The 57,421-nt window shown below is 34.8% G+C and carries 65 protein-coding genes and 3 pseudogenes (1 of these 68 running past the window's edge); 23 read left to right on the top strand and 45 right to left on the bottom strand.

Annotated features, from left to right (window positions below; translation table 11 throughout):
- Positions 1–447: 447 nt before the first annotated feature.
- Positions 448–1,113, bottom strand: a complete 666-nt coding sequence (locus VF726_RS05070; protein WP_440166345.1) for a 3-hydroxyisobutyrate dehydrogenase — start codon at positions 1,111–1,113, stop codon at positions 448–450.
- 543 nt (positions 1,114–1,656) lie between these two features.
- On the bottom strand, positions 1,657–1,932 hold the full coding sequence (gene spoVS, locus VF726_RS05065) for a stage V sporulation protein SpoVS (RefSeq protein ID WP_440166343.1): 276 nt from the start codon (positions 1,930–1,932) through the stop codon (positions 1,657–1,659).
- A 460-nt stretch (positions 1,933–2,392) separates the two neighbouring features.
- Between spoVS and VF726_RS05060 the strand changes: the two genes are divergently transcribed.
- Positions 2,393–2,977, top strand: a complete 585-nt coding sequence (locus VF726_RS05060; protein ID WP_440166341.1) for a preprotein translocase — start codon at positions 2,393–2,395, stop codon at positions 2,975–2,977.
- 182 nt (positions 2,978–3,159) lie between these two features.
- On the opposite strand, the gene VF726_RS05055 is transcribed toward VF726_RS05060, so the two are convergent.
- The 3 genes from VF726_RS05055 to exsG all read right to left on the bottom strand — a co-directional run bounded on the left by VF726_RS05055 (position 3,160) and on the right by exsG (position 5,515).
- Positions 3,160–4,743 carry an esterase/lipase family protein gene (locus VF726_RS05055; protein ID WP_440166716.1) on the bottom strand — a complete coding sequence of 528 codons (1,584 nt, stop codon included), beginning with the start codon at positions 4,741–4,743 and terminating at the stop codon, positions 3,160–3,162.
- A 247-nt stretch (positions 4,744–4,990) separates the two neighbouring features.
- A complete protein-coding gene (locus VF726_RS05050) occupies positions 4,991–5,200 on the bottom strand; it encodes a hypothetical protein (protein ID WP_000830252.1) in 210 nt (69 codons plus the stop codon).
- A 162-nt stretch (positions 5,201–5,362) separates the two neighbouring features.
- Positions 5,363–5,515, bottom strand: a complete 153-nt coding sequence (gene exsG, locus VF726_RS05045; protein WP_000395673.1) for an exosporium protein ExsG — start codon at positions 5,513–5,515, stop codon at positions 5,363–5,365.
- A 208-nt stretch (positions 5,516–5,723) separates the two neighbouring features.
- Between exsG and VF726_RS05040 the strand changes: the two genes are divergently transcribed.
- A complete protein-coding gene (locus tag VF726_RS05040; protein ID WP_440166338.1) occupies positions 5,724–6,635 on the top strand; it encodes an excalibur calcium-binding domain-containing protein in 912 nt (303 codons plus the stop codon).
- Positions 6,636–6,761: 126 nt separating this feature from the next.
- Here VF726_RS05040 and VF726_RS05035 read toward each other — a convergent pair whose 3' ends face one another.
- The gene (locus VF726_RS05035) at positions 6,762–7,331 is read right to left on the bottom strand and encodes a group-specific protein (protein WP_440166336.1); all 570 of its coding nucleotides are present in this window, start codon (positions 7,329–7,331) and stop codon (positions 6,762–6,764) included.
- A 274-nt stretch (positions 7,332–7,605) separates the two neighbouring features.
- Here VF726_RS05035 and ric point away from each other — a divergent pair, with 274 nt between their 5' ends.
- The 6 genes from ric (at position 7,606) to VF726_RS05005 (ending at position 13,916) form a co-directional block, all read left to right on the top strand.
- A complete protein-coding gene (gene ric / locus VF726_RS05030; protein ID WP_440166334.1) occupies positions 7,606–8,313 on the top strand; it encodes an iron-sulfur cluster repair di-iron protein in 708 nt (235 codons plus the stop codon).
- A 208-nt stretch (positions 8,314–8,521) separates the two neighbouring features.
- Complete coding sequence (gene nirB / locus VF726_RS05025) at positions 8,522–10,927, top strand: NADPH-nitrite reductase large subunit (RefSeq protein WP_440166332.1); 2,406 nt, start codon at positions 8,522–8,524, stop codon at positions 10,925–10,927.
- A 15-nt stretch (positions 10,928–10,942) separates the two neighbouring features.
- Entirely contained in the window at positions 10,943–11,260 is a 318-nt protein-coding gene (gene nirD / locus VF726_RS05020) for a nitrite reductase small subunit NirD (RefSeq protein ID WP_000616683.1), read from the top strand.
- A 58-nt stretch (positions 11,261–11,318) separates the two neighbouring features.
- Complete coding sequence (locus tag VF726_RS05015; RefSeq protein ID WP_440166330.1) at positions 11,319–12,743, top strand: uroporphyrin-III C-methyltransferase; 1,425 nt, start codon at positions 11,319–11,321, stop codon at positions 12,741–12,743.
- Positions 12,740–13,450: a sirohydrochlorin chelatase gene (locus tag VF726_RS05010; protein WP_440166328.1), complete on the top strand. Its 711-nt coding sequence runs from the start codon at positions 12,740–12,742 to the stop codon at positions 13,448–13,450. The genes VF726_RS05015 and VF726_RS05010 overlap by 4 nt, the downstream gene beginning before the upstream one ends.
- On the top strand, positions 13,443–13,916 hold the full coding sequence (locus VF726_RS05005; protein WP_000282601.1) for a precorrin-2 dehydrogenase: 474 nt from the start codon (positions 13,443–13,445) through the stop codon (positions 13,914–13,916). Before VF726_RS05010 ends, VF726_RS05005 begins: the two co-directional genes overlap by 8 nt.
- A 186-nt stretch (positions 13,917–14,102) precedes the next feature.
- On the opposite strand, the gene VF726_RS05000 is transcribed toward VF726_RS05005, so the two are convergent.
- The 8 genes from VF726_RS05000 to moaA all read right to left on the bottom strand — a co-directional run bounded on the left by VF726_RS05000 (position 14,103) and on the right by moaA (position 21,533).
- Positions 14,103–14,510: an STAS/SEC14 domain-containing protein gene (locus tag VF726_RS05000; RefSeq protein ID WP_225988557.1), complete on the bottom strand. Its 408-nt coding sequence runs from the start codon at positions 14,508–14,510 to the stop codon at positions 14,103–14,105.
- Between the two features lie 316 nt (positions 14,511–14,826).
- A complete protein-coding gene (locus tag VF726_RS04995) occupies positions 14,827–15,744 on the bottom strand; it encodes an AEC family transporter (RefSeq protein ID WP_440166714.1) in 918 nt (305 codons plus the stop codon).
- A 416-nt stretch (positions 15,745–16,160) separates the two neighbouring features.
- Complete coding sequence (gene narK, locus VF726_RS04990; protein WP_000841867.1) at positions 16,161–17,330, bottom strand: nitrate transporter NarK; 1,170 nt, start codon at positions 17,328–17,330, stop codon at positions 16,161–16,163.
- 80 nt (positions 17,331–17,410) lie between these two features.
- Positions 17,411–17,644: a molybdopterin converting factor subunit 1 gene (gene moaD / locus VF726_RS04985; protein WP_440166325.1), complete on the bottom strand. Its 234-nt coding sequence runs from the start codon at positions 17,642–17,644 to the stop codon at positions 17,411–17,413.
- On the bottom strand, positions 17,641–18,111 hold the full coding sequence (locus VF726_RS04980; RefSeq protein WP_440166324.1) for a molybdenum cofactor biosynthesis protein MoaE: 471 nt from the start codon (positions 18,109–18,111) through the stop codon (positions 17,641–17,643). The genes moaD and VF726_RS04980 overlap by 4 nt, the downstream gene beginning before the upstream one ends.
- Before the next feature lie 44 nt (positions 18,112–18,155).
- Entirely contained in the window at positions 18,156–19,445 is a 1,290-nt protein-coding gene (locus VF726_RS04975; RefSeq protein WP_440166322.1) for a molybdopterin molybdotransferase MoeA, read from the bottom strand.
- 43 nt (positions 19,446–19,488) lie between these two features.
- The gene (locus tag VF726_RS04970; RefSeq protein WP_440166320.1) at positions 19,489–20,502 is read right to left on the bottom strand and encodes a molybdopterin-synthase adenylyltransferase MoeB; all 1,014 of its coding nucleotides are present in this window, start codon (positions 20,500–20,502) and stop codon (positions 19,489–19,491) included.
- Between the two features lie 17 nt (positions 20,503–20,519).
- Positions 20,520–21,533: a GTP 3',8-cyclase MoaA gene (gene moaA, locus VF726_RS04965; protein ID WP_440166318.1), complete on the bottom strand. Its 1,014-nt coding sequence runs from the start codon at positions 21,531–21,533 to the stop codon at positions 20,520–20,522.
- Between the two features lie 278 nt (positions 21,534–21,811).
- Between moaA and VF726_RS04960 the strand changes: the two genes are divergently transcribed.
- The gene (locus VF726_RS04960) at positions 21,812–22,504 is read left to right on the top strand and encodes a Crp/Fnr family transcriptional regulator (RefSeq protein WP_046197562.1); all 693 of its coding nucleotides are present in this window, start codon (positions 21,812–21,814) and stop codon (positions 22,502–22,504) included.
- Between the two features lie 93 nt (positions 22,505–22,597).
- Here the strand turns inward: VF726_RS04960 and narI are convergent, their stop codons facing one another.
- From narI to VF726_RS04940, 4 genes are read right to left on the bottom strand one after another with little or no spacing between them, the layout of a single operon-like run.
- Complete coding sequence (narI, locus tag VF726_RS04955) at positions 22,598–23,287, bottom strand: respiratory nitrate reductase subunit gamma (protein WP_440166317.1); 690 nt, start codon at positions 23,285–23,287, stop codon at positions 22,598–22,600.
- A 17-nt stretch (positions 23,288–23,304) separates the two neighbouring features.
- Complete coding sequence (gene narJ, locus VF726_RS04950) at positions 23,305–23,835, bottom strand: nitrate reductase molybdenum cofactor assembly chaperone (RefSeq protein ID WP_440166315.1); 531 nt, start codon at positions 23,833–23,835, stop codon at positions 23,305–23,307.
- Between the two features lie 19 nt (positions 23,836–23,854).
- Complete coding sequence (gene narH, locus VF726_RS04945; RefSeq protein ID WP_440166313.1) at positions 23,855–25,330, bottom strand: nitrate reductase subunit beta; 1,476 nt, start codon at positions 25,328–25,330, stop codon at positions 23,855–23,857.
- On the bottom strand, positions 25,320–29,003 hold the full coding sequence (locus tag VF726_RS04940; RefSeq protein WP_440166311.1) for a nitrate reductase subunit alpha: 3,684 nt from the start codon (positions 29,001–29,003) through the stop codon (positions 25,320–25,322). Before VF726_RS04940 ends, narH begins: the two co-directional genes overlap by 11 nt.
- 469 nt (positions 29,004–29,472) lie before the next feature.
- On the opposite strand from VF726_RS04940, the gene VF726_RS04935 reads away from it, so the two are divergent.
- The 3 genes from VF726_RS04935 to VF726_RS04925 are packed head-to-tail and all read left to right on the top strand — an operon-like array spanning position 29,473 to position 33,874.
- Entirely contained in the window at positions 29,473–30,435 is a 963-nt protein-coding gene (locus VF726_RS04935) for an AAA family ATPase (protein WP_440166309.1), read from the top strand.
- Positions 30,435–31,649, top strand: coding sequence for a DUF58 domain-containing protein (locus VF726_RS04930; protein WP_440166307.1), 1,215 nt, complete (start codon positions 30,435–30,437; stop codon positions 31,647–31,649). Before VF726_RS04935 ends, VF726_RS04930 begins: the two co-directional genes overlap by 1 nt.
- A complete protein-coding gene (locus tag VF726_RS04925; protein WP_440166305.1) occupies positions 31,646–33,874 on the top strand; it encodes a transglutaminase TgpA family protein in 2,229 nt (742 codons plus the stop codon). Before VF726_RS04930 ends, VF726_RS04925 begins: the two co-directional genes overlap by 4 nt.
- 83 nt (positions 33,875–33,957) lie before the next feature.
- Here VF726_RS04925 and bsaA read toward each other — a convergent pair whose 3' ends face one another.
- Positions 33,958–34,440, bottom strand: coding sequence for a glutathione peroxidase (bsaA, locus tag VF726_RS04920; protein WP_440166303.1), 483 nt, complete (start codon positions 34,438–34,440; stop codon positions 33,958–33,960).
- A 224-nt stretch (positions 34,441–34,664) separates the two neighbouring features.
- On the opposite strand from bsaA, the gene VF726_RS04915 reads away from it, so the two are divergent.
- From VF726_RS04915 to VF726_RS04900, 4 genes are all read left to right on the top strand, one after another.
- Positions 34,665–34,874: a DUF3925 family protein gene (locus tag VF726_RS04915; protein ID WP_368906024.1), complete on the top strand. Its 210-nt coding sequence runs from the start codon at positions 34,665–34,667 to the stop codon at positions 34,872–34,874.
- A gap of 97 nt (positions 34,875–34,971) precedes the next feature.
- The gene (locus VF726_RS04910; RefSeq protein ID WP_440166301.1) at positions 34,972–35,943 is read left to right on the top strand and encodes an MBL fold metallo-hydrolase; all 972 of its coding nucleotides are present in this window, start codon (positions 34,972–34,974) and stop codon (positions 35,941–35,943) included.
- Positions 35,944–36,028: 85 nt separating this feature from the next.
- Positions 36,029–36,463 (top strand): hypothetical protein, encoded by a 435-nt coding sequence (locus tag VF726_RS04905; protein ID WP_440166299.1) that lies wholly within the window; start codon positions 36,029–36,031, stop codon positions 36,461–36,463.
- A gap of 149 nt (positions 36,464–36,612) precedes the next feature.
- The gene (locus tag VF726_RS04900; protein ID WP_440166297.1) at positions 36,613–36,858 is read left to right on the top strand and encodes a hypothetical protein; all 246 of its coding nucleotides are present in this window, start codon (positions 36,613–36,615) and stop codon (positions 36,856–36,858) included.
- A 54-nt stretch (positions 36,859–36,912) separates the two neighbouring features.
- Here the strand turns inward: VF726_RS04900 and VF726_RS04895 are convergent, their stop codons facing one another.
- Together VF726_RS04895 and VF726_RS04890 are read right to left on the bottom strand one after the other, a co-directional pair.
- Positions 36,913–37,593, bottom strand: a complete 681-nt coding sequence (locus tag VF726_RS04895; RefSeq protein ID WP_440166295.1) for a DUF3600 domain-containing protein — start codon at positions 37,591–37,593, stop codon at positions 36,913–36,915.
- On the bottom strand, positions 37,590–38,168 hold the full coding sequence (locus VF726_RS04890; RefSeq protein WP_440166292.1) for a sigma-70 family RNA polymerase sigma factor: 579 nt from the start codon (positions 38,166–38,168) through the stop codon (positions 37,590–37,592). Before VF726_RS04890 ends, VF726_RS04895 begins: the two co-directional genes overlap by 4 nt.
- 208 nt (positions 38,169–38,376) lie before the next feature.
- Between VF726_RS04890 and VF726_RS04885 the strand changes: the two genes are divergently transcribed.
- Both VF726_RS04885 and VF726_RS04880 read left to right on the top strand, forming a co-directional pair.
- On the top strand, positions 38,377–39,363 hold the full coding sequence (locus VF726_RS04885; RefSeq protein ID WP_440166289.1) for a quinone oxidoreductase family protein: 987 nt from the start codon (positions 38,377–38,379) through the stop codon (positions 39,361–39,363).
- A gap of 29 nt (positions 39,364–39,392) precedes the next feature.
- A complete protein-coding gene (locus VF726_RS04880; protein ID WP_440166286.1) occupies positions 39,393–40,031 on the top strand; it encodes a zinc dependent phospholipase C family protein in 639 nt (212 codons plus the stop codon).
- A 44-nt stretch (positions 40,032–40,075) separates the two neighbouring features.
- On the opposite strand, the gene VF726_RS04875 is transcribed toward VF726_RS04880, so the two are convergent.
- The 5 genes from VF726_RS04875 to VF726_RS04855 form a co-directional block, all read right to left on the bottom strand.
- On the bottom strand, positions 40,076–40,459 hold the full coding sequence (locus VF726_RS04875; RefSeq protein WP_440166285.1) for a VOC family protein: 384 nt from the start codon (positions 40,457–40,459) through the stop codon (positions 40,076–40,078).
- A 125-nt stretch (positions 40,460–40,584) separates the two neighbouring features.
- A complete protein-coding gene (locus VF726_RS04870; RefSeq protein WP_440166283.1) occupies positions 40,585–41,754 on the bottom strand; it encodes a DEAD/DEAH box helicase in 1,170 nt (389 codons plus the stop codon).
- Between the two features lie 19 nt (positions 41,755–41,773).
- Complete coding sequence (locus VF726_RS04865) at positions 41,774–42,301, bottom strand: hypothetical protein (RefSeq protein WP_141434954.1); 528 nt, start codon at positions 42,299–42,301, stop codon at positions 41,774–41,776.
- 90 nt (positions 42,302–42,391) lie between these two features.
- Entirely contained in the window at positions 42,392–44,080 is a 1,689-nt protein-coding gene (locus VF726_RS04860) for a formate--tetrahydrofolate ligase (RefSeq protein WP_044792612.1), read from the bottom strand.
- A gap of 94 nt (positions 44,081–44,174) precedes the next feature.
- Positions 44,175–44,855 carry a class I SAM-dependent methyltransferase gene (locus tag VF726_RS04855; protein WP_440166280.1) on the bottom strand — a complete coding sequence of 227 codons (681 nt, stop codon included), beginning with the start codon at positions 44,853–44,855 and terminating at the stop codon, positions 44,175–44,177.
- A gap of 204 nt (positions 44,856–45,059) precedes the next feature.
- On the opposite strand from VF726_RS04855, the gene VF726_RS04850 reads away from it, so the two are divergent.
- On the top strand, positions 45,060–45,398 hold the full coding sequence (locus VF726_RS04850) for a hypothetical protein (protein ID WP_001253201.1): 339 nt from the start codon (positions 45,060–45,062) through the stop codon (positions 45,396–45,398).
- A gap of 29 nt (positions 45,399–45,427) precedes the next feature.
- On the opposite strand, the gene VF726_RS04845 is transcribed toward VF726_RS04850, so the two are convergent.
- The 4 genes from VF726_RS04845 to ytfJ all read right to left on the bottom strand — a co-directional run bounded on the left by VF726_RS04845 (position 45,428) and on the right by ytfJ (position 47,444).
- The gene (locus VF726_RS04845) at positions 45,428–45,640 is read right to left on the bottom strand and encodes a hypothetical protein (RefSeq protein WP_000711202.1); all 213 of its coding nucleotides are present in this window, start codon (positions 45,638–45,640) and stop codon (positions 45,428–45,430) included.
- 69 nt (positions 45,641–45,709) lie between these two features.
- Positions 45,710–46,030, bottom strand: coding sequence for a hypothetical protein (locus VF726_RS04840; protein ID WP_029439466.1), 321 nt, complete (start codon positions 46,028–46,030; stop codon positions 45,710–45,712).
- A 51-nt stretch (positions 46,031–46,081) separates the two neighbouring features.
- Positions 46,082–46,858 (bottom strand): oxalate:formate antiporter, encoded by a 777-nt coding sequence (locus tag VF726_RS04835; RefSeq protein WP_000014090.1) that lies wholly within the window; start codon positions 46,856–46,858, stop codon positions 46,082–46,084.
- Positions 46,859–47,018: 160 nt separating this feature from the next.
- Positions 47,019–47,444 carry a GerW family sporulation protein gene (ytfJ, locus tag VF726_RS04830; protein ID WP_000349987.1) on the bottom strand — a complete coding sequence of 142 codons (426 nt, stop codon included), beginning with the start codon at positions 47,442–47,444 and terminating at the stop codon, positions 47,019–47,021.
- Positions 47,445–47,585: 141 nt separating this feature from the next.
- Between ytfJ and VF726_RS04825 the strand changes: the two are divergent.
- Positions 47,586–48,008: pseudogene (locus tag VF726_RS04825) on the top strand (GNAT family N-acetyltransferase); the annotation flags it as partial.
- Positions 48,009–48,129: 121 nt separating this feature from the next.
- Here VF726_RS04825 and VF726_RS04820 read toward each other — a convergent pair.
- From VF726_RS04820 to VF726_RS04790, 7 genes are all read right to left on the bottom strand, one after another.
- Positions 48,130–48,345, bottom strand: a complete 216-nt coding sequence (locus VF726_RS04820; protein ID WP_440166712.1) for a hypothetical protein — start codon at positions 48,343–48,345, stop codon at positions 48,130–48,132.
- Between the two features lie 131 nt (positions 48,346–48,476).
- On the bottom strand, positions 48,477–48,647 hold the full coding sequence (locus tag VF726_RS04815; protein ID WP_418656653.1) for a hypothetical protein: 171 nt from the start codon (positions 48,645–48,647) through the stop codon (positions 48,477–48,479).
- A 148-nt stretch (positions 48,648–48,795) separates the two neighbouring features.
- Positions 48,796–48,984, bottom strand: a complete 189-nt coding sequence (locus VF726_RS04810; RefSeq protein WP_440166275.1) for a hypothetical protein — start codon at positions 48,982–48,984, stop codon at positions 48,796–48,798.
- A 32-nt stretch (positions 48,985–49,016) separates the two neighbouring features.
- Positions 49,017–49,265: a DUF4176 domain-containing protein gene (locus tag VF726_RS04805; RefSeq protein ID WP_000771614.1), complete on the bottom strand. Its 249-nt coding sequence runs from the start codon at positions 49,263–49,265 to the stop codon at positions 49,017–49,019.
- A 194-nt stretch (positions 49,266–49,459) separates the two neighbouring features.
- The gene (locus VF726_RS04800) at positions 49,460–49,651 is read right to left on the bottom strand and encodes a hypothetical protein (RefSeq protein WP_016512960.1); all 192 of its coding nucleotides are present in this window, start codon (positions 49,649–49,651) and stop codon (positions 49,460–49,462) included.
- Position 49,652: 1 nt separating this feature from the next.
- Positions 49,653–50,549, bottom strand: coding sequence for a WXG100 family type VII secretion target (locus VF726_RS04795; RefSeq protein ID WP_098258622.1), 897 nt, complete (start codon positions 50,547–50,549; stop codon positions 49,653–49,655).
- A gap of 286 nt (positions 50,550–50,835) precedes the next feature.
- Entirely contained in the window at positions 50,836–51,027 is a 192-nt protein-coding gene (locus tag VF726_RS04790) for a hypothetical protein (RefSeq protein ID WP_098258621.1), read from the bottom strand.
- 278 nt (positions 51,028–51,305) lie between these two features.
- Here VF726_RS04790 and VF726_RS04785 point away from each other — a divergent pair.
- A pseudogene (locus VF726_RS04785) lies at positions 51,306–51,496 on the top strand (GNAT family N-acetyltransferase); the annotation flags it as partial.
- A 25-nt stretch (positions 51,497–51,521) separates the two neighbouring features.
- Here VF726_RS04785 and VF726_RS04780 read toward each other — a convergent pair.
- The 6 genes and pseudogenes from VF726_RS04780 to VF726_RS04755 form a co-directional block, all read right to left on the bottom strand.
- Positions 51,522–52,403 carry a phosphotransferase family protein gene (locus tag VF726_RS04780; protein WP_440166272.1) on the bottom strand — a complete coding sequence of 294 codons (882 nt, stop codon included), beginning with the start codon at positions 52,401–52,403 and terminating at the stop codon, positions 51,522–51,524.
- A gap of 31 nt (positions 52,404–52,434) precedes the next feature.
- Complete coding sequence (locus VF726_RS04775; protein ID WP_000570288.1) at positions 52,435–52,863, bottom strand: GNAT family N-acetyltransferase; 429 nt, start codon at positions 52,861–52,863, stop codon at positions 52,435–52,437.
- Positions 52,860–53,231, bottom strand: a complete 372-nt coding sequence (locus VF726_RS04770) for a cupin (RefSeq protein WP_440166270.1) — start codon at positions 53,229–53,231, stop codon at positions 52,860–52,862. The genes VF726_RS04775 and VF726_RS04770 overlap by 4 nt, the downstream gene beginning before the upstream one ends.
- 12 nt (positions 53,232–53,243) lie before the next feature.
- Complete coding sequence (locus VF726_RS04765) at positions 53,244–53,729, bottom strand: GNAT family N-acetyltransferase (RefSeq protein ID WP_000222822.1); 486 nt, start codon at positions 53,727–53,729, stop codon at positions 53,244–53,246.
- Positions 53,726–53,839, bottom strand: a pseudogene (locus VF726_RS04760) (2'-5' RNA ligase family protein); the annotation flags it as partial. The pseudogene VF726_RS04760 and the gene VF726_RS04765, both read right to left, overlap by 4 nt.
- A complete protein-coding gene (locus tag VF726_RS04755; RefSeq protein ID WP_440166267.1) occupies positions 53,818–54,375 on the bottom strand; it encodes a GNAT family N-acetyltransferase in 558 nt (185 codons plus the stop codon). The gene VF726_RS04755 and the pseudogene VF726_RS04760, both read right to left, overlap by 22 nt.
- A 136-nt stretch (positions 54,376–54,511) precedes the next feature.
- On the opposite strand from VF726_RS04755, the gene VF726_RS04750 reads away from it, so the two are divergent.
- Positions 54,512–55,138, top strand: coding sequence for a DUF1648 domain-containing protein (locus tag VF726_RS04750; RefSeq protein ID WP_440166265.1), 627 nt, complete (start codon positions 54,512–54,514; stop codon positions 55,136–55,138).
- Positions 55,139–55,168: 30 nt separating this feature from the next.
- Here VF726_RS04750 and VF726_RS04745 read toward each other — a convergent pair whose 3' ends face one another.
- Complete coding sequence (locus tag VF726_RS04745) at positions 55,169–56,296, bottom strand: metallophosphoesterase (RefSeq protein ID WP_440166263.1); 1,128 nt, start codon at positions 56,294–56,296, stop codon at positions 55,169–55,171.
- A gap of 147 nt (positions 56,297–56,443) precedes the next feature.
- A complete protein-coding gene (locus VF726_RS04740) occupies positions 56,444–56,866 on the bottom strand; it encodes a GNAT family N-acetyltransferase (RefSeq protein WP_440166261.1) in 423 nt (140 codons plus the stop codon).
- A gap of 130 nt (positions 56,867–56,996) precedes the next feature.
- On the opposite strand from VF726_RS04740, the gene pdxR reads away from it, so the two are divergent.
- Positions 56,997–57,421 carry the start of a MocR-like pyridoxine biosynthesis transcription factor PdxR gene (pdxR, locus tag VF726_RS04735; RefSeq protein WP_440166259.1) on the top strand. 976 nt of this gene lie beyond the right edge of the window, so only the first 425 of its 1,401 coding nucleotides appear in the window; the start codon lies at positions 56,997–56,999; its stop codon lies beyond the right edge, outside the window.

Genomic DNA, 57,421 nt, shown 5'->3' with positions numbered 1-57,421 from the left:
TTGTATTTCCTTATAAATTTATGTTTAAATATGTACAATAGCGTTCTTGCTACTTAAATTTTTTTAATTACTGAGATCTGCCTATTCTCTAAATCAGTTATTATAGACAGGCACAAATGATTTTAACTACTCTACAAAAGAGGTTTAATAATAATTAGTCCCAACTACCCTTCACAACGGTCTAGTAATTTAATTGGAAAACTTCAAGTAATAGAGATATAAAAAGATGAATTCTAAAATGGTTCTTGAAGTAATTGGAGAATTTATATAAAGAGAAATAATTATAATTCTTTATATAAATTCTAGTACAGCATATTTTCAATAACTCACAAAGATTTAAAATCATATATACTAACAAAACCTAGATTTTTATAAAATTATATAAATTCAATCTCGGTACATACTTTTCTGTAAACATAATATTTTCCAAATATTATTAACTCTTGACTATTTCACTTTATTAGGTTGAGGGTAATCTTCGTCTTCAATTGTATCAATTAATTCTAAAATTATTCGTATTTTATATGATGTTCGAAGGTTATTATTTATTATCGAAAAGATTGATATTATGAAATAGAAAACCCAAGTACCTGTATTAATTATGTAATCAAATTCCTTAGATACATGCACATTCACTATCGCATTTTGTTCTTTTATATACCAAAGTAATACACCCGTTCCAAGCGTAATAAGGGTTTTTACTATCAAATCATAACTTTCTAGATTTTTTTCAATTACCTTTAAATGTGCTGATAATAATTTCACTTTCAATTTTCCTAATTTCACTAATTCTTCTCTAATTAGTTCTAAATTGTTTAAAAAATTATACTTTGGTTTTTTCTTTAATAATCTTTTTTCAAAAGTTCCATACCCTTTAAAATCTGCCTCTGTCCATTCATATAAACTATTATATTTCTTATTTGCCTTTCTAATAATTCTCTTCCTTAAAATAGAACTATTTAAAAAATCATATAAGATTTTTAATATAAATACGCTACTAAGTATTGAAAATAGTGCTTTTCCCAATATAGGATTAATTGTTAATCCTACGATTATCGCTATAATCCCCCCCATTATTCCAGTGCATATATAAATCATAATTCTCTTAAACACTTCTAAGCGACCTCCTTTGTCCATTTATACATCTCGGAAAACTTTTTTATTAATAAAAATAGTTTACACAAAACTCATTATCTTTATATTTTTATATAAGCAAAACTTATTATATAGATTTATTTTATATAATTCAATTATTTATTTTTACCTACTAAAAGGGCTCAATATTTTACATAAATTTATCAAAAATGCGGTAAAATTATAGATTCTCGGAAGGGGGAAAATATTCATATTGAAGAAAATAATTCCTAAAACCCTTAATGTATCAGTATTAATATGAATACATCGCGTAATCTTATAATAAGAATGGAAAGCTTTAGAATTGTTTATAAAAAAACATCAAAAATACCAAATCCCTTATATCACAAAAGATTTGGTATTTTTAAACATCTAGAATTCAACTCTAAATTTAGGAAGAAATTAACGGATACTCATCTGGTACAATAACGTGTCCAGAACCAAAGAGCTGCAACATGAAATAACGTATCTAACCTAACAAGACTATCAACTTTTCCAAATTCCTTTTGTTAACACTCTTCTTTAAGATCTTTTCCTTCTAGGACCTATAATTAATTTAATCGCTGTTCTTTCTTGATCATTAATAGTAACCTCTTGAAATGCTGGAACAAAAGCTAAGTCAATACCACTTGGAGCAACAAATCCTCTTGCGATCGCAATTGCTTTTATTGCTTGATTTAAAGAACCCGCCCCAATCGCTTGAATTTCTACATTTCCACTTGTTCTTAGTACACCTGCAATTGCACCTGCCACTGAATTTGGTTTTGATTTTGAAGATACCTTTAATATATTTTCCATGTAAGTTGCTCCCTCTATTATTTAATCGCCCTTTTGTTACCGTTTAAAATATTTCAACGTATCTTTTACTACTATTCACACCAAAAGCAAACAATGCTACATATGTACATTCATTCGATACTTTTCGTCTTCTTCCTGCCCCACTACGTAAATAAAGGACAACAACCATAAACTCTAATATACAAACGTTTTAAAAGACAGACATTCACTTAATCGATCACATCATTACAACTGAGGATAATGGTTTTATTTTTACATGTGAAAGTAAAATATGCGTTCCCGCTCCACTTCAATACCCCAATATATTCCACTTATATTTTCACCAAATCATTAACCTTTTTTTCTTCAAAAATTGTTATAGCTACTATTAGCACTTTATACTCCAAATCTATCACCTTTTATATAAGACAAGCATAAAATACTATGAGTATACACTTCATTCATAATAGGGGGTAATATATTGGGTTCATACTATCATTCTTCAAACTCCAATAAAAAATGTTCATGCAACTCTTCTTCCAGCTCATATAAAAAATGCTCGTGCAACTCCTCTTCTAGTTCATATAAAAAATGTTCATGCGACCATTCACATAAAAAAAGCTGTCCGGCATACGGTACTTTTTGGCAAACTGAGTTTATAACTGTTCCGTTCGGAGATCCTTTTCCATTTAATCACGTTGGCCCTATAGCAGGAGGAGTTTCCTTACTAAATCCTACTACTATACAATTTAGTCAAGCGGGGGATTATAGAGTTTCTTTTATTTCTACTATAAACACTACTTTAAATCCTGTATTTCCACATATCCCAGTTATGACTATATTTTTAAATAATAATCCACTTGCTAATAATCAAGGTGACTTTGCTTTTCAAATGAATACTTCATCAAATAACGAATGCCTTCAACTTGTAGGCGAAACGATTGTTACAGTTCCAGCTAATGCAACTCTTCAATTAAAAAATAATAGTGGTTTTAATCATCAAAGTATTGTAACTTGTGATAATGGTATCAATGCAGTTGAATTAACAGTTATAAAAATAAGTTAATAATCTTCTTCACATTTAGATGCTTTTTCATCATCTTTTTTTATTGAAAAATGTTCTTTTAATTCCCATCATCGAACATAAATTTCATTGTATCTTTCAGTTAATCTAATAGACATGAAAAAAGTACCGAACTCTTCTACAAAAGTTCGGTACTTTTTATATTAAAAACTTCTCATTCTTTCTTACTTCTCTACATAAACCGACTTAACAATTGTACGATTATACGGTTGTCCTTCTTTATTCATCCCTTTTATATCCATCGTAACGTTATATACTCCTGGTTGCTTTATATCCTTCAAAGCACCAGTAAACGTATTGTTATTAACATTTTGTAATTCATTATATTCAGAGACTAGTTTCCCTTCTTTATTCACGACTCTTACTGTTATGGAAAGATCCCCCTTCATTTCAGGTGCTACAGGTGATTTTTTCAGTTTATACTCAGATTTATTCACTTTAACTTTTGTAGGCATTTGGAGAACAAATGGTGCGCCACTCTTGTAATCGCTTACAAATAAATATGCATCTTTCGATTGCTTCGCTATCATTTTAACTTTCCATTCTCCTACATCCATTTTATCAAATTTAAATGTTTTAATTGTCGCACCACCAAAGAAAGATTCACCTTCACCAGTAGTTATAACGCTATCTTTATTTGTATACATTTTTCCTTTTGGAGATATCATTTGTACTTCTACATCAGAAGAAGCAGTTAATATAGAAACGATTCCTTCAGCTTTTTTATCAACTGTAACGTTTTGCTCTATCCACTGATTTTGTGGCAATTCTCCTCCTAAAATGGTTTGATTTGAGGTTGTATTTAATTGTTCTATATTTTCATTTGAACTAGTGCTGGATGCTACTAAAGCTGGTACGGCTACATTTGATGTACGTAAATATGGTTCAATTCGAGAGAAAACAGCAGATCCTTTTCGTATATTATCATGATCAAATTTGGAATCTGTAAATAAATGCGTTCCATACGGTAACTTAGCACTCCACTCATTTACTAATCCATCATTTGAACCGTATGATGACAAATATAACCCGCCCATAGATAAAGCAGAAAATACTGGTCCCCAGCTAGTCCCAGTAGCCGTATAGTAACGGTTTAATTTAGCTGCTGGATTATTATCAATCGTTGAACGAAATTTTGCCATTTCACCCATTTGTAATGAGTACGTACCATCATCTTTTTGACCTAATATAGAAGCAAGCCATCCTGCCCACCAACTATATGATAAATCCGCTAAGTTTGATCCATGATGTGGCGTCGCAAGCGTTATAACATTTCCGACAAATCGATTTGCACCATATCCTACTAATGCAGCCTGTGTATCAATACCGCCTTTACTATGTGCTACAATATTAACTTTTTTACCGAAATGATTATATATTTCTTCTAATTTTTGTGCTAACAATTTTCCGTTGTCCCATTGACTAGCTGACCCTTTTCCAGCAGCATCATATAATTGTATAAAAACTGTTTGATAGCCTGCTTTCAAAGCATAGTCATACATATCATTTATATCGTGATACACTGTCTTACCATACCAACTATCAGCATTCCCATTCCTTCCTTGTACAAAAAGAATTGGAGGTTTATTTTCATCATAATTTGCAGGTTTTTCACCTAAAAACCATTCTCCAGGTGTAAATACTTCTGTATCAGGAAACCCCGTTTTAATTTCTTTTACTTCCTCCGCTTCTACCTTCGTATTAACAGCCATCGGAGTCATAATAAAACATGCGAGAAGTAATAACATACACCTTTTCAAAATCCTCATTAACATTCCCCCTTTTTTAAAAGGAAGCACTATTTTTACTCTAGTTTTTTCTTACTTATTTTATAGGTGAAAAATAGTAACCGTCCTTTCTTATGAAACGTTATTCTCTCAACATGTATCCATTCCTTTTCCTATTAGACTCATTAAAAATTTCTCAACATATTTCTAGCTAAAAAAGCTGCGTATAAAAGGTTTATACAATAACCTTTTATACGCAGCTTCTTTCTTATAAATCAATGATATACTCATCATCATATTTATCGAATTGGAGCCCTGACCCTATTTTTGATTCCGTAACTTGATCTCTTAAAAACGGTGCAGCTTCCATTTTGCTAGTTGCAATTTCAATTCCATATTTTTTCGTTAAATGGGCTAATTCTATTAAAAACCACTCTCTTCGCAATGTAACTGGAATATCAAATGTTCTTCTTTTCATATATAATAGCACCTCTTTAATTTTCATAACTTAAAAAACATTATAGTATATGCATGTCCATTTTAAATGTGCTATTAATAAAATATTATTTTAGTTTACATAAAATAATTATGTACTAGTAGAAAGAGGCTTGTCCGCCTCTTTCTACTGTAGAGATTTAAATTAAGAACATCTTGGTACACCAAAAGCTAAAAATAATGCTGCTACTCCTGCTGTAATCGGTACTTTCAACGTAATTACATCGTCTACCTTCGTAACTAAAAAGTAAGCATTACCTTCTTGTAATATACAATTCACTAACAATTGAAATTCCATTCAAATCTCCTCCTTTCAATCGATATATTATACTTTATGAATTCTATTTGAAAACGTAATAGGAAATATATCTATTTTTCCTTATATATAAAATAAATATTTGTTTATCTATTAAAAATATCAATTTTCTAAATTTATATAAAGCGTGTAATATCCAATAACTTCCTATATAATCAATAGTGAAAATCTTACAAATGGAGGTATAAAAATGGCAATTTTGAGTAATATTGGTGCAGCTTTATTTTTTATTGCTTTTATTCTTTTAATACTATGTATCATTTCATTCTTTAAGAAAAATGGAAAAGCAAAACAATATGGTCGTCCTGCCGTTATTCTTTTTATGATTTCGATTGTATTAATAATAACTAGTGCTGAAACTTCTAATAATCCAATTGTTGAATTCTTTTCTATTTTAAGTTTTGTTTTATTTATTTTTTTCCTTGTACTAGCAATCTTATCTGTAATTAAAAAGACAGGTGTAGCAAAAAAACAATTTATAATCACTGCTATTTTATTTGTCATTTTTGTTGCATTATTAAGTATTTCAACTCCTTCTTCTGAAAAGACGGCAGCCACTAGTAAAAAAGTTGCATCTAACAATGCAGAACAAAAAGATAACGAGAAGAAAAAAGAGCTAGAAAAGAAAGAGGCGGACGAAAAAGCTCAAAAGCAAGAAGATGAGAAGCGTCAAGCCGAGGAAGAAGCTCGTAAGCAAGAGGATGAAAAACGCCAGGCTGATGAACAGGCTCGTAAACAACAAGAGGAACAAAAACGTCTAGCTGATGAACAAGCTCGTAAACAACAAGAGGAGCAAAAACGTCTAGCTGATGAACAAGCTCGTAAACAACAAGAGGAACAAAAGCGTCTAGCTGATGAACAAGCTCGCAAACAACAAGAAGAGCAAAAACGCCAGGCTGATGAACAAGCTCGTAAACAACAAGAGGAACAGAAAAAAGCACAGCAAGCTCAAACACAGCCAGCTGCAGGAAATACTAGTAATGCATATTACAAAAATTGTGCTGCAGTTAGAGCTGCTGGAAAAGCTCCATTATATAGAGATCAACCAGGCTATAGCTCTCACCTTGATCGTGATGGCGATGGAGTCGCATGTGAAAAATAATAATAAAAAAGAAGCTTCTAGTAAGCTTCTTTTTTACTGTTACGTATAGAATCTTATTACTCTTCCATTCTTGTAAGCCATATATCAATTCAAATTAGCATCTTATTTTTTTAAATGCTTGTAATATTAATCATTTACAGGATAAATACTCCAATTAATGATTTCAATATTTTTCACCTCCACTTTTCCTTTGACAAGAACATGTGGAATTAGGTGAAACATCCCGAATCTTCTACCCTTTTCATATTCCTCTCTGTAATATTCTTTCGTGCAGATATTTAATTGCTTTAATTCTCTATATTCATTAAAGTTGATGAGTTCTATTTCACATTCTTTTAATTCGCTATTTGGTCCACCCCAATTATGCTTTGAGTACTTGTATATTGCCATACACTGACCATTCAGTGCGCTAATAGGAATTTTATAAAATAGTTTATTTGTATGAATGTTTACTCCTATTTCTAACAATACTTTATAAATCTCATAAGGGTGCAGTGGTAAAAAATGCACGACATCATTCCATAAACAATCTAATTTTGGTATTTTACGTGTTAATAAGTGTTCCCTTTGAGTATGATCTTTATATTTTTGTATATACTCACCGTATAAATTTGGATATACCCTTTTCAATTCATTTAATGGGATTAAATATTCTCCTTTTAGTTCTTCTGGTACCATATGATAAACATATTCCATAAAAACCTCCTATAAAATATATAATTCCTATCTAAAAATGAACTTAGATTTATAAAATATTAATTTGTAAACCATCTATATCATAATAATGTCCTTTCAATAATTTCCTAACTCAAAAATTCTTCGCTATCGGTTCTATAATGTCCTCCGGTAAATGTCACTCCTATTATCCTTAAAAATGACACATAAAAAGTGATTTCAATCACCACATTGTTTTTCATTTATCGCTATTCTTAATTTAGATATTACATTTAAACTTTATGGAGGCATTCATATGGAACATACATTTACTGAAACTTCAATTGTTGGTGAGATTGTTACACAATTTCCGAAAGCTAGTGATCTCTTTAAATCATATAGAATAGATTTTTGTTGTGGTGGTAATAAGCCACTTATTGATGCAATTCATGAAAGAAATTTATCGGCGGATGAAGTAATTACAGAGTTAAATACGCTTTATCATAATACGAAACAATTAAATGAATCTGAAATTGATTGGAAAAGTGCTTCTTATCGCGAATTGATTGATTATGTTATAAATAAGCATCATCGTTATTTAAATGAAGAGTTGCCACAATTAAGTCCTTATGTGACGAAAGTGTTACGTGTTCATGGAGCAAGTCAGCCTCATTTAGCTCAAATTCATAAGCTATTTCATGAACTTAAAATGGAATTAGAACAGCATTTAATTAAAGAAGAAACAGAAGATTTCCCATTAATTTTAGAATTTGAACAAAATCCAACCGATGAAAACTATGCAAAGTTACGTAATGTAGTAAATGAACTAGAAAATGAGCACAATCATGCCGGAAATATTATAAAAGAACTTCGTAAAGTGACAAATGACTTTACTCCTCCAGAAGGCGCTTGCGGCACTTATCGACTTGTCTACCAACGTCTTGAAGCGCTAGAGTCTGATTTATTTGAGCACATTCATTTAGAAAATAATATTTTATTTCCACGTGCAATTACAAAAGCATAGATCAATTGCAGGACATGAGTGTAAATACTTATGTCCTGCTTTTTCATTTTGCGAAAAATATCCACATCCCCTTCACATAAAACCGAATTTTAACAATTTGTGAATCATTATAAAAATGTGATAAATATCACATCTCCCCCTTATTTGATTTTCTATAATAAAAATATAATCCTTTGTTCAATATTTCACAAAAAAAGGGGAAACGAAAATGAAAAAACGTTTAGTTATGATCGGAAATGGTATGGCTGGCATACGTTGTATAGAAGAAATATTAAAACATGATAGTGATTTATATGAGATTACTATTTTTGGAGATGAACCGCATCCAAACTACAATCGCATTATGCTCTCTCATGTTTTACAAGGCAAAACAAATATGCAAGATATCATTATGAATGAATACAGTTGGTATGAGGAAAACGAAATAACCTTGTATACAGATGAAAGAGTTCAGAGTATTAACCGTGAAGAAAAAATCATTATCACAGAAAAGAATCGTACTGTTACATATGACAAACTCATTGTCGCAACAGGTTCTAGCGCTTTTATTTTACCTGTTGAAGGTTCCACTCTTTCTGGTGTAACAGGATTTCGAACTATTGAAGATACACAGTTTATGATTGATACCGCTAAGGAAAAGAAAAAGGCCGTTGTCATTGGTGGTGGGTTACTTGGTTTAGAAGCCGCAAGAGGTCTTATTGACTTAGGAATGGACGTACACGTTGTTCATTTAATGACTAGCTTAATGGAGCAACAACTAGATACGAAAGCAGCTTCTCTTCTGCGTGAGGATTTAGAAGCACAAGGCATGAAGTTTCTAATGGAAAAGAAAACTGTAAAAATTCTTGGTACAGAACATGTTGAGGGCATTCAATTTGAAGATGGTGAAGTTGTAGATTGTGATTTAATCGTAATGGCTGTCGGAATACGCCCAAATACTCAAATAGCAAGAGATACTGGTTTACTTGTCAATCGCGGCATTGTAGTCAATGACTATATGCTAACAAATGATGAATCCATTTATGCAGTTGGTGAATGTGCAGAACATGATGGTATTGCATATGGACTTGTTGCCCCTCTCTATGAACAAGGCACAATATTAGCGAAACATATAACGAATTTACAAACGAATGGATACACGGGCAGTATCGTTGGTACGCAATTAAAAGTTGCTGGTTGTGATTTATTCTCTGCTGGCCAAATTTATGAAGATGATCAAACGAAAGCAATATCAATCTTTGATGAATGTAAACGTTCCTATAAAAAAGTATTAATTCGTGACAATAAAGTCGTTGGTATCGTTTTATACGGGGATACTGCTGATGGTACACGTCTCTTTAGCATGTTGAAGAAAGAAGAAGATATACAAGAATATACAGCCGCTTCCCTTCTTCACAAAGCTGGTGAAGAAAGTGAACTTGACGTTGCTACAATGAGTGCGGATGACACGATTTGTGGATGTAATGGTGTTACGAAAGGTACAATCGTTCACGCTATTTTAGAGCAGGATTTAACTACTTTTGAAGAGGTAAAAGGATGCACGAAAGCCGCTGGTTCTTGTGGTAAATGTCGTCCGCTTGTGGAACAAGTTTTATCTCATACACTCGGAGATGCTTTTGATGCTTCTATGCAGTCTACTGGTATGTGCGGATGTACAACTTTATCACGTGATGAAGTCGTAGCGGCCATTCACGAGAAAGGTTTAAAATCTCCAAAAGAAGTACGAAATGTTCTTGGTTTTGTACAGGAAGACGGCTGTTCGAAATGCCGCCCTGCTTTAAACTACTATTTACGTATGGCGATTCCAGAAGAATATGAAGATGATAAATCGTCCCGTTTCGTTAATGAAAGAATGAATGGTAACATCCAACACGATGGTACATTCTCTGTTATTCCACGTATGTACGGAGGCGTTACAACAGCAGATGATTTAATGAAAATTGCTGAAGTTGCGAAGAAGTATGATGTTCCACTTGTGAAAATTACCGGTGCAAGCCGAATTGGCTTATACGGTGTCAAGAAACAAGATTTACCTAACGTATGGGCTGACTTAAATATGACTTCTGGATATGCGTATTCAAAATCTCTTCGTAATGTAAAATCATGTGTTGGCTCTCGTTTTTGCCGTTTCGGTACGAAAGATTCATTAGGACTTGGTATGTTGCTTGAACAATCATTAGAAATGGTAGATACACCTCATAAAATGAAAATGGGTGTAACTGGTTGTCCGCGTAACTGTGCGGAAGTACTGACGAAAGATTTTGGCGTTGTTTGTGTCGAAAATGGATATCAACTTTATATTGGCGGAAATGGTGGTACAGAAGTACGTGAAGCTGATTTTGTAATGATTGTCCCTACTGAAGAGGATGTCCTTCGCATCGCTACAGCTTACATGCAATATTATCGTGAAACTGGTATTTACGGAGAGCGTACTGCCTACTGGACAGAACGTTTAGGCTTCGATCACATAAAAGAAATACTGCAAGATGGAAATATGGTTACTACGTTAAATGAACGTTTCCAAAAAGCTCGTGGCACATATAAAGAAGCATGGGGACAAGCACTAGAAACGAAATCATTAAAAGCGATGTATGAAGTAGAAACTGTGAAATAAGGAGCTGTGACCTATATGATACAAACGAAAGAAAAAATAAAAGTTATGCGTGCAGAAGACCTTCCTATTCAAATCGGTAAAGAGGTGCAAATGAAAGGTATGTCTTTCGCCCTATTCCGCCTTTCAAATGGCGATATTCGAGCTGTAGAAAATCGTTGTCCTCATAAAAACGGGCCATTAGCGGAAGGTATTGTATCTGGAGAATTCGTCTTTTGTCCACTACATGATTGGAAAATTTCACTACTAACAGGTGAAGTTCAAAAACCTGATGACGGTTGTATTCAAACGTATGAAGTAGAAGTTATTGACGGAGATATTTATATATACATGTAATTTACAAAAGGAAGCCTCCCCTGGCTTCCTTTTAAATAAAAATAGACGAGGTGCGAATATGAACGGATATGTATATTTAGTTGGTGCAGGACCAGGTGATGAAGGGCTTATTACAAAAAAAGCGATAGAGTGCTTAAATCGTGCAGATATCGTCTTATATGACCGCTTATTAAACCCTTCCTTTCTTAATTATACAAAAGAAACATGTGAACTTATTTATTGCGGAAAAATGCCAAAGAATCATACTATGCGTCAAGAAATGATTAACTCACACCTCCTTCAATTTGCGAAAGAAGGAAAAATCGTAGTCCGCTTAAAAGGCGGAGATCCATCTATTTTTGGCCGTGTTGGTGAAGAAGCAGAAACTTTAGCATCAGCAAATATTCCATATGAAATTGTACCAGGTATTACATCTAGCATCGCCGCTAGTATCTATGCAGGTATTCCCCTCACCCACCGTGACTACAGTAATAGTGTCACTTTATTAACCGGTCATGCAAAAGGTCCTTTAAGCGATCATGGAAAATATAATTCATCTTACAATAGCGACACGATTGCCTACTACATGGGTATAAAAAACTTACCTACAATTTGTGAAAACTTACTACAAGCAGGAAAAAAAGAAGATACGCCAGTAGCAGTCATTGAATGGGGTACAACTGGTAAACAGCGCGTTGTCACAGGGACACTGTCTACCATTGTTTCTATTGTCAAAAACGAAAATATTTCTAATCCTTCTATGACAATTGTTGGTGATGTCGTTTCCTTACGTAATCAAATCTCTTGGAAAGAACGCAAGCCATTGCACAGCAAGAAAGTTTTATTTGCATCTGCAACAAATAAAAAAAGCGCAATAAAGCAAATGTTACAAGAGTCCGGTGCAGAAATATATCAAATTCCAACTTTCAAAAAGAAAGAATACACATTAACCTCTGAACAAATCAATAAGATTTTTAACGTTGATCGTCTTGTATTTTGTTCCGCTGACAGTGTAGACATCTTAATGCAATCATGCAGTAAATATCATAAAGATATTCGTTCCTTACAGGCAGAACTTCAGTATATGAACCTTTCTATTCAAAAAAAGCTCATGCAATATGGATTGTTCAGTAAACCTGCGCAATTTTTTTCGAATTCAACGATTTATTTAGGACGAAACATTAACCGAATTGCTGTTATTCAAGAAAAAATTGGTGCTGGTTCCTATATGATGACTCATGAGTACAAAATTGATCATCGCTTCGATGAAATTCATTCACGTATTCTTTCTGAATTCTCATGGGATAGCATTGTATTTGAAGGTCGTGCTTCTATTGATACGTTTCTAGCAGAAATAAAACGCCTTGGCTTTATCAATATTCTTACTCTCCCATTCTCGTATACCGACGTTCCAACTTTACACTATGCAAATAAAGTTGGGTTTCATAACGTAGATCATCAATTACAAGAAACTCTTATGAAGAAAGACATGGTGAGACAATGAAAGGAATTGTATATGTTGGACATGGGAGCCGGCTACAAGAAGGTAATGCACAATTCATTCAATTTATTCAATCTGTTATGAAAGAGCGAAACGAAAGAATTCAAAAAATAGCTTTTCTAGAACTAACGACACCTACTATTTCGGATGCAGTTACAGAAACGATAATAGAGGGAGTAACTGAAATAATGATTGTACCTGTTTTATTATTTGCAGCAGCTCACTATAAACGTGATATTCCTTTTGAAATAGAGCAACTACAAAAGAAATATCCACAAATAACATTTTCAGTTGTACCTCCTTTTAGTACACATCCACATATGGTGGAACTTGTAGTGAAAAGAATACGTGAAGCTATGTCAATGCAAAATAGTAGTATTTTACTCGTAGGACGAGGCAGTAGTGATCCACAACCGATACATGAATTACAACAAATCAGAGCAGCTGTCGAACGAAAACTTGGTATGCCAGTATCCTGTTCCTTTTTAACGAAAGGAACTCCCTCTTTTGCTGCTGAGCTCAAGGCTATAACATCGACTGCGTCCCATGTATATGTCATGCCGTACCTTCTCTTTACCGGATTATTACTTCAAAAAATTAAATTGCATACAAAAAAATATGATCACGTTACGACTTGTAGCTGTCTTCAGTTTGATACATACATGAAGTTAACATTATTAGAACGAATGGAGGAATGCATATATGTATAACATGTACCCTCTTATGTTTAATCTACAAAATAAAGTGGTCGTTATCATTGGTGGAGGTAAAATTGCATATCGAAAAGCGTCTGGATTAAAAAATACAGGTGCTTTCGTCACTGTTGTCAGCCCAGAAATTTGCGAGGAAATGAAGGAACTTTCTTATATTACTTGGAAGCAAAAAACTTTTAGTAATGATGATATTAAAGATGCTCATCTTATTTATGCAGCTACAAATCAACATGCTGTAAATATGATGGTCAAACAGGCCGCTCATGATTTCCAGTGGGTTAACGTTGTAAGTGGTAGTACAGCATCATCTTTTCACACACCTGGTGTCATTCGAAATGATGAATATGTTGTCACTATTTCAACTTCAGGTAAGGACCCATCGTTTACGAAGCGCATGAAGCAAGAATTAACATCTATACTTCCTAAACTTATAAAAAAACTTTCTCATACTCGCAAATTGTAATCTATCACTCAGCTAAAATAGTAATTAACTTTGAACAAACGTTTTTAGAGGCGTTTGTTCTTTTTGCTTTAGTTTCGTTTTTTAGGCTCAGACAAGCAATTGGACAAGAATCTGTGAAGAAAAATAACGGCAACAATTACGGACATAAAAAACAGTTGCTTGAGAGCAACTGCTTCAATACAGGTTTTATATTGGATATTCATTCAACCAAATTAGCGCATATTCATACTCATCAAAAAATCTCACAGATTCTTTCGTATTAGATTGTTGTAAATAATCCATTATCTCCCCCTCTTCAAGGAGAAATGCGATTGCCTTACTGTGATTCAAAATGGTTTCATTGAAAAACTTCTCTTTCCATACTTTTTGAACAGAAAAATGATTTGGCGTGTATCCTTTTCTATCCACCAACAATTTATATTTCCGCCCTTCGGAAATGAATTGCTGACAAACCTGCTCGAAACCATTAAACCATTCATACACATCATCTGTTTTTATATTACCAACTAGATGGGTAACAATTACATCTCCTGAAACTGTTGTGCTGATATTTTGTTTACTCAACTTGGAATCATCCCCCTTATTTACAATAATACGGAAAAACTACATGGAATCAATAAAGATAAAATTCTTACTTGACGCTCCCCCATCACTATCAACCTAAGCTCATGTAACGTCAATTATAAGCGAGATTGTGTCTTTTTTCGCAAATCTATATGTAGATGCTTTAAAGATTTACATACGAAATAACCCGTAACGAGTTTCCTTTTTTTGAATTAAGCCACTTGATTATCAGACATAGTACAATTGTAAACGACACTCAATATATTTAAGACTGTTTTCTTCTCATATCGATGGGATTTCCGTCCATCATTTACCGCCTCAAATCTATTCGTTTTTGCACGTACATTCAAAACAAAATATATGACAAATAAATAACGACAGTTACTGTAATAATGCTGAAAAGTGTTGAAAATAAAACGATTTGTGCATGTAATTCAGGTTCTATTTGATACTCCATAGCAATGGTTGATGTATTTCTTGAAGTAGGAAAAGAACTTGCAATAAATAATGATTGTGCAACAATACCATCCATGTTTAGTAGATATATCATAGCAAGTGCTAATAATGGTCCCATCAGTAACCTTCCAATTAAAGCCCATGTTATGACTCGATGGAAAAAATTAAGCTTAATGTTGGATAATTGTGCCCCTAGCAATATGAGTGCTATTGCAACAAAACCATTCGCAAGCTGATTAAGAGGAATAAAGATAGAATTAGGTATTTGAATTGTAAAAGATTGAAAGAAAACCCCTAATACGAGTGCATGAAATACAGGCAGTCTTAGAAATGATTGAATAATACCTCCGATTGTTTTTGTTGCTGATAGTAAGTTATATATCCCATATGAATAAGTTAAAAGATTCTGGAAAATAACAATAAAAATTTGAATGGAAACCCCCACTGGATTGTTACTGAAAATCAATTGACTTACTGGTAACCCATAATTACCGGAATTCATTAACGAAATGCTATTTTTTAGAGCTGCACTTTCTCCTTTTTCTAACTTTAATATTTTTGAAATGAAATGACTTACTATGATCAGACTCAGACTATAAAGCATTAAATAGTATATTATCTGGAGCAACAAACCTGTTTCTATACGAATACCATATATATTCACAAATACAGCCGCTGGCATTAAGCAATAAGTAATAAGTGTAGATAGCTGCTTTAAGTTAAATTGGAACTTTCTTTGTAAGATTGCACCAATTAGCATCAATATTAATATTGGTAATATTACGTCTAATATAATAAAAACAAACATGTAAAACCTCATTCCAAATATATTATAGTTTCATTAAACCCTTTACTAAAATGGATGCAACTTTGGACAATTCTATTGCATCAATTTGATAATCTTCTACAACAAAGTTAGGCGGAAACACTCCTTAGTTATCAATAATTAGAAAATTAAAATCGATAATACGAAAATGTGCATCTAATATTCTCATATCCCTCCCTTTTCTTTAACATAGCAAATATGACTCTTAAAGAAAATTATAGATTATTTATACAAATTCATAATTTTATCTTATCGACCTAAACTGTATTCTTTCGTTTAAATGTACTATTTCACAATATCCATTAGCCTTACTAAAGAATTTGGTCATAAAAAAATGTGTTGAAGCCTATTACTAAAAGAACCATCCCAAAATACTTTGGGATGGTTCTTTTTCCTTATTAATGATTCTTTAACATCACTAACAGTTTCTCTTGGCTATACATCCACACAGTAATGATTAAACAAGCAAGTGCGACTTCTGATAATGCCATAAATCCAATTGCATAATGACCTGTTAGTTGGAATAGTAATGTTAAAATTAATGGCGGGAAGAATCCTCCTAGTCCGCCTAAAGCTGAAACAAGTCCATTTACAATACCTGCTTGTTCTGAGAAGTACATTGGAACGAGTTTGAAGATTGTACCATTACCAATACCTGCGCAAAATGCGACTAGTAAGCAACCAAATGTATACACGTTCATACTAGGCATAAATGATAAAATAATACCTGAAAGTGTTAAACCGATAAATACGAAGATTAATATTTTAAATGGATTAAACTTATCACCCAGCCAACCACCAATCGGACGCATCATTGTTGCGAGTACAATGAATCCAGCTGTCCGCATACCTGCATCCACTTTCTCTAATCCGAAGTGAGATACTAAAAAGTTTGGTAAGTATACTGTAAATGCGACAAACGAACCGAATGTTAAAAAGTAAAAGATACATAGAAACCAAAGTTTTTCATTTTTATATACACCTTTTATTTGTTCCATTAATGGTGTATTCACCTTTTTCTCCTTACGATCGCCTAATAAAAAGTTCATAAGTGCAAACGCAGCAAGTAAAACTAAATAACACTGTACTGTCGTTCTCCAGCCAACTGAAGTTGCAATGACAGGTGCTAAAAACGAAGTAATGGCTGTTCCGGCGTTACCGACACCATAAATACCATTTACAAAACCGTGACTCTCTTTCGGAAAATATTTCGGTAAAGAAGTTACACCTACGGAGAATACGGCTCCACCGATTCCTACAAATAATCCACCAATAATTAAATCCATCATTGAATTGGCAACACTAATATAAAAGACAGGAAATAATAATAGAATAAAACTAATAAAGAATAATTTTCTTGCTCCGAAACGATTTGTCCAATAACCAATCGGAATGCGAAGAACAGAACCTAAAATAACCGGTACTGCTGTTACCATAGAAATTTGTCCCGCAGTTAATGGAATATCCGCTTTAATATAAGGCATTAACGATGATAAAATGACCCATACCATAAAACCGATAACTAGATTAGACGTTTGTAAACTTAATTGAAAATTAGGACTTTTCATCTTGTTCCCTCCTATGTATGCATAGTTATATTCATTCCCTCCAGCCTAATCACGTCCTAACATGATTAGGCTGAAAAGAATCAACCACCACTTACTGGCGGAATCATCGCTATGACATCGCCAGTTTGAATGATGTCATCCTCATTTGCATACTCTTCATTTATAGCGACCATAATCTCACTTGAAATCGCTATGTTGTATTTCTTAATGAGCACTTCCTTTAGCTTCGCAACCGTAATATTTTCATAATCTATGTGTAATGTTGGCTTACTAACTTCTTCTTGCAAATGTGCAAATAATAGTACTTCAATCATATTCTCATCTCCTTTCCAGGCTCGCCATTACCATATGTTGTTTTCTCTAACTGATCGCCTATCCACGACTCACCATCTTCCCAAAACTCTTTCTTCCAAATCGGAACAATTTGTTTTATACGCTCCATAATATATTCATTTGCTTCATAAGCCGCTTTCCGATGTGGTGTAGAAACAGCAACGACAACAGCCAAATCAGAAATTTGTAATGTACCAATGCGATGTGTAATTGCCACATATGTCCCAGGCCATTTATCTCCTACTTCAGTACCAATTCTCTCAAGCTGTTTCTCCGCCATTGTTTTATAAGCTACATACTCTAAATAAAGCGTACGGCGGCCTTTCGTAACTTCTCTAATAGTGCCAATAAAAGTAGTAACCGCACCGCACTCACGCCGAATTACTTTGTTTGTAACTTCTTCAATTGAAATAGGTGTATCAATTACTTCATAATACGTATTTGTCATTTTGCACCTCTTATCTTTATATAAGTTAGCAACCTATTTTTCTATTATTTGTATGATCGAAGCGATTCTTTCCATGGCCATTCACTTCCGTTGGTTGATTCTAATAACAGTACCGAAACAGTAATTCCAGCTTTAAATCCTCTCGTTCCACCTGGCAAAACGATAAATGCATTCGCTTCTGCAAGTGAAGAAATTGCGCTAGATTTATCTAAACCAACTGGTGTAACTTGTAATTGACCATCTACAATCTCTACTCTCCCTCTTACAAAACGAGTAAACGGATTTGCTTTCGGAAAGTCTTTTTGCAAAACTGCCTCTGCACGATATACGTGCGGATCTTTTCTATGCAAGTATGTTCCAATGACTGGTCGAACATATAATTCACATCCGACATAACAAGCTGAAGGATTACCAGATAGACCAAATAATAGTTTTCCTTCTAACTGAGCTACAGTTGTCACACTTCCTGGTCGCATTGCAATTTTGTTAAAAAGTACATTAGCTTGTAATCTCTCATAAATAGCAGGTAAATAGTCATAGTCTCCTACCGAAACGCCACCAGTTGTAATTAAAATATCGACTTCTTTTATCGCTTTTTTCACAGTGTTATAACACGTCTCAAAATCGTCAGCGAATTGTCCATAATACCGTACAACTCCGCCCGCTCGTTCAATTTGCGCAGCTATCATATAGGAGTTACTATTTCGAATCTTCCCTGGCTTTAATTGTTCATGTACTTCAAGCAGTTCACTCCCTGTCGTTACAATTCCAATAACTGGCTGTCTTACAACATGCACGGAACTATAACCAAACGTAGCAAGCAGTGCCGCTACTCCAGGGTTAATAACATTACCTTTTTTCACAAGAATGCTATTTTGTTTTACATCTTCTCCTTTAAAAGAAATGTTATCGCCAGGTGCAAAAGAGCGTTTTAATTTCATATACGTCTTTTCGTTTTCTTCAAACCCTTCCGTTAGCTCTAACATAACAACAGCATTACACCCAACTGGAATTGCCGCACCTGTCATAATACGGACAGCTTGAAATGGTTTCACTTCTTCTGTAAAAACAAAGCCTGCTCCAATTTCGCCAATTACTTCAAACTGAATGGGGTTACTACTACTCGCTTCTTTTGTATCTTCCGCTCGAATTGCAAACCCGTCGTACGGAGAGCGCTCAAAATGCGGGACATCATGATCTGCAATAACATCTTCTCCAAGCGTTCTACCGTAACTTTCTATAAGAGAAACCTTTTCTATTTCACCTTGGTAGGCATATTCCATTACACGCGCAACTGCTTCTGCTACTGAAATTGGTATACGTTTTTCTAACATTCTTTTTTCACCTCGTTTTAATAAGGAACAACTCTCTTTCTGTTCATCCTATATATTTTGCATATAATCGTTTTGCTATTTTTATATCATTTGTCCCATGAATAAACGCCCTACCGTCTGTAAATAAAACGAATCGATATTCATCAATTAGAAATGATAGTAAGTACGGCGTTTTTTTGACACGTACACTTTTTTGTAATCGTTTTTGAATTTCGGTTAAATTAAGATCTCTCTTTATTCCTGAACGGATTTGAACTGTATTCCGTCCGCATAACACTTCCGTTTTCATCTGCGTTTCAAATGTTAAACTTGGATACGTTCGTGATTTCCCACAAGATGGACATGTACTTTTCTTTTGTCTGTTTACTTTTAATGAGAGATATTGATTGTTCCATATGTCAAATGAAAACATCGTCTCTCTTAGCGACTCATAATCACCCACTAATATTTTCATCGCCTCTGTAACTTGGTGAGCAACAACCATCTGTACAGCTGGCTGAATGATTCCGGCTGTATCGCATGTTGCACCGCCCATAGGATGATCCATGAGACAGCGAAAACATGGTGTTTTCCCAGGAAGAATTGTATACGTTACACCGTAACTTCCAATGCATCCACCGTATATCCAAGGTATATTTTCTTTTTGAGAAATGTCATTTATAAGTAGGCGCGTATCGAAATTGTCAGTCGCATCTATGATGAGATCCACTTCTTTTGTTAACTCTTCTATTTCTTGCATTGTGATATCCGTTACAACTGGTTCAATTTCCACTTCAGAATTAATCTTTCTTAAATGTTCTGCAGCTGCAATGGCTTTCGGTTTGCACTGCTTCGCATCTTCTTCTGTATATAACTGTTGTCGCTGTAAATTACTCCATTCAACGTAGTCACGATCGGCAATTGTCAATTTCCCAATTCCCATCCTAATGAGCGCTTCCGCATTTGCAGCTCCTAGTGCACCCGCACCAATTAGGAGCACATGCTTTTCTCTTATTTTTCTTTGTCCCATTTCACCAATTCCAGAAAACAATACTTGCCTTGAATATCGCTCTTGCATAGGGAATCCCCCTTTCGCTATCCACCAATGTAAGACATTTCAACTTTTGGACGTTTATTTGTACTTTCCGCCGTTCTTTCATCTGAATATCGATCTGTTCTATATCGCCATGTATCGTTTAAAATTTTTAATAGTGATGCATCGGAAATATTTTCTCGAAGAAGCGTTCGCAAATCCTTTCCTTTCGTTCCAAATAGACACGTGAAAAACTTGCCGTCTGCCGAGATACGAGCTCTCGTACAAGAAGAACAAAATGACTCAGATACTGAAGTAATAAACCCAACTTCTGCATCGCTTCCTACATATCGATACAATTTCGCAACTTCTCCAAAGTAACGAAGTGGAACAGGTTCAATCGGATATACGCGATTAATCTTCTCTATTAATTGTTCCTTCGTAATAACTTGTTCAAAATCCCATCCGTTCGTACTGCCTACATCCATAAACTCAATAAAACGGAGCTGAATTTCTTGTTCTTTAAAATAACGAGCCATATGTAGGATTTGGCTATCATTCATTCCTTTTTTTACGACCATATTTACCTTTACTTCTAATCCAGCAGCCTTTGCTGCTTCAATTCCTTTTAGTACAGGTTTTGTACTTACGTTTCTTCCATTAATTTTTTGGAAAACTTGATCTTCTATTGCATCTAAACTAATATTTACACGTTTTAAACCCGCTTCTTTTAACGCCTTAGCTTGTTTTGCTAAATGAATTCCGTTTGTTGTGAGCCCAATATCTTTTAAACCTTCTAGCTTTGTAAGCCTTGCAATTAACTGTGGTAAGTCTTTACGCAATAACGGTTCACCGCCAGTAAGCCTAATTTTATTGACTCCCATACTTATAAACAATCTTGCTAATCTTTCTATTTCATCGAACGTTAATAAAAACTCTTCCTGCAAAAAAGCGTAATCAGGTCCGAATACTTCAGCAGGCATACAATACGTGCACCTGAAATTACAACGATCAATAACTGAAATACGTAAATCTTGAAGTGGTCGTTCTAATGAATCTTTCATTTTCTCGTGCATCTATATCCCTTCTTTTCTGCTGCAATCCTTAGTAAGCTTTCAGTTTTTTATTTTCCTTTATTATAAAAAATAAGTTACAAATTCAATGTGACTTTTCTCACATCACTTTCCCCATTCAAAAATTCTTCACAAACCTGTTCGCATTTTGTTCACATCTCCAGCCCCTATTCCTTACGGTCATTGAAATTTCACTTTTTTTCAAAAATATCTCTTGCATTTTCATCATAATTACATTCAAAATAAGAAATATATTGTTTTCGAGAAGAAAGGTGATCGCTGTGGCAAACAGTATGACATTATCTCAAGATTTAAAGGAATTACTTGCATCTGTTGAATATAAAATGCAGATAAAAAAAGGTAGTTTTATTTTTCAAGAAGGTATGGAAGCGACAGAACTCTATATCATCCACTCAGGAAAAGTACAAATTAGTAAACTTAGTGCTGATGGGCAAGAATTGACACTCCGTATTTGTTCGGCATATGACATTATTGGAGAATTAACATTGTTCACGGATAATGCGAAGTATTTATTAAATTCAAAATGCCTTGAAGATGTTGAAGTAGGCGTTATAAAGCGCGAAGCCCTAGAAAGAGAATTACTCCAAAAGCCCGCACTTGTATTTGAATTTATGAAATGGATTAGTGAACATTTAAGAAGAATGCAAACTAAGTTCCGAGATTTAGTATTGCACGGCAAAAAAGGCGCTCTGTATTCTACTCTCATTCGAATGACAAATAGTTATGGTGTGTTAAAAGAAAACGGGATTCTTATCGATTTACCTTTAACGAATCAAGAACTTGCTAATTTCTGTGCAACTTCACGTGAAAGCGTAAATCGGATGTTAAATGAATTAAAAAAGCAAGGTACTATTTCTATTCATAAAGGAAAGATTACCATTCACGATTTACAATTTTTAAAATGTGAAATTGCTTGCGAAGATTGCTCTGCTTCTGTTTGTAGCATTGATTAACATCTTATTTAATTACTTATACTTATAAAGAAAGCCGAGGTCTCCAATTAGATCTCGGCTTTCCTTATAAGTTACTAAATATATAAAACAACATTATTTTTTCAATTCATTTGGAATACGTCTTCTGTAAATTACATAACTACGGCTTACGTATTTAATCGGAGCGCTAAATACATGTACTAGTCTAGTAAATGGCCATACTGCGAATAGACCCATACCTGCAATTATATGAATTTTAAACCATACTGGTACTTCCGTCATATACTCAACTTTCGGTTGGAAAATAAAGAGACTTCGGAACCAGGGACCGATCGTTGTACGATAATCAAACCCTTTTGAGTCGATGTTTAAAAATGTTGAAGAAAGCCCTGCTAGCATTACGATAAGTAATAAAATAAGCGCAATATAATCCCCCTTCGTACTCGTTGCAATGATACGTTTTACTGTTACGCGGCGGTACGTTAATATAATTAAACCGATGATAGAAGCAATACCTGCCGGAAGACCAAAACTAATTGCTACTACATGATACATATGCTCAGAAATACCTATGGAACGGTATACAGCTTCTGGAATTAAAATCCCCATAACATGCCCGCCAATTACGAACATAATCCCAAAGTGGAATAATATACTTCCGATTCGGAGCATTTTCTTTTCTAATAGTTCACTAGATTTTGATGTCCAACCAAATTGATCATAGTTGTATCTGAAAATATGTCCACCGATAAAGATTGCAAAAATGATATAGGGGAACAACACCCATAGAAATTGATCCATCATTTTGACAACTCTCCTTTCTAATTTGTCTGTACACCCCATGTATCGATAGCGAGTAGAATAGCCGCAAGAATTGGTTCATACATACTACCTGCTTCTTTTAACTGAACGTGTAATGCTTGTATGTTCTCTTTGTATTTACTCATAATCGGTTCACTGTCTTGCTCATTTGCATTTGCAAAAAACTCTAGTAATAGTGGTAAATAATCAGGGAGTTCTTTATTTGTTACTTTAAAACCAGATTTTTTATAATGCTGCTTTAACTCTAGTAATTCAATACCTCTTTCTCTTTGTTCACCGGTGTTCATATACGTTAAATACATATTCGTCTTTTTGCCAAAATCAAATGTATATACGTAATCATCAATGAGTTGATCGTTCGTTTTATTTAATGATTGCTCTATAAATACTGTAAGTGAAGCTTTAACATCGTCCTGTTCAATTTCTTCAACTTCTTCTTGTAATTCAGTTAAAGCTTCTCTCCACCCGATTTCTGGGTAGGAGAGAAGGAATGAAGAACATGAAAAAGCAGTTTGTAAACTTTGTTTCATATGTTTCCGCCCCCATTATTTAAGAAATTGTCGTGCAAGAACCTGGGCCACCTGCGAATGATAAACCACAACTTCCTTGTTCGTTATATAAATCTGCAACTTGTTCGCGGTGAGACGTTGGGATTACAAAGCGATCTTTATATTTCGCGATCGCAAGAAGACGATACATATCTTCTACATCCTGTTTCGTTAAACCGAGTTCTTTTAATACAGCTTCATTTGGTTCTTTATTAATTTGAAGTGCTCTCATATGCGTTCGCATAACAGCCATTTTTTTCAATGTTAGACGAATATGGGATTCATCTCCTGCAGTAAGTAAATTCGCTAAATATTGAATTGGAATACGCATATTATCAATTGCAGGGAAAATCTCTTCTGCTTGCCAGTTACTACCCTTCCCCTCCACCATATTCATAATCGGGCTAAGCGGCGGGATATACCAAACCATCGGCATAGTGCGATACTCTGGGTGAAGAGGTAGAGCGATTTTCCAATCGATAATCATTTTATAGATTGGTGACTGTTGTGCCGCTTTAATCCATTCTTCTGGAATACCTTGTTTTTTCGCTTCTGCTGCCACTTCTGGATCATTTGGATCTAAGAAAACAGTAAGCTGAGATTCGTATAAATCTTTTTCATCTTCAACAGAAGCCGCTCCTTTTACTTTGTCAGCGTTATATAGCATTACTCCAATATACCTGATACGTCCTACACATGTTTCCGAACAAATTGTTGGCATACCTGCTTCAATACGCGGGAAACACATTGTGCATTTTTCAGCTTTGTTCGTTTGCCAGTTAAAATACACTTTTTTATATGGACAAGATGATACACAGAATCTCCATGCACGACATGCGTTTTGATCGACAAGAACAATCCCATCTTCTTCACGTTTATACATCGCACCAGATGGACAAGATGATACGCAAGATGGATTCATACAATGTTCGCATATGCGTGGTAAATACATCATAAAGACATTTTCAAAATCCGTTTTAATTTCTTCTTCCATTTTCTTTACGTTCGGGTCTTGCAATCCTGTTATATGTCCGCCCGCTAAATCATCTTCCCAGTTTGGGCCCCATTCAATTTTATCGATAAATTCGCCTGTAATTGCTGATTTCGGACGAGCAACTGGCTGATGCTTACGCTGCGGACTATTTGTTAACGTTTCATAATCATAGTTCCAAGGTTCAAAGTAATCATCAATTGTTGGTTGATCTGGATTGTGGAAAATATTCATAAGACGCTTCATTTTTGAACCGGATTTCAGCTGAATTTCACCATTTTTCAATTCCCAGCCGCCTTTATATTTCTCCTGATCTTCCCATTGCTTCGGATAACCAATACCAGGTTTCGTTTCTACGTTATTGAAGTACATATATTCAGCACCTGGACGATTTGTCCAGGTGTTTTTGCACGTTACGCTACAAGTATGGCAGCCGATGCATTTATCTAGATTCATTACCATTCCGACTTGTGCTTTAATCTTCAAGCCAATCTACCTCCTTCAGTTTGCGAATTACAACGTTTAAGTCACGCTGGTTCCCAGTTGGACCGTAATAGTTAAATCCATAACTTAATTGACCGTATCCACCAATCATATGTGTCGGTTTCACATGAATTCGAGTTGGACTATTATGCGTTCCCCCGCGGTTACTTGTTAATTTCGTACCAGGTACGTTAATGTGACGATCTTGCGCATGGTGCATAAATGCCATTCCTCTCGGTATACGATGCGTTACAACGGCACGCGCTACAACAACACCGTTACGGTTAAAGCACTCGATCCAATCATTATCCGCAACGCCAGCTTCTTCAGCGTCCTCTTTATTCATCCAAACAGTTGGCCCCCCTCTAAACAGCGTTAACATCGGTAATGAATCGAAATACATACTATGAATCGACCACTTATTATGCGGTGTTAAATAGTTTAGTGTAATCTCTTTTCCTTCTACTTCAGGCCGTGATTTACGGAACGGTTTATGTTGCAGAATTGGTTTAAATGTTGCCATCGTTTCACCAAATTCTTTCATCATGTCATGATCTAAGTAGAAAGATTGTCGACCCGTTATCGTTCTCCAAGGGATGAGACGTTCCACATTTGTTGTAAATGGTGAATAACGGCGTCCACCTTTTTCAGAACCTGTGAAGGCTGGAGAAGTAATTACCGTTTTTGGCTGCGCTGTAATTTGTTCAAATGTGAAGCATTCTTCTTCACGTTCTTCTGCTAAATCACGCAGTTTTAAATCCGTTTGTTTTTCAAGTGCTTCCCATGCTTTTACAGCCATATGACCGTTTGTTGTAGAAGAAAGTGTTAATACCGCCTCAGCAGCATTAATTGCTTCTTTTATGTCTGGGCAACCTTTCGCAATAGAATCCGTCCGAACGACTCCTAATCGGCTCTTTAATTGCTCATATTCTTTTTCTGCAGACCAAGAAATTCCTTTCGTACCAATCGGTTGTTTTCCGGCATTTGGTCCTAGTGCAGTCATTTTGTCATAAATCGTTTTATAATCCCTTTCGACAACATGAATTTGCGGCATCGTTTTACCTGGGATTGGTTCACACTCGCCTTTGCTCCAATCTTTAATCTGACCAAGTGGTTGCGCTAATTCTTGCGGTGTATCGTGAAGAAGTGGTGTTGCAACGACTTCTTTCATTGGTTCAAGATCGATTTTCTTCGCTAAATCCGATACAGCTTTAGAAAGAGCGGTGAAAATATCCCAGTCAGAGCGTGCTTCCCACGGTGAACCGATTGCTGGGTTAAATGGATGCACAAATGGATGCATATCTGTACTACTCAAATCGTGCTTCTCATACCAAGTTGAAGCAGGTAAGACGATATCAGAATAAAGCGCCGTTCCAGCCATACGGAAATCTAAATTAATGAGTAAATCAAGCTTCCCTTCTGGCGCTTCTTCATGCCACTTAATTTCTTCTGGTCGTAATGAATCGCTATCGTCATTCATTAATCCATTCGTTGTACCTAATAAATGTTTTAAGAAATATTCGTGTCCTTTACCAGAACTTGAAATTAAGTTTGCACGCCATACGAATAAGTTACGCGGGAAGTTATTTTTATTATCAGGATCTTCAATCGCAAATTTCAGTTCTTTATTTTTTAGTTTTTGCGCAACGTATTTTCCTATTTCTTCTTGCGTTGTGGCACCAGCAGCAACCGCTTCTTTATATAATTCAATCCCATTTTTCTCGAATGTCGGATACGAAGGTAACCAGCCAAGTCGCGCCGCTAATACATTGTAATCACCGTGATGTTGATAACGAGAGTTGCCTTCCACTGGTGATGCTAAATGTCCCACTGGTGTATCTTCATAGCGCCATTGATCGGTTACGAAATAGAAGAAAGATGTACCGTTTTGTAATTTTGGTGGCCCTTGCCAATCTTTTGCCATTGCGATTGTTTGCCATCCTTCTGCTGGTCGTAATTTTTCTTGCCCAACGTAATGCGCCCAGCCACCGCCGTTTACACCTTGTGCTCCGACGAGAAGTACAAGATTTAAAACGGCGCGATAAATCGTATCAGAGTTAAACCAATGGTTAATACCAGCTCCGACAATAATCATTGAGCGACCGTTCGTATCAACAGCATTTTGTGCGAACTCACGAGCGATTTGAATGATTAGATCTCGTTTCACTCCCGTCATTTTCTCTTGCCATGCAGGTGTAAACGGCACGTCATCATTGAAGTCTTTCGGCTCTTGTCCACCAAGCCCTCGGTTCACACCGTAATTTGCTAACGTTAAGTCATATACAGTAGTAACGAACACTTCGCCCTCTTCTGTCATAACCTTTTTCACTGGAATTGTACGTTCTAATACTTTGTTTCCATCATCAGAGAAGTACGGAATTTGTACAGTTCCAACATAATCTTCCATTCCAAGTAAAGAAAGACGTGGATCAATCTTTTCGCCTGTTTCTTCATCTTCTAAACGTAAGTTCCATTTCTTTTCGTTATCCCAACGTGACCCCATTGTGCCGTGAGGTGTTGCAAAATCGTTCGTATTTTCATTCCAAAGTACAGGTTTCCATTCTCCTAACTTTGTTTCGCGTCCAATATCAGAAGCATTTAAGAATCGATCCGCAACGAATTGGTCTCCTTTTTGTTTCAATGTAACGAAGAAAGGAAAATCAGTATATTGCTTCGCATACTTTGTGAAGTATTCCACTTGATTATCTACGTAAAATTCTTGTAAGATCACATGCCCCATTGCCATCGCAAGTGCACCGTCTGTACCTTGTTTCACACTAATCCAATCATCTGCAAACTTTGTTGACTCAGCGAAATCAGGACTGACAGAAACGACTTTCGTTCCTTTATATCGAACCTCCGCTAAAAAGTGTGCATCTGGTGTTCTCGTCATCGGTACATTTGAACCCCATGTCATAATGTAACCAGAGTTATACCAGTCACTACTTTCTGGTACATCTGTTTGATCACCCCAAATTTGCGGAGAAGCTGGTGGTAAATCTGCGTACCAATCATAGAAACTAAGCATCGGTCCACCCATAAGTTGCATAAAGCGGCTGCCTGCAGCATGACTTAACATCGACATAGCTGGAATTGGTGAAAAGCCAACATTTCGGTCTGGACCGTATTTCATTACTGTATATAATAATGAAGCTGAAACGAGTTGTAACACTTCATCCCAATTCGCACGAACGAATCCCCCTTTACCACGTGCCTGCTTATACTTGCGTGCTTTTTCAGGGTTTTCCACAATGCTTTTCCAAGCATCTAATGGTGACTCATTATTTTGTAATTCCTCTTGCCACATACTCCAAAGAACACCACGTACATACGGATATTTCACACGAAGTGGACTATAAATGTACCAAGAAAAACTCGCTCCACGTGGACATCCTCGTGGTTCAAAGTCAGGCATATCTGGACCTGTTGTTGGATAGTTAAGCTCCTGTCCTTCCCAAGTTACAATTCCATCTTTCACATAAATGTTCCAACTACATGAACCAGTACAGTTCACACCATGTGTAGAACGAATTACTTTATCATGCTGCCAACGCTTTCTGTACACATTTTCCCATTCACGATCTTCATATGTTTCTTGTGTATGATTATCGTTATAACGATCTATTGGTGAAAAATATTTTAAACGTCTCATTAGTGCTGAAGGTTTCTTCTTCATACTGTTCACTCCTTTAATACGTCTCTCTTACATACCCTTACTATAAGAGAGGTTGTAAAATTCAGATGTGACATTTCGCACAGTTCAAGAGATTGTCAAAAATTTATTAGAGAATAAGTTTGTGAGAAGATTTTTTGTTTCATTGTGAAGATTTATCGTTAATCTTGACTATTAAGATAATATTATGTTGAGGTATCGACTATTTTGCAAAAGAAAAACGTAGGAGAAACTCCTACGTTTTTCTTTATAAATATATGAAACAGCCATTTGAATGCATTTATAAAACTACAAATCATTATTTACCATATTGCCCTAAGTTGCGGAAACAATTATACTAGATGTAATCAGAATAAATAATCTGAATATTCTTAGAATTGAAGATAAAATCTTTACTACCCGCAATTAGATGGATACATACTATTTTCCACTAAATAGATTGGAAAACGATACTAACATTAGGAGGATTACGATGCACCAGCTTGATTCATTACATCCCATTATAGAAAAAATAATCAACAATATTGAAAAATTAATGGTTGGAAAACGAAAAGAAACGATCTTAGCTTTGACAGCTCTCTTAGCTGAAGGTCATGTACTATTAGAAGATGTGCCTGGCGTTGGGAAAACAATGTTAGTACGCGCTCTTTCTAAATCCATTGATGCTGATTACAAACGAATTCAATTCACACCGGATTTACTACCGTCAGATGTAACAGGTGTTTCTATTTACAACCCGAAAGAGCTCCATTTCGAGTTCAAGCCTGGACCAATCATGGGGAATTTTATACTTGCTGATGAAATTAATCGTACATCTCCAAAAACACAATCTGCCTTACTTGAAAGTATGGAAGAAGGCAATATTACAATAGATGGCATAACAAGACCGTTACCAAAACCGTTCTTTGTAATGGCTACACAAAATCCGGTCGAATATGAAGGAACATATCCTTTACCAGAAGCACAGCTCGATCGTTTCTTATTGAAACTAAAAATGGGGTATCCTACACAAGAAGAAGAATTTGAAATTTTAAACAGGATGGAAAAAACGAATCCACTCTCCCATTTACAAGCTATTACAACAATAGAAGAATTACTTTATTTACAACAGAGCGTACGGGAAATAAGCATGGACAAAGCAATCAAGCATTACATTGTAAAGCTTGTTAGTCAGACTCGTTCTTATAGTTCTATACAACTTGGTGCAAGTCCGCGTGGCTCGATTGCTTTAATGAAAGCTTCACAAGCTTATGCTTTTATCCATGGTAGAAATTATGTTATTCCAGACGATGTTAAATTTTTAGCCCCTTACGTATTGGCTCACAGACTCATTCTAAAAATGGAGGCAAAATTTGAAGGAATAACAGGTGAACAAGTTATCGCAAAAATCGTTGCGCGAACTACCGTACCGACTCAAAGGAAGATGGACCTTTGATGAAACGGATACTACGAGCACTCTATCATTTTACTAAGTTATCACTCATTCCGTTATGCCTAGTCTTAACATTTGTATACGCTATGCTTCAAGGAGGATTTGTAAGTTGGTTTTTGTTTTACAGTATGATTCCTATTGGCCTTTATTCACTATTACTCCCCTTCTATGCTTTACGGAACGCCGAGGTAAAACGAATAACAAATCAAGACGAATATGTAGCAGGAGAACCATTTTTAAGCACCATTACAATAAAAAGAAAATTTCCTTTTCCCTTGCTTTATTTAATTATAGAAGATGTGCTACCATCACAATTCACAAATTGTAAACAAACGAAGATGAATAAAGTAATACTCTTTCCAGGATTGGAACGAAATATTTCATTTCAATATACAATTGACACAATCCCTAGAGGAGAGCACTCTTTTTCAATCGTACGTGTCAAAACTGGCGATCTATTCGGTATGATGGAGAAAGAAATAAATTTTTCAGTTCCAGATACATTTTTAGTCTATCCTCAGTATGTAGATATAACGTATCGACAAATGGAAAATCATTTCGAACAAGGGGCACTTTCAGCAAATATAAATTTAGTAAAAGACTCTACCATTTCTGTCGGTGTGAGAGACTATAAACCTGGTGACCGCTTTTCATGGATTGATTGGAAAGCAACTGCACGAACAAACAACATTATGACGAAAGAGTTTGAACAACAGCGTAGCCATAATATTATGATATTCATGGACAGAACCCCATCCCCTCTATTCGAATCAGTCGTCACATTTACTGCCTCTATTGTCAGATCTGTCTTGAAGCAAAATTCACCGGCGTCATTCGTATCTGTCGGAAAAGAACGAACTTTTTTCCCTTTAGACAATGGAGATAGTCAGTTGCATCAAATCTTTTGTCATTTAGCGAAAGTACAAGCAGATAGTGTATTCCCGCTCTCCCGGAGTGTAGAAATGGAATTAAGAAAAATTTATGAGCCCGTCACGATTATACTCGTGACAAGCGATCTTTCTCCCGATATTCAAAAGGCGGCTGACTTTGCTGCTATAAAAAATAGAAAATTAATGGTATTTGTCGTGAAAGAAAAAGCAAATCAACTCTCACATCGAGAACTCAGTATTCTAGAAACTCTACAAAAAAGAAAAATATTTGTAAATGTGGTTTATGGAAATCGGTATACAAACGTGTTTTTTGAGGTGAGCAAATGATAACATTACAGGCAAAAAAACAATTGGATATGACTAGATTTTTCATGCATGCATGCGCATTTCTACTTTTACTAGAATGGCTAAGGCCTCTTATAGGTATTACAAACGTAGGTAGATTAGATATTTTTGTAATATTTATAGGGATTTGCTTCACTCTCTCTTTTTTTCAAACAAGATGGCAGATTCCTATAAAGATTGTCACAATTTTATTCATCATTCATTTCCTATATTATAAAAATGCTTTTATAAATCCATCTTGGTTAACGAAATTTTTCACTGATATTTCTCGTAATTCCTCCTTGTTATTTCAAGGGAATTTGCTAGATATTTCTCCAGTTTTTCCAACACTTTTATTTTTTTTATCATTTTGGTTTTTGAGTGCTTTCATCTCTTTTTGGATGATTCATAAAAAACGTGGGTTGTTATTTCTTATATTGACTGTTATTTATATCACTGTTTTTCATAACCTGCATTTATATAATGCTAACTACGCTATTATTCGTACTGTTGTTATTGGCTTTTTTATGCTTAGTCTTCTTCGCATAGAACGAATAAAAGAGATGGAACGCTTACAAAATTATGCTAGAAAAATCTCAAAATTACTTAGACCTCTTACAGTATTTATTGTATTGTCAGCAACCATCGCATACTTCGCTCCAAAATTTGGTCCTCAATGGCCAAACCCAATGGATTTTTTAAAATTTAACACATCAGAAGCAAGTAAAAAGCAAGAAGTTTCTAAAATTGGGTATGGTTTAGATGACTCGAGATTAGGTGGTCCTTTTAAGGCTGATCCTACAATTGTATTCACAGCACAAACACAAAACAAACAATATTGGAGAGTCGAAACGAAAGATTTTTATACGGGAAAAGGCTGGGAAGTTTCTGAAAATCAAAAAAAGGTTTCTTTTAAAAGTAAAAATGACGTCGTGAGCTGGTACGAACAAAATACAAAAACAGAGGCAACTAAGGCAACAATTACCATGCAAAAAAATTATCCTCACCTTACCTATCCAGCAGGATTAGTATCTATCGAGGCTTCATCTAATGTATCATACAGCGTTGACCCCTTTTCAGAAAAAATCTATACGATGGACGGAGATTCTTCTACTACTTTACATTCATATAAAGTAACATATGAGGTCCCGGAATTTTCCATAGAAAACTTGAAAGCTGTAAAAACGAATGAAGGTCAAGAAACAAATCCTTATTTCATGACAAAGTACACGCAACTTCCAGAATCATTACCGCAGCGAGTAAGAGACTTAGCTGTTAATCTAACAAATGATAAAAACAACCGATATGATAAAGTATTAGCTATTGAAAATTACTTCACCGACCATTCTTTCGTATATGAAACAATGAATGTGTTGTTCCCTGCCAAAAACCAAGATTATGTTGATCAATTTCTTTTCGATACAAAAAGCGGCTACTGTAATAATTTCTCGACCTCTATGATCGTGTTACTTCGTTCTGCCGGGATTCCTGCTCGTTGGGTAAAAGGTTATACAGAAGGAACACTTGATAATACGCTTGTGGGTGCAGAAGGTGAGGATGTTTATAAAATCGCGAACGATAACGCACACTCTTGGGTCGAAGTATATTTCCCTGGATACGGATGGATTCCATTCGAACCAACAAAAGGATTTACGAACCCCTATACTTTTACAAATAATACTCCTGCTCCTACTTTACAAAATAACGAAGCATATAATTCTAATAACAAACCAATACAACAACGAAACAATGAAGCAAAGCTCAAAAATTTAATAGAAGATACAGAAAAAACTTCTACTAAAAAGATTCCAAATTCTAAAAATGGATTTTCTTGGTGGTACGTATTCCTCTCTACGATACTGATTAGTATTATAGGATACATTCTCTTCACCACTAGAATGAAATGGATTACATTTTTTATTATTCTTAGCTATAAATTTCGAAAAGACGATGCCGTTTATACAAAAGCTTACGATGCACTTTTAAAACAATTTGTGAGAATTGGTATACGACGAGGAGAAAGTCAAACATTCCGAGAATACGCTCTCCATATCGATACACTTTACAACTCAGCCGATATGCAACAACTTACTTTCAGTTATGAGAATGCTATGTATCAAAAGGGACAGGCCGCATCCGAATGGAAGAAATCCGTACACTTATGGGAAGTGCTTATGAAAAAAGCTGCTTCTCCGCCTAAATCAAATGACTTCCATTCAGCGATTTAATATTGATAATGTGAATGTAAATAAAATACCTCAAAGAACAAAGTAGTTCTTTGAGGTATTTTTTAATAAAGTGAAACTTCTAGTTATTCCCCAAGTACCTTTTCAATCTCAATCTCTAAATCCACCGGCTTCGTCTGCGGCGCAAAACGTCCTACTACTTTCCCGTCTTTTCCAATTAAAAACTTCGTAAAGTTCCATTTTACTGCTTTCATACCGAGTAAACCTGGTGCTTGTTCTGTCATGTATGTATACAGAGGATGAGCCTTATCACCTTTCACATCAATCTTTGCAAACATCGGGAAGGTTACACCGAAGTTTAACTCACAAAAACTAGTAATATCCGCTTCTGTACCTGGTTCTTGTCCTCCAAATTGGTTACAAGGGAAACCGAGTATTTCTAATCCTTGATCTTTATACTTATCATATACTTCTTGTAACCCTTTATATTGCGGTGTAAAACCACACTTGCTAGCTACATTTACAATAAGAAGTGCTTTTCCTTCGTAATCTTTTAACGATTTATCTTCTCCTGTTATCGTTTTAGCTGAAAAATCATAAACTGTCATTGTCCTTGCCCCTCTCTTCACTATCATTCTATGTTTATACTATACTACATCCGTAAATATACAGCTCTTATTACGTACTTACACGCTAAAATGATAGCGCTTTATTTCTGTTCGGAAATTCGACACAAACTACTAGACTTTTATGATGGAAAGTTTTACAATTGAATTGTGAACAAAATGTGACAGTTTATATTCCATTATAAAAGAAAAGGATGGTGTTCATTATGAAAACTGCACAACATGAAATGATTTCAAATCGCGAGTTTTATTTCGTACTATATATGATGTTATTGTATGTGATTGGCTGGGTAATCGATGTAAATGGTTTATTCTTAAGCTCCTACTTTAATTTAGCAGGAGAAATTATGCTTCCAATCGTTGGTGGCATAGTTGGACTGTTCGTTATGTCTATCAATAAAGAACAAGCAAAATAACAATGCTTTAAAAAGGCAGAAGACGAAACTTTCGTTTTCTGCCTTTTTCCTATTTTAGCGTATAATAGAAACATACAGTAAATAAGGAGTGGTTAATATGAAAAAAGTAGAGCAATTATCTTCTCACCTATATCTGATTGATGATTTCGATTTACAACATAATGAACGAACTGGTACGTACGTTTTATTAGGTGACGATATTACTTTAATTGAAACTTGTGCAGCCCCTTCTCTTCCGTATATTTTAGACGGCTTACAACAATTACATATTGATTTAAACGATGTAAAAAATATTATCGTTACACATGTTCATTTAGATCACGCCGGTGCTGCTGGTTTAATGATGGAAAAATGTCCAAATGCTACTTTATATGTGCATTCTCGCGGTGCTCGTCATATGATTAATCCTACAAAACTCATTTTAGGTGCAAAAGCTGTGTACAAAGAAGATTTCGATAAACTGTTTAATCCAATTCTTCCTATAGAAGAAGAACGTGTTCGTATTGTACAACATGGTGATACGTTAAAGATTGCAGAAGACCGCATCCTTACATTTTACGATACACCGGGACATGCTAAGCACCATATTAGCATTCACGATTCATTAACAAACGGCATTTTTACTGGCGATACAATTGGCATTTATTATAGAGAACTCGCAGACATTGGTGTAGAACTATATTTACCATCAACGTCCCCTTCACAATTCCAGCCAGATGCGATGATTGCTTCTAAAAATCATATTCAAAGTATGAATGTAGATAGTATTTATTTCGGTCATTACGGTGCATCATCCAATGTTACAGAAGTATATAACCAGCTTGAACATTGGCTACCTATTTTCGTTCATACTGGTAAAGAAATCTTTGAAAAGTATAATGATTTCGCTGAAGCGACTAAAGCTTTACAAACTGTATTAATGGATAAGATCTCTTCTCGCCTTACAAAGTTAAACGTTCCATCAAATCATTCCGTTTATAACATTTTACATCTAGATATAGAAATTAGTGCGATGGGCATTATAGATTATTTCACGAAGCAAGAAAAAGCAAAATCCACTATTAACTAACCGTAAAAGAAGAGATATACAACAGTAGTTATTGTATATCTCTTTTTTCTTTGAATATATTTTTAATAAAGGATGGTGGAATGCAATGCAAAAAGTGATGCTATACCTCTGCTTTACATTATTTATCGTCTTATTATTATTCGTCGGAGTGAAAATTCAATTTTATTTAGATACAGATGCGCAGGCAAACTTTAACGTTTATCCAAGATTATTCTACTTTACACTCTTTCCTCTTATAGTTGGCATTTTATTACGATTCCTTCAATCTATTAATCGGGAAACGAGTAAACAAATCTGGCGCTTTCAACCGGATAAATTTATTGCTATTACGTTGCCTACGCTATTTATTTCCTTCTCTCCAGCTCTACTCTTTTCACCAGTTGGTGCGTACCTACCTTATTTAGCTAATATTATTCTTATCAATACAACTTTTGTTACGATAATTAGTTTAATAGCTGGTTATTCCCTTTTAGATTGTTTTATACAAAAAGATTCTGCAACTATGAAAAAATATAATTGATGACCAATTTTTAAGTGTTGCTGATTAGGACATTTTGTTTATAAGTGCGCTATTATTTGTAAAAATCGCCATAAATGAAAAGGGGAATTCTGTTAAAATAAAGTTGGTCGTATATTATGTCAAATGCACTTTAACCAAGGAGACTTATTATGTATAAATTAGGGGCTTTCTCTTTTCTAACGGTTATCGCAAGTATATTTTCTTTCTTTATCCTTAGAGGACCTAATGCGAATTTAACGCTAATTATTGTGACTCTAAGTATACTTTCATTACTCGGCATTATTTTTGCGACAGCTTCAAAGAATTGGTTATTCGGAATAGTTGGTACAGTATTAAATGGAATAATACTAGTAGTTGCATATTTCCTATTGCTAGCAAAAGGCATAGGTGGTTAATATAATTACGTTTCAATAAAGAAAGCTCAAAGCTAAAGCTATGAGCTTTCTTACTTATCTTACCTTTTCGTCTACATACTCCATAAACTGCTCCGCTTTAATAAACCTTTCTTTGTACGCCTCAGGTATTTCTTCTACTTTTATTGCACCAGTTGATTTTGTCTTCACTCGTACGATTTCATGTGTCATTAAAGCTTCCATATAGCGATCAAACTCTTCTTGCGTTAATACTTCTTTACTTGATTTATGACCATTTAATTTATCAAAGTATGGTTGAAGGCCCATACTTACCTTTTTCATTTCTTCTCTTTTTTCTGGTGATAATGCATCATAATCAATATTACCGTTCGAATCTCCGTACGCAAGCTTTGCATTCGTTAATTTCTTTAGTTCTTTTGTAAACACTTCATATTCTTTCGTACCCATTTCATCTTTCGCTTCTGATAACTTTGCACTAAAACGCATGTACGCCTCTAATGTCATCGTTCCAGCATGTTTTTTTAAATTCTCAAAAGATCCGTATATACCATCTGCCATGATAGATTGATAAGCAAAACCAGTCGTAGGGATTAAAAATGCTGCTGCAAGCACTCCTGCGATAAGGCGTTTCTTCACCTTACTTCCCCCGCGCTTCATTTTTATTTGAACGATTACTTTTTCTTTTAACTCCGGCGGGGCTACAACCCCCTTCGCTTCTTCTCGTATAGATTCTCTAACTCTACAATCTAAACTCATTTTACATTCCCTACCTCTCCTAAAAAGATTTCTTCTACTTGCTCTTTTTGACGTAGTTTCTTTAATGCCGCATGAATTCTAGATTTCACAGTACCAAGTGGAATATGTAATATTTGTGCTACTTCTTCTTGTGAGTAGTCGTGTAAGTATCTTAAAATAATTACTTGTTTCAATTTATACGGTAATTTATGAATGAGTTCGACTAGTTTTTGGTTTGATATTTTACTTACAACATCGTTTGAAAAATCAATTTGCACTGGTTTTCTTTGCTCTTCTGCTTTTTTTATAATTCGTAGTCGCATCCACCTCTTTCTTCTATAAGAATGAATTTGTTTAATCGCAAGTCCAATTAACCAAGGACGAAATGGCTTCTCGCTATCATACTTACGAAGCGATTCGTATAGCTGTATGTATATTTCTTGAACAACATCATCTACATCCGTTTTATCATCTATTAAGAAATGCGCGGTTTTATATACTTCTTGAATCGTTTTATCATACAATTCGCTATACGCTTCTTTATTGCCCGATAAAGTTAATTGGATTAAATCCATATACACTGTTTCATCCCTCATATACCACCCCTCCTTTGTCTTACACTATATATTGGCAAGTAATTGATATTTCGTTCGATTTTTTCAAAAAAGTTTTTCATATAAATTAATATAATAATTCAATGAGCTCATAAGCTTCACTTATAACCTTGCATAACAATTATATAATTTTCCAATTCCTAATGAAGATTTAAAATGATTTATATAGTCAAATTTAGGAGGATATATGATGAAAGCTATCGTTATAACGTCGTTCGGTGGTCCTGAAGTGATGAAATATACAGATGTAGATATGCCGGCTATTTCAGACAATCAAGTTTTAATTCGTGTTGTTGCTACTAGTGTAAATTTCGCTGATATTAAATCTCGGTATGGTAAAAAAGGAAATAAAGCATTTCCCTTTATTCCAGGGATAGATGCTACTGGTATTGTAGAACGTGTAGGTTCTCAAGTTTCGAATATTCATCCGGGACAGCGTGTCATCGCTTTTCCTCAAAATGGATCTTACGCTGAATATGTTGTTGCAAATGAAAATCTTACTTTCATATTACCTGATGAAGTTGACTTTCAAACCGCAGCTGCTTGTCCTATCGTATCTTTTACAAGCTATAATTTACTCGCAAATGTTGCAAGGCTTCAACGAGGTGAATCTGTACTCATTCATGCGGCTGCTGGCGGAATTGGCACTACAGCTATTCAACTTGCAAAACTATTAGGGGCTGGACAAGTTATTGGTACTGTTGGAAGTGCTGAAAAAAGAAAAATCGCTTTAGATGCTGGAGCTGATTATGTAATTTGTCATCAAGATGAAGATTTTGTAAAGAAAGTCAATGAGCTGACAAACGACGAAGGAGTGAACATCATTTTGGACTCTATTTCTGGAACTGTTTCGGAAAGCAGTTTAAAATGTCTTGCTTATTATGGCCGCCTCGTTCATTTCGGTAATGCTAGCGGCGAAATTGGTAATTTTCAAACGAAAGATTTACACGCAAGTTGCCGCTCTATACTCGGCTTTAGCTTTGGTACTACACGAAAAAAACGACCTGAACTACTCCAAGAAACTGCATATGAAGTTTTCCGTTATTTGCGTGACGGACGTTTGCAAATCAAAGCTACGAAATCTTTTCCACTCCAAGATGCAGGGAAAGCACATGAATGGGTCGAAAGTAGAAAAAGTACAGGGAAAGTAATACTAACTGTTCAGTCCTCTTCCTGAAATGAATACTTGAAACCGAGGTGTCATTCATGGGATCACGAATTATGCATGCTATTATCGCTAACGGTATTGCCGAAAAACTATGTATCCAAGATAAAACTTCTTTCATACTTGGAGGTGTAGCCCCTGATGCGGTTCATTCAAAAGATGAAAAAGGAACTTCTCACTTTTACGCAGGCACAACAAAAAACTATACGAGAAGGATAGATTTCAATTCTTTTTTTCAAAAATATAAAGCTCAAATGGATTACCCTTTTCTCTTAGGCTATTACACTCACCTCATTGCCGATGATAATTGGCTAAGTGGCTTTTTTCTACCTTGGCTAAAAAATAGAATAGAAAATGACGAAACGATCGCACCTATGTACTATAACGATTTTAAATTGTTAAATGCAAAGTTGCTTCATCATTACGACAAAGAACAACAGCTCTTCTCTCTTCTCAATCAAAAGGCTCACATTATGGATATTGAAGAGGTTTCTAAAGAGAATGTTTTAGCTTTTCGAAAGTACCTTTTTGAAGATATGTTGTATCCAAAGCAACATTTACATGAAGACTTACAGGTGTTTACGTTTAATCAAATTGTCGGTTACATTGAAACTGCTATTGAAAAAGGCACATTTTTTATTAAACAGCTCTCTCATGAAAAATCCACTTCAAACATGTAATCCCCCTCAATATATTTGAGGGGGATTTTCACATAGCAATATTATTATTGGTTCTTTTCCATAACCGCAAAATAATTCCCTTCCCTATCAGCAAAGTTAAACACTTTACCAGACGGCATAGTTACCATTTCACCAACAGTAACATTTTTATTTTTTAAATCTGTATATAATTGATCCAGATTTTCTGAGAAGAACATTAAAGACGGTGTACCAAGATTCAATTCTGGACTCATTTTGGAAATAACTTCTTTATTATGTAGTATAATGCTCGTTTCTGCACCGCTAGTTGGAGCGATTTCAATCCATATCATTCCTTGCTTATTATCTTCCTCAGCTACTACATGAAACCCTACCTTTTCCGTCCAAAAATTTACTGCCTCATCTTGATTATTTACATATAACATAATTTGTCCGACTTTATGGATCATTTTATTTCCCCCTAATGGTTTTTATATTCTATGTAGGTTTCTACAAGTGCTTTTATTAATCCTTTTTCATTCAATTACAAATAAAAAAGGCGTAACTACAAATAGTTACGCCTTCCCCCTATTATTTATCTAGGCTTTTTCTTCCCAGTAAACGCTGGTTTCTTTTTCTTAGGTGCTGGTGGCTTCGTTTCTACAAATGATCCTTTGAACATTTCTTGCTTCGTAAATACGATACCTAGTTTTTTCGCAAATTGTAGTAATTTGCGCTCTTCTTGTGGAGTTACAAGAGATACGACAGTTCCTTCTTTACCCATACGTCCAGTACGTCCTGAGCGATGAATATATTGGTCTACTGTGTCTGGTAATTCTAAGTGAATTACATGTGTTAAATCATCAATATCAATACCGCGTGCTGCAATATCAGTAGCAAGTAGTATTTCTAATTTCCCCCCGCGGAAAGCACGCATCGTTGCTTCACGTTCTTGCTTACTCGCTTCTGCATGAAGGGCTGCTGCTTTCATTTTACGGAATTTCAATTTCTGAGTAATTTCATCTAAACGGAATGGGTCATTTAAGAAAGCAACTGCTTTTACATCGCCCATATGCATAATTCTTCTTACGTAATCATTTTTTTCGCGTCGCTCACAAATGATATACGTATGCTCAACTAAGCTTTTTGACTCAGCACGTGTTACACGTACTACTTGTGGTTCCACCGCTAAATCACGTGCTGCATCTTCTGCTGCTTTTGTCATTGTCGCTGAGAAGAATACTAATTGACGGTCGCGCATCGTTGATTTAATTACATCTTGTACAGCACCCATCATTTTTTGTTTTACAATTTGATCGAACTCATCAAATACAATTGTTTTCACTTCATGCATTTTTAGCTTTTTCATACGAATTAATTCTAAAATACGTCCTGGTGAACCGACAATTACTCTCGGGTGTTTCTTTAATTTTTCAACTTGGCGCTTAATATCTGCACCACCAATTAAAGATGCACCTGAAATTTCAGTTCCTGCTGTAAACTTTTGAACCTCTTCATGAATTTGCATTACAAGTTCACGTGTCGGCGCTAAAACAACAACTTGTGGCTGTTTTACTTCAGGATTAATTTTATGTAAAAGGGGTAATAAGTACGCTAATGTTTTTCCTGTTCCAGTTGGAGATTCAGCTATAACGTCTTGTCCTTCTAAAATAGTTGGAATCGCTTGTTTTTGAATTTCAGTTAATTCTTTAAAACCAGCCTTCTCCCAAGCTTGTTGTAAAAATGGTTGCATATCTTTTATCATTTGTTTTTCTCCTTTATCTCTATTTTTGAAGAAAATGTTGTATTGTTCGCACCGTTTCTATCATGTGTGAAATAACAGCTATTAAATCATCAACATGGTCTTCTGTAATCGCTTTTTGAAATAGAACCTCTACCTTATTATGATATGAAATCGCTTGCTTATTATATTCGTATGAAAGTTTTTGCGTAATCATTCTTTCTTTTCCCCATATAGAATGCATAAAAGTTTCAATTTCTTCGCACACTACTTCTGGTTTTTCTATCGGGAATGAAAATGCTAACTTCATTTCACAACCTGGTGTAAACTGTGGTACTTCTAATATTTCACCAGACAAGTTCTTTGCATCCACAGATAGTGAAAATGTTGCTTCTACTAACGGTTCGAATGGTTCTGTTAATTGAAATGAAATATGATATATACGACTTAATGAAGCAAGGTCCATCATATCCTTTCGATCTGTTACAAGAATGTCTCCGTGTAAATCAAAATCATAAACAGCACCTTCTACGATTACTTTTAAATTATCAAAAGCAGTTGGATCAAACATAATTTCCTCCAAAAAACAGGCGCCTTTCGATGGAAAGGCGCCACTTGATGTATATATAGTTTACAGATAAACGAGATGAATTACAACCTTTTAGAATAAACCTACTGCTTTTCCATCTTCATTTACATCCATTTGTAGTGCTGCTGGTTGTTTCGGAAGGCCTGGCATTGTTAACATTGTTCCTGTTAACGCAACGATAAACCCTGCACCAATAGATGGTTTTAGCTCACGAATTGTAACGATAAAGTCAGATGGCCGACCTAATTTCGTTGCATCGTCAGAAAGAGAGTATTGTGTTTTAGCCATACAAACTGGCAGGTTACTCCAACCTTCTCCTTCATATTGAGCTAATTGCTTACGCGCTTTCGGAGCAAATTCAATATCTTTTGCACCGTACACTTTTTGAGCAATTGTACGAATTTTCTCTTCTAATGGTAATTCTAACTCATAAAGTGGTGCGTAGTTGTTTTCGCCTTTTTCAATTTCTTTTAACACTTTTTCAGCAAGGTCAACTCCACCTTGGCCACCTTTCTCCCAAACTTCCGTTAAGGATACTGCATAGCCACGCTCATTACACCATTCTTGTAAGTAAGCAACTTCTGCATCTGTATCTGTAATAAATTTATTAATTGCAATTACGAAAGGCACACCGAAGCTTTGAATTGTTTCAACGTGCTTCTGTAAGTTTTCCATACCTTTTGCTAATGCGTCTACATTTTCTTCTTTTAATTGATCTTTTGCTACGCCACCATGCATTTTAAGCGCACGAATCGTCGCAACAATAACAACTGCTTCTGGTTTAATGCCAGCTGCACGAGCTTTAATATCTAAAAACTTCTCAGCACCTAAATCTGCACCAAATCCAGCTTCTGTAATAACATAATCACCTAATTTTGCTGCCATTGTTGTAGCGATAACACTGTTACAACCGTGAGCGATATTCGCAAATGGTCCGCCGTGAATGATAGCTGGTGTATTTTCTAACGTTTGTACTAAGTTTGGTTTTAATGCGTCTTTTAATAATAATGTTAACGCACCTTCTACCCCTAAATCTTTAACCGTTACAGGTTGATTTGCAAAGTTATAAGCAACTACGATGCGAGATAGACGCGCTTTTAAATCTTGAATATCTGTCGCAAGGCAGAACACGGCCATAATTTCAGATGCTACTGTAATATCGAAACCGTCTTCACGTGGTACACCTTGAACTGGTCCACCAAGACCAATTACTACGTTACGTAGGGCACGATCATTTAAGTCAACACAGCGTTTCCAAACGATTTTACGTGTATCAATTCCAAGTGTGTTTCCTTGTTGGATATGATTATCAATAAACGCCGCTAACGCGTTATTAGCAGTTGTGATCGCATGAATATCTCCAGTAAAGTGAAGGTTAATGTCTTCCATAGGTACAACCTGTGAAAAACCACCACCTGCTGCTCCCCCTTTTAGTCCCATCGTTGGTCCAAGAGATGGTTCGCGAAGTGCAATTACTGTTTTCTTACCAATTTTATTAAAAGCTTGACCTAAACCAACAGTTACTGTTGATTTACCTTCTCCAGCTGGAGTTGGGTTAATCGCTGTTACTAAAACAACTTTACCGTCTTTCTCATTCTGTAAGCGCTTAAAAATATCAAGAGATAACTTACCTTTATAGTGCCCGTATGGCTCTAATTCATCTTCTAAAATATTTAATTCAGCTGCAATTTCTTGAATCTTCTTCATACTCGCTTCTTGTGCGATTTCAATGTCGGATTTAACTGTTGTAGTAGTTGTCATATACCCTAGTCCCCCTTTAATTGGTTCTGATGATATTGTATCAGTTTTTTGTATTTTCTGCACTTATTTACCTCCTAAAAATTCTTTCATTTCTTTATACGTTTTTTAACATAAATACCCATAAGAATGTTAACGATTGTTGTAACTCTGTAGGGAGTTGACCTAGCATCTTCTCATTTACTCCGCGCTTATATACACCGATTCCATCTACAACTTCAAAACCTTGTTCTTTCGCTAACTGTTCAAATTCCCAGGGCATCATCGTATTACAAACAACGTCTTTGCCGTATAAACGAGGATAACTGTTCTCGCGCGGCTTTGCTGTTGGTCCTAAAATTGCAATACATGCATATCCATCTCTTTGTAAAACGCGCTTAATCTCATTTAATGCTCGTAATGGCTCCTCGGTCCATTCTAAAGAATTAATTGCCATAATTGCTTCAAATTGTTCATTTTCAAATGGTAAGGAAGAAAGATCTCCTTTTATAAAAGATAAATTCGCTCCTTCCCCACGCTCCTTCCCTTTTTGAATCATCACTTCTGATAAATCTACACCAACTGCTTTATAGCCCGCGTGACTTAATTTATATGTACCGTATCCATCACCACAACCAACATCGAGCACTTGAGCTTCTTTTTCCACGTACTGCTCAAAAAATGGAATAATTGTACTCCTACTCCCGCTATCCCACATCTCCTGACTATTTTGAGTCCAAAATTCTGCACTACTATCCCACTTTTTCTCCGCTGATTCATGCCAATTAAATTTCGTCATGCATTCCCCTACCTTCACGTTTTATCACTCATTTCATTCTACATCATTTTCCAAAATTCCTGTTTATCTTCATTAGGAGATGTACATGCTAACGATAGAATCTTTATTCTCCAATTTTTGCTTTACTTGGGTTTAACTCATACTCATGTTCTTCCCTTTATGAAAGATACTATAGGTACACCCAATTGAAAGAGAGGGATGTACATGCGAAGAAAGAGAAATCATCATTTTAAAAGTGGTGAAAAAAATGAAGAGTATGCAGCGGAAATATCACCAGCTGGCATACCAATTAGACATAAACGTAAAGAAATTGCAAATGAAATAGAAGGTACAAATACCGGTGCAATGGTAGGCTATGTCGCTTTATTTCTTTCGCTTTTCTCAATTGCATTTTATCCTGTTACACTCGGTTCTCTTGCAATTTTAGTTGGCCTATTAGCTGTCAATTTTGGAGCAAGAACACTTGGATATACAGCAATTGGTTTTGGTAGTTTTTCTGTTTTATTTACTTTACTTTATCCGCTTGCTTTGTCAGCGTTTTAAAAAAACACACCAAGTTATACTTGGTGTGTTCATTCGTGATACAACATAATATGACCGCATCCACAACAATGCTTCGCTGTAATTTCTTGAAACACTGGATAATTTTCTTCATCCCGATGCTCGATAAACACCTTTTCAAATCGATACATATTTGGTGCATACGCCCAATCTTGTTTTGTACGTGCGTATAATGTAGAAGAGAAAAACTCCTCACCACCACAAACAATACATTCCTTCTTCATCAATACCCCTCCTATGCTTGTCTTACTTCATCTATATGAACATAAGCATAAGAAAAAGACCTTCTATTACTAGAAAGTCTTCTCTGAAACAAAAAGAAATGTACCAAACATTCCTACTCCGCTATATTCTTTCGTAACACCAGCTTCTGTTTTAAATGTTTGCTTTACAGTCATAAAGAATACACCATTTCGTGCATCTGTACTTTCAAATTTTAGTTTTTCTTTTTTACCATCTACATCTTGTGTGCATTCAAAACTACTCTCGTCACATTTCAATGCATACTTATCTTCTAGATACAATTTAAAATCTGATTCTTTCGGACAAGTTATAAGTAAAATTGCCACAAGAATAATACTTACAATACCCACAATTGTATAATATTTCTTCATTTGTACTCCTTTCAAAAGACAAGAAAACTTGACTGCATGCGCCAAGTTTTCTTAGTCCACAACCCATTGCCACTCTTGTTCTTTCTTATCAAAAATAAGCCAACCAGTCTCTGTTGCTTCTTCTTTCAATTCATCAATATTATCTAGTACCTCATCCGTACTTTCATACGACCCCACTACATATACCGGAATTTCAAGACCCCTTCTTGACTCAATTTTCCCTGCGAGATCAATATAAAGACCATCTTCCATTAATGGAATAAGCCCCATAATCACTTCTTTTGAAATTGCTGGGAAAATTTTTGATTTTTGGAAGAAAGAAAAACGTTTCTTACCGAAAGCACCGAGTTTATAAGGAATAACTTTACTTAACATTCCTACAAAATCAGCAATTCTACGATAATACACTTTGTTGTACCATCCGTCATCATGTGAAAAATAAACAAATCTATTTTTCAATAGCGGAAAGAACGTTCTTGCAAGTGGTTCTTTTTTGTGAGCCAAATATAAAAGCTCTGCAATTTCTTTTGGCTCTAATTCATCTAAATCGCTTGCATCATCAAAATCTACCCAACAAAATTCATCAAATTCATCAATCTCTGCTTGAATTAACTTATGTATATTTTCTTCCTCAACATATTCAAATAAAGTATGATAATGAAAATCTGTCCATTCAAAATTATGCTTTAAAAGCAACACTTGATGAAGCGGTGAAGGGATGTTACTTGCAAACTCTTTAAACGTAATTCCTGATGTAATAAAACAATGACCTCGACGATTCCCATTAATATATATCATATTCTTTACTTGGTCAGATCCTCCAGACAAAGCACCTAGCCACCTTCGTTTTATATGTTTCAATTCTATAGCATATTTTAACATGAAAAATTTTAGAAACATAGAAAAAACTTCAAAAACTATTTACAATTTCATGTGTTTTATTACATAGTGATTACAAGAAAAAACACCTGCTCGTGAGCAGGCGTTTTTAAAGGATTTCATCTGGATTTTGAGGATGATGATTTCCCTCTTTCTTTTCATCTTTTTGGAACATCGATTGAATTTTATCAATTGTTTGTGGAGCTAATTCAATCATTTTTTCTGCTAAATGTGTCGCATTTTGTAAATGAAGAATATTTACTCCATCTTTATTCACCACAAGAAATGCTACTGGTGTAATAGAAACGCCACCGGCGCTACCGCCACCAAATGCAGGGTTACCGTTCGCTCTTTGTCCATCATTCGTTTGGAAATCAGAACCTCCTGCTCCAAAACCGAACGCTACTTTAGAAACTGTTAACACTACACCACCGTCAGCCGTTTGAACAGGCTCTCCAACAATCGTATTTACATCAACCATTTCTTTTAAATTTTCCATTGCCGCTTTCATTAACCCTTGAATTGGATGATCCACCGTTCATAACCTCCTTTGTCATATCTTTCCTAGTTTTTCCGAAAGTTTGTGAACTAAACATAAAATTTTATATTGATTTCAAAAAACTTAAGTTGTAATATTTAGAAAAATAAAAAAAGAGGTAGATTCGTTATGATGTAAAAATTAACAAATAAGGATCATGAACAAGTATTCGCTTACCTAAAAGAAGAAGCAGCCCTTGACTTGTTTATTATTGGGGATTTAGAAGCTTTTGATGACACAGACTTTCAAGAATTATGGGGCGCATTCAAAAGAAACGGGACATTAAAATCAATTTTACTCCGCTTCCACGATTCATTTATACCGTATAGTAAAGATGAATTTGTGACGGCTGACTATGAGGCACTTCTTTCTACATATAAGCCGCTGAAACTCTCTGGCAAGTCAAACCCCTATTGTAGAACAATTTGAAACCGCTCCAGGTATACAACTAGGCCCCATGAAATGTATTTTTGCGAGTGTCTAGATGATAACAACTTACCTAACACGCCTATTCAAGAAACAATTAAACTTGCCACACTAGATGCTGTAGAGAGAATTATGTATATGAACTACCCAAACGGATGGCTTATTTTATTTTTTACCTATCTTCCAATTATCATAATTAGGTGTTCTATATCCTCTATTTTAATAACTGTTCCAATTGGAACGGTTTCATAGTTATTTATTCTCTTTTTTTATTGATTTTTCCCATGAGATTTTGAACAACTATATTCCACAATAAAGAAAGTGTAGTGACAAACAGTACTGCTAAAGAAAAATAGATTCTATCCTTCCACGTATCATATACAATCATACCTAGCATAATCATTATTAACGCACCAATACATATCATTATTTTCGAAAACTTTCGCATTTTATAATCACTCTTCTTTCTCACATTCAAACGAAAAACCTCCACCATAACCATAAGAGACTATTCCCTACTTACTAATTATAGTAAGACTCTCTCCAACTCTTATGGTAAATTTATTGTTAAAATTTCCTAATCAATAAAAAATTTCTAGGTGTTTATTCACTTCTATTTGTAATTTTTTTAGCTAAACGATTAAATAATACTGAACTTCCATACGCCAACATCCCAATACCAATCATACCAATACTGAAAAATAGTTTCTGCCATAAATTAAATGGGAAAAACCATCCTGCAATAACAAGTACCATTGTGCCAATAATAATCATAAATTTTCTCCTCTCTTCCAAAGAAAAAATGAACCCTCCATTACCATGAGAGTAACGTTAAAAGAGGTCACCAGTAGGTCACCTCCCAAGTAAAACGATTAATAATACATGTTACATATTTTCAGCTGTTATTCCATACAGTCTATCTCTATTTTTCCCTCTTCTTTTTTCGATTTTTAAATATAATCTCTAACGCTACTACTGTGATGAATCCAACAGTTAGTTGTATACCTGTAAACAATAGTTTATCATTTAGAGGAGTATCCGGAACACTCCACAGTAGTATCGGCGGGATAAGTATGCCAATGATTACAAGGATTCTCATTATTTTCCCCATTTTATTTTCCCCTATCGTATTTTCCAACTAATCTATAATTCTAATAATTTCTCGCGTAGAACTATTTCACTCTCAGTCATATACCCTCTATGCATTTCCTCTACAATCTTATCGTGATTAAAACATAATACTTTTTCATCCCCTAGATAGCCTATTGGGTAAGGAACACCCACATAATCAAAATCACGTTTATCTGCTGATATGACCATTCTTCCAATAATCATTACAATTTGTTCTATATCTTCTATTTTAACGACTGTTCCAATTGGTAATAGTTTCATTTGTTTTTTTCTCCTTTTTTAAGCATCTGTAATAGTTCCAATCCATTTTCATTAAAAATTTGAAAATGGATTCTAAAACAACATTTGAAGTAAATCCTATGAATAATTAAATTGCTGAAAAAATTTTTTTCTTGCAAAAAAACTTCAAGTGAATTCCGTATTATTATTGGATTACTTCTACCTTATACCAAACTTTATTTTTGTTTGAATTTTTTATATATTCGTCCTACTACTTTATTCGCTCCCAAGGAAATGGCTCCTAAAATTAAAACAAAAATAATAAGAGCAATCTTTTTAGGTAGGCTATATGGCAATAACATAGAAAATATAAGAAGTATCACAACTGCAACATATGTAATATATTTCCCCGCTTTAATTGGATCCATCTCAACTTTCCTCCTTTGTTTTTTCGACTTTTATAAATCCTCCAAGTCCAAATGCTTCTCCAAAGTACGCACCTGTCTCTGCACCTAATTGCACTTTAAAACCAGCTGTACCTAGTCCTACTTCTCCCTTTGCTATCACATCATGGTCTCCTATAAATGGAATGAAATCTGGAATATGTAAAATATTCACTTCAGCTTCATACTTGTTAGTCGTAACTTCTGTTGCAAGTTTGGCTGAATACTCTTCCACACCTACTGCGAAGTTTCCTTCACCCAATTTCTGAGTAATAGTTACTTCACGCTCAGATATACCCCAAGGAAAAAGTATTGGAACTTTCGTTTGAAAAGAGTTCTCTAAAGCCGTTCCTTCTATTTTTGCTCCTATAATATTCCCGGCCATCAAGTCCTCTTTGACAGTATCAAGTGAATATGGTAAATTCAAATCTATTTTTCCAGATAATGCTTTCATTCTCCATTCACCATCATTAATAATAGGTTTCTTTCCATCAACCACAGAACCTTCTACAGATCCACCAAGACGTTTTCCTTCTTTTAAAGATGCATCACCTGTAAGGATATCAACTTTGTCTTTGTTGTTTTCCAGAACCTTCGTTTGAGCCCTACGATAATCTAATTCATCAACTTCACGGAATTTCTTAGCAGAATGTTTGAGTTCTTCTGAAATTTTATCCAATAGATTATTAACTTCAAAAATTTTTGGTTTCGCTTCATTAAACATTTGATAAAAATTTTGACTTGTCGCACCTGTCCATTGGGACGCTATGTACTCTGTTTGATTATAAAGATCTTTGTGCATATTGTCTAAAGTTTGTTTTATATCTTGCACCAACTTAGCTGACTGCTCCAAACGTTCTGGAGTAATTTTTATTAAACCCATAAACCCTTCCCCTTTTTTAATATTTATATAGAATATTTTACCACAGGAAATTAATTTTATAGAATAATATTTTTTATACTCTTAAAAATCCAAAAACTATCCCTCTTCACGAGAAACAATTTTAATCGATATTAATAAATGCACAGATAGCTGATAAAGAGAATAAGGGGAATTATGATTAACCCTAGGTTATTTGTACTAAAAGAGCAACTGGTGTGGGTTAATCCTCCTAAAATTACTCTTAATAGGTACTATTATCATCATGATTTCCCCTATTGTATTAACTTTATTTATGTTGAAATTTACTATACATCCGTTCGTAAAACTTATTAGTAACCAGTGCACATGCTCCTAAAATAAGAACACCTGTAATAAAGCCAATCTTTTTAGGCAATTCATAATGAGACATAATAGCGACTACAAGCAATATAGCAATTGCAACATATGTAATATATTTCCCAGCCTTTAATGGTTGCATATTAATACGCTCCTCTCTTAATCCTCCAATTTAACGGGACAACCTATCCCATAACCATCTCTAACGTATAATCCCGTTTCATTCCCTAATTTAAACACTTAATAAATCTAGTTAATTTTCTATTTCCTGAAGTTCTGTCGTTTGTTCACTTAATAGTTTAACTAGTGGAAAGTTAGAAAGGCGATTCCATACAGAATGAAAAATCATCTTTAAAAAAATCGCTCATTTCACCAAATCTCTCTTATATAAGAGTTATATCCCATATACAAAATGCTTATATAGTCGTTGGCATATGTGCATACTCAGATTATCGCGGAGCAGATATACTTCGTTTATATTACATAAAATGATTCGGAACTTTACAACTGAAGGCCGAACACTTTGCTTATTTTATAACAACCAAGCTGCTGGACGAATTTATAAAAGACTAGGGTTTAAAGACATTGGGATGCGGACGATGTATCAATAATAAAAAGCCGATTTAAAATCGGCTTTTATACATATTGTGCTATTCCAGCTTCAAAAGCTTTCTTATCATTATTTAGTACGCCAAATAATGCTTCTTGAAGCGCAAATGTACTCTTATAAAAATACATTCGCTCCTTTACTGCTTCTAAATTAGGATAATAGGCTTCAAATAGTTGTAAAAACTCTTCTCCATAACTAGCTAATATGCCAGCAAAATCATAAGCTGGATCTCCAATGCTCGCCCCACCAAAATCTATGACCCCTGAAATATTCTTTTTTGTTGCACTATATAAAATGTTTGTCATGCCAAAGTCCCCATGAACAAGACTAGGAGTAAAGTTAAAATGACTACTTTCATTTAAATATAACTCAAACGATGTTGAGACCTCTTTTCTCGCTACATTTCTCATGAATGGATAAACATGTTCTTTTAATTGGCTATATAAACTATTTATTTCTGAATACATATCAGTACTATCACATTGCATAATACCTTCGAATGTAGATAACGGAATTTCATGCAACTCTTTTAAAAATCTCGCCAATGTGTACGCAAGTTTCTGTAATTGCTTTTCATCATTTATTTCTGTAAAAACATTTTTCCAAAACGGGTCTCCTTCAATCATCTCATAACCTGCAAATACTTTCCCTGGTACTTCATTTTGAAACCCTTGATAACTTGGATTGGGAATTTGAAGCGTAATGAAGGGTCTTATTTTCTCTAGTAACTGTGTTTCTATTCGAAGTTTCTGAATACCTTTTTCATATTTCGGAAACCGGAATACTATATTATCATTTACAATTAACACATCATTATTTTGACCTATTTCATTTATATAAACAGAATTTATTTGCAATTCAGGATACAACCTTTGTAAATACGCAACATACTCATTTTCTTTTCTCATTCTTTCTCTTCTCCCGTTTAAACTATTATTCTCACTTCAAAGTCATAATGACCTGTCTTTCAACAAAACCAAACTCCTCGTACATCTCTTTCGCAAAATTTCCAGCAAATACATTCAAACGAATTTCTGAATAATTCTTTTGTAATTCCTTAATACCAGCCTCCATTAACTTTCTTGACAATCCTTTCCCGCGGTACTCTGGAAAAACATATAATTCGTATATAAACCCTAGTTTTTCATGAGAAAAATAGTCCGTATTTTCCCCTATTAATATCCAACCCATTACAACGTTTTCTTCTTTAACGACTAAATAATACGCTCCCTTTTCTACAATCGGCCTTGTAATTTCAATCGCTTTCTCTGTATTTAAACGACAATTTCCCCTCGTACCTTCAAAAAGTGATTGAGCTGCATATTGTATTATTTCGTCCGTTTCTTCCCGATTTGCCTTTTCTATCATTTTTCACAACTCTCCTCTTTAATAGGCATTAATATCGCTCGTTCAAGATCCTCCGCTTCCATAACAATTGCCATTAATCCATGCTCTGTACTTGTCTCATGAAGCTCCCCCTTTTCCCAAAACACAGCTTGTCCCGCTTCCACCTTCACTTTTTCTTTATCTGCCCCACATACATATCCTTCACCGTCCACAATAAGAAGCAGTTGCGATACAACTGCTTCATGATATCCAATTATTCCATTCTCTTTTAAATGCATAGCACCGATATGTATATTCCCTTGATGGTTTACTATTTTCGACATTATGAAATTAGATTGAAATGCTGTAATTTGCTTTCCTACTTTTTCACTAAAATCAAATATTTTCACTTCTAGTCCTCCTTATATGTATAAAACCATCCTTACTGTCTGCATCATATGTCCTTCAAAATCTTCTTCAAATTCCTCTAATTGTGCAAAACCTTTCGCTTCATAAAAACGTTTTCCTTTTTCATTCGCTGCTTCTACATGAATGTATAGTTTCCGAATTCCTTTTAATACTGTTAACCCTTTTTGTAATAAAGCACTTCCTATCCCTTTCCCTTGTTGATCTGGTAACAAATAAATCGCGCCTAATTCTGCTTCGTTTTGCAGTCTAACAGGTGAAAAATTTGCAAAGCCAATTACTTCTCCCTCTTCTTCTGCAACGAATAAATGTGTATTCTCAAGACGATATTTCATTTTTTCGTCAGAATAAGCCTCGTCTAAAAAACTGTCTTGAATCTCTCTCGGAATAATGCCTTCGTATGTATCATGCCAAGCTATTTTCGCTACTGATTGTACAGCATGAATATCTTCTTGCTTCATTTCTCTAATTACATATGTCATCTCGTTGTCTCCATTCTCTTTAAATTATATTCTGCTAATATACTAGAAGAAATGGCAGTACCATTTTCATAATTCACCTTTATTAATTTTAATTTCTCAACGCTTCCCATTCTTCCCGAATCATTCCCATTCGAATAGAATCATAGTACGTTCCGTTATAATAACGGCATTTTCGCATTCTGCCCTCTAAACTCATCCCTATTTTCTCTGCTACTTTCATCATTCGTTCATTACCAGACCAAGTCGTGAGCCCTACTCTACCAATCTCCATTTTTTCAAATAACAAATCTCGATATAACGTTAACGCTTCTGTACCGTAGCCACCATTCCAGTAAGTTGGATTATAAATAACAATTCCCATCTCCAACCAACGTGTCGGTTTATGCTCCCAATAAAAGCCGACCGTTCCTATAACTTGACCGTTATTTTCTATAATTAAATTGGATAGCGGTTCTTCTTTTAAGCGAGTTTGCATCTTCTCTTTATAAGATGGGTATTCTTGCATTGAAAACGGAAAATACGGTGCGTCCCATTTTTTCCATTCTGGATTTTCTTCTTTAAATACAAGATCCCATAATGTTTTTATATCTGATTCATCAATTGTACGAATTGTTACTTTATCCCCTTTTACTATTACGCTTTTCATAATTTCCTCCTACACCCCTTTTTATTTCATATATAATTATAATATTTTTTCAGAAAAATCAAAACCAATATCGTTTATTATATTGTATAATTTTGTTATAAGATAACAATTATTCATGTAGAAAGCTGGTGATTCAATGAATAATAGATTTAGTATTGCTTTATTTCTCACTATTGTTACGACAAATATTATTCTCTATTTCTTCTTACCTTTAAGTATTGTTACGAAATGGGACTTCAATGGAACGCCTACATCAACAATGGATAAAGGCACTTTTGTTATCGTAAATATAATTATATGTTCCTTCGTATTCTTTTTATTTTTAGTTTTATCTAAAGCAGCGAGTAACCAGAAATTTCCCCATTTAATCGGCAACGCAATGTTACTATTCTTATTTTTTGTTGATATTGTCATTGCCCTTATCGCTCTTGGCTTTTCACTTCCTCTTGATCATTTCATATTTTTAGCATTAGGGCTTTTATTTATATTAATAGGCTATTTCAGTTCCAAAATTGATACGACTAAATCAACCGTTTCATTGGAGTGGAATGATAAGCACCTTGAAAAAAGAGCTTCAAATATTTGTAGTATTTCAATGATAATAGCAGGTATTTTCCTAGCGGGGCTCCCATTTATCGTTTCTGCTCCGTATAGAGGTTATGCTATACTAGCAATTATTTTAGGAATGACGCTTGTCATTTTACCGAGTACGATTTATTTACTTATTAAAGACAGCAAACAATCTACTCATTTAAAAAGGTAATAAAAAATAGGAGGTTACCTCCCTCCTATTTCAGCTAAATATTTTCTTTTGCGTCTTTTCTATCTCAACTAAAATACCTTTCTCTATCCAGCCTTCTACTCCATCGCTTTTAATTAAATCATATCCTGAGCAGCTGTTATCAATGAGAGAAACAATGTCCCCTTTTCTTACGCTTATTTGTGCACAAGAAATGTCGGTTTTCACTGTGTATTCGCCTGAATCAAGTTGCCTAATATATTCATTTTTCACAGAGAGTAATTTATTCGTTTCTCTTTGCTTACATATCGTATAATCTTGCATCTTCTCCATTGGCTCTATGTAATAATACGGATATGTTACCCCACCCTGCATTTCTGAGTTTGCATTAAAATCTGCTATTACTTCATACTCTGGAAAACAGTCTACATATGTATAAGAAAACGTATCACCAGCATCTGTCCTCTGAATGATAAATGCGTTTAATTGCCCTGCCTCTTTAATCGCATTTCCTCCGTCAATCGCAATCATCTTTTTCTTCTTATCAATAACTGGATTGTTAGACGGTGCTTTGTCTGAATAGTTTACAACAGGCCAATGACCGACAACTACATACTTATTTGCTTTATGTGATTGATTGAAAAACCCCGGTATCGCTATCGCATTTTTCCGTTCTGTTTCTTTCCAATCCTCTCTATCTTCAAGGCCAGCATGTACAAAAATATAATCTTCGGTTTCAATAGCTGTTGGCAATTCTGTTAGCCACTTTATTTCTTTTGAGAAATGACCCATCAATATGTTTTTCACTTCACAAACATCACTTTCTTCATTAACGGTAACATTCAATTGTGCTAGCCATTCATTGAAAATTGTATTCTTTCTCGTACATAAATAATTTATTAGCGCAGGATTTTCGTTTACAAGTGCTTCAACTACAACCTCACAATTCCCTTCTATTACATACACATTTGGCTTACTAACTACTAGATCCATCACATAGTTTACGACACCAATACTATTTCTTCCTTTCTCACAAAGATCACCATTAATAATTAAATAATCCTCATCTTTAAAATTTACTTTATGTAGTAGTTCCTTAAAAAGATCTAATTCTCCATGAATATCAGAAATAATAATGACTCTTACATCATTTGGTATAGATAATTTCTTTATTTTTTTCAAGTATAAACGCTCCTAACATTCTCTAAATTCAATATTCCCTTTTTAATTTCTAATATTCGACAAATTATATTACTAGACCTGTCCCTAACTCAAATCTGAAAAAGAAGATAGGTTCCATATATTTTTACATACGGAACCTACTTGATATTATAACGCTTTATAAAAAGAATAGCTTACCTTATCAAAACCCTCTCTTTTATAAAAACGATGTGCATCAATTCTTGGAAACGCAGATGTAAGAACGATAGAACTACAACCTTTTTCTTTCCCCCATTTTTCTACATATGACAACAGAACATTACCATAACCTTTTGATCTATGAGCTTCCGCAGTTACAAGATCATATACGAAAACATGTTTCTCATTATAAAAATTCGTACAAATTGCCACACCAGCTAGACTAACAACTTCTTCATCTTCATCACGTAGCGAAAACAGTTTATAATTTTCTTCTTTCATTTTTTGAAATAAAGAACTTGCTTCTTCTCTTGAAAGGTTAGTTCGCAATTGCTGTAATACGGGAAATACATCATGTAAATCCGCTTCTTTTACTACTTCTCTAATATTCATTATGATTCTCCCCTTACTATTTATAAAATTTTCTAAATGTTATATCATCATTATAGAAAGCCACTGCCCTTAGTTTAAGTGACAGTTTTATTCTTTTTTATAAGGCCAGTATGAAAAGGAGCGTCTACGAATGGATCTGACTATCCCATTAGTGTTACAAAATAAAACACCTATTTACTTACAAATTTATGAATATATGAAACGAGAAATCTCTCAAGGATCACTACGTGCCGGTACACGCCTTCCTTCTCACAGAAATTTAGCGATGCAACTTAATGTGAGCCGTATTACAGTTGAATCTGCCTATCAACAATTACAAGCTGAAGGTTATGTAGAAAGCAAACCGAAACGCGGGATTTTTGTTGCAGAAGTTGATATAGATGTCATTCAAAAGAAACAGCAAATTGCGTCAAACAGTGCAAATAATAAAGAAAACGAACAATATGATTATGATTGTAGTCAAGGGCTTATTGATCAAAAAGCTTTTCCGATAACAAACTGGAAAAGAGCATTACACGAAACTTTATTTCAGTATGAAAATGAATTATTTGCTAA

The organism is Bacillus sp. Brlt_9 (assembly GCF_051948935.1).
Taxonomy (GTDB): Bacteria; Bacillota; Bacilli; order Bacillales; family Bacillaceae_G; genus Bacillus_A.
The sequence above is the reverse complement of the archived record's forward strand: the minus strand, read 5'-3'. Positions and strand labels throughout refer to the sequence as shown.

Coding starts and splice junctions, on each gene's coding strand:
- spoVS (WP_440166343.1), bottom strand. CDS start 1,932: ATGGAAAATATATTAAAGGTATCTTCAAAATCAAAACCAAATTCAGTG.
- VF726_RS05055 (WP_440166716.1), bottom strand. CDS start 4,743: ATGTTATTACTTCTCGCATGTTTTATTATGACTCCGATGGCTGTTAAT.
- VF726_RS05050 (WP_000830252.1), bottom strand. CDS start 5,200: ATGAAAAGAAGAACATTTGATATTCCAGTTACATTGCGAAGAGAGTGG.
- exsG (WP_000395673.1), bottom strand. CDS start 5,515: ATGGAATTTCAATTGTTAGTGAATTGTATATTACAAGAAGGTAATGCT.
- VF726_RS05040 (WP_440166338.1), top strand. CDS start 5,724: ATGGCAATTTTGAGTAATATTGGTGCAGCTTTATTTTTTATTGCTTTT.
- VF726_RS05035 (WP_440166336.1), bottom strand. CDS start 7,331: ATGGAATATGTTTATCATATGGTACCAGAAGAACTAAAAGGAGAATAT.
- ric (WP_440166334.1), top strand. CDS start 7,606: ATGGAACATACATTTACTGAAACTTCAATTGTTGGTGAGATTGTTACA.
- nirB (WP_440166332.1), top strand. CDS start 8,522: ATGAAAAAACGTTTAGTTATGATCGGAAATGGTATGGCTGGCATACGT.
- nirD (WP_000616683.1), top strand. CDS start 10,943: ATGATACAAACGAAAGAAAAAATAAAAGTTATGCGTGCAGAAGACCTT.
- VF726_RS05015 (WP_440166330.1), top strand. CDS start 11,319: ATGAACGGATATGTATATTTAGTTGGTGCAGGACCAGGTGATGAAGGG.
- VF726_RS05010 (WP_440166328.1), top strand. CDS start 12,740: ATGAAAGGAATTGTATATGTTGGACATGGGAGCCGGCTACAAGAAGGT.
- VF726_RS05005 (WP_000282601.1), top strand. CDS start 13,443: ATGTATAACATGTACCCTCTTATGTTTAATCTACAAAATAAAGTGGTC.
- VF726_RS04995 (WP_440166714.1), bottom strand. CDS start 15,744: ATGTTTGTTTTTATTATATTAGACGTAATATTACCAATATTAATATTG.
- narK (WP_000841867.1), bottom strand. CDS start 17,330: ATGAAAAGTCCTAATTTTCAATTAAGTTTACAAACGTCTAATCTAGTT.
- moaD (WP_440166325.1), bottom strand. CDS start 17,644: ATGATTGAAGTACTATTATTTGCACATTTGCAAGAAGAAGTTAGTAAG.
- VF726_RS04980 (WP_440166324.1), bottom strand. CDS start 18,111: ATGACAAATACGTATTATGAAGTAATTGATACACCTATTTCAATTGAA.
- VF726_RS04975 (WP_440166322.1), bottom strand. CDS start 19,445: ATGTTAGAAAAACGTATACCAATTTCAGTAGCAGAAGCAGTTGCGCGT.
- VF726_RS04970 (WP_440166320.1), bottom strand. CDS start 20,502: ATGCAAGAGCGATATTCAAGGCAAGTATTGTTTTCTGGAATTGGTGAA.
- moaA (WP_440166318.1), bottom strand. CDS start 21,533: ATGCACGAGAAAATGAAAGATTCATTAGAACGACCACTTCAAGATTTA.
- narI (WP_440166317.1), bottom strand. CDS start 23,287: ATGATGGATCAATTTCTATGGGTGTTGTTCCCCTATATCATTTTTGCA.
- narJ (WP_440166315.1), bottom strand. CDS start 23,835: ATGAAACAAAGTTTACAAACTGCTTTTTCATGTTCTTCATTCCTTCTC.
- VF726_RS04940 (WP_440166311.1), bottom strand. CDS start 29,003: ATGAAGAAGAAACCTTCAGCACTAATGAGACGTTTAAAATATTTTTCA.
- VF726_RS04935 (WP_440166309.1), top strand. CDS start 29,473: ATGCACCAGCTTGATTCATTACATCCCATTATAGAAAAAATAATCAAC.
- VF726_RS04930 (WP_440166307.1), top strand. CDS start 30,435: ATGAAACGGATACTACGAGCACTCTATCATTTTACTAAGTTATCACTC.
- VF726_RS04925 (WP_440166305.1), top strand. CDS start 31,646: ATGATAACATTACAGGCAAAAAAACAATTGGATATGACTAGATTTTTC.
- bsaA (WP_440166303.1), bottom strand. CDS start 34,440: ATGACAGTTTATGATTTTTCAGCTAAAACGATAACAGGAGAAGATAAA.
- VF726_RS04915 (WP_368906024.1), top strand. CDS start 34,665: ATGAAAACTGCACAACATGAAATGATTTCAAATCGCGAGTTTTATTTC.
- VF726_RS04910 (WP_440166301.1), top strand. CDS start 34,972: ATGAAAAAAGTAGAGCAATTATCTTCTCACCTATATCTGATTGATGAT.
- VF726_RS04905 (WP_440166299.1), top strand. CDS start 36,029: ATGCAAAAAGTGATGCTATACCTCTGCTTTACATTATTTATCGTCTTA.
- VF726_RS04900 (WP_440166297.1), top strand. CDS start 36,613: ATGTATAAATTAGGGGCTTTCTCTTTTCTAACGGTTATCGCAAGTATA.
- VF726_RS04895 (WP_440166295.1), bottom strand. CDS start 37,593: ATGAGTTTAGATTGTAGAGTTAGAGAATCTATACGAGAAGAAGCGAAG.
- VF726_RS04890 (WP_440166292.1), bottom strand. CDS start 38,168: ATGAGGGATGAAACAGTGTATATGGATTTAATCCAATTAACTTTATCG.
- VF726_RS04885 (WP_440166289.1), top strand. CDS start 38,377: ATGAAAGCTATCGTTATAACGTCGTTCGGTGGTCCTGAAGTGATGAAA.
- VF726_RS04880 (WP_440166286.1), top strand. CDS start 39,393: ATGGGATCACGAATTATGCATGCTATTATCGCTAACGGTATTGCCGAA.
- VF726_RS04875 (WP_440166285.1), bottom strand. CDS start 40,459: ATGATCCATAAAGTCGGACAAATTATGTTATATGTAAATAATCAAGAT.
- VF726_RS04870 (WP_440166283.1), bottom strand. CDS start 41,754: ATGATAAAAGATATGCAACCATTTTTACAACAAGCTTGGGAGAAGGCT.
- VF726_RS04865 (WP_141434954.1), bottom strand. CDS start 42,301: ATGTTTGATCCAACTGCTTTTGATAATTTAAAAGTAATCGTAGAAGGT.
- VF726_RS04860 (WP_044792612.1), bottom strand. CDS start 44,080: ATGACAACTACTACAACAGTTAAATCCGACATTGAAATCGCACAAGAA.
- VF726_RS04855 (WP_440166280.1), bottom strand. CDS start 44,855: ATGACGAAATTTAATTGGCATGAATCAGCGGAGAAAAAGTGGGATAGT.
- VF726_RS04850 (WP_001253201.1), top strand. CDS start 45,060: ATGCGAAGAAAGAGAAATCATCATTTTAAAAGTGGTGAAAAAAATGAA.
- VF726_RS04845 (WP_000711202.1), bottom strand. CDS start 45,640: ATGAAGAAGGAATGTATTGTTTGTGGTGGTGAGGAGTTTTTCTCTTCT.
- VF726_RS04840 (WP_029439466.1), bottom strand. CDS start 46,030: ATGAAGAAATATTATACAATTGTGGGTATTGTAAGTATTATTCTTGTG.
- VF726_RS04815 (WP_418656653.1), bottom strand. CDS start 48,647: ATGATTATTATTGGCACAATGGTACTTGTTATTGCAGGATGGTTTTTC.
- VF726_RS04810 (WP_440166275.1), bottom strand. CDS start 48,984: ATGGGGAAAATAATGAGAATCCTTGTAATCATTGGCATACTTATCCCG.
- VF726_RS04805 (WP_000771614.1), bottom strand. CDS start 49,265: ATGAAACTATTACCAATTGGAACAGTCGTTAAAATAGAAGATATAGAA.
- VF726_RS04800 (WP_016512960.1), bottom strand. CDS start 49,651: ATGGATCCAATTAAAGCGGGGAAATATATTACATATGTTGCAGTTGTG.
- VF726_RS04795 (WP_098258622.1), bottom strand. CDS start 50,549: ATGGGTTTAATAAAAATTACTCCAGAACGTTTGGAGCAGTCAGCTAAG.
- VF726_RS04790 (WP_098258621.1), bottom strand. CDS start 51,027: ATGCAACCATTAAAGGCTGGGAAATATATTACATATGTTGCAATTGCT.
- VF726_RS04780 (WP_440166272.1), bottom strand. CDS start 52,403: ATGAGAAAAGAAAATGAGTATGTTGCGTATTTACAAAGGTTGTATCCT.
- VF726_RS04775 (WP_000570288.1), bottom strand. CDS start 52,863: ATGATAGAAAAGGCAAATCGGGAAGAAACGGACGAAATAATACAATAT.
- VF726_RS04765 (WP_000222822.1), bottom strand. CDS start 53,729: ATGACATATGTAATTAGAGAAATGAAGCAAGAAGATATTCATGCTGTA.
- VF726_RS04755 (WP_440166267.1), bottom strand. CDS start 54,375: ATGAAAAGCGTAATAGTAAAAGGGGATAAAGTAACAATTCGTACAATT.
- VF726_RS04750 (WP_440166265.1), top strand. CDS start 54,512: ATGAATAATAGATTTAGTATTGCTTTATTTCTCACTATTGTTACGACA.
- VF726_RS04740 (WP_440166261.1), bottom strand. CDS start 56,866: ATGAATATTAGAGAAGTAGTAAAAGAAGCGGATTTACATGATGTATTT.